This window comes from Streptomyces sp. NPDC001902, assembly GCF_042891295.1.
Lineage (GTDB): Bacteria > Actinomycetota > Actinomycetes > Streptomycetales > Streptomycetaceae > Actinacidiphila.
The window spans coordinates 168402-210016 of record NZ_JBIATA010000015.1 but is presented as its reverse complement, the minus strand read 5'-3'; the positions used below and the strand labels follow the sequence as shown (position 1 = coordinate 210016).

Sequence of the window (41615 nt, the reverse complement as noted above, 5' to 3'; positions counted from 1 at the left end):
TACGACAAACGCGCCTACACCTACCTCGGAACCGTCACCGTCGCAGCCCTGATGATCTGGCTCCGCACATGATCCAAGAAACAGAACCTAGGCCGCGTCCGCCTCGGGGCGCCGCGTGGGTTCGTCCTGCACCGTGTCCGGTTCCGGCTCCTCGGGCTCCCCCGGGGGGGTGCACACCGCGTTCGCCGCCGCGGCCGCCGCCAGCAGCGCCTGCATCGAGTAACCCGGCTCCGGCTCCGGGGCCGTGTGGGCCGACATGGATGCCTCCTGGGTCCGACGGGGGTCGGGTTAGGCAGCCCTAACCGACTCCTGGACTCCAGCAGAACACGGGGGACGTGCCGTACGCAACATCTTCCCGACACCTTGTCGGAACGGTTACGCGCTCAGACGCCGAGGCCCGCCAGGTCCTCACCGGCCCAGCGCCCGCCGACCCCGGTCACGACGACCTCGCGCACGTCGTGGTCCTCCTGCCCGTTCGCGGCGACCTCGCCCACCGCGCGGTGGATCACCAGCTGCAGCCGGTCGTCGGAGAGCTCCTCGACCTTGCCCTCGCCCCACTCGACCACGACCACCGACTCCGGCAGCGAGACGTCGAGGTCCAGGTCCTCCATCTCGTCGAGGCCGCCGGTCAGCCGGTACGCGTCCACGTGCACCAGGGCGGGGCCGCCGCCCAGCGAGGGGTGCACCCGCGCGATCACGAAGGTCGGCGACGTCACCGCGCCCCGGACGCCCAGGCCCTCGCCCAGGCCACGGGTCAGCGTGGTCTTGCCCGCTCCCAGGTCACCGCTGAGGACGACGAGGTCGCCGGCGCGCAGCAGCGGCGCGAGACGGCGCCCCAGCTCGCGCATCTGGTCGGGGGTCTTGACGGTGACCCGGATCGCTTCCATGCCGATGGCTTCCATGCCCATGTGCCCGAATGCTACGCGCCGCCGGAGACCACGCGGTCCGCCCTGCCCGGCCCGGCGGGCGGCGGCACCGCCAGTTCGCGCAGCGCCTGCGGGACCGCTGCGCGCGAGGCGTCGGCCGCCTCGGCGAGCAGCGCCGCCAGGTGCGTGTTGACCAGCTCGGGGTGCTCCAGCATCACCAGGTGCCCGGCCCCGGGCACCACCACCAGCTCGGTGTCCGGCAGGCGCTCGGCGATGGCCCGGCTGTGCTCACTGGGCGTCAGCAGGTCCTTGTCCCCGGCCAGTACGAGCCCGGGCAGGCCGTCCAGCACGTCCAGGGCCTCGCTCTTCTCGTGCTCGGTGAAGGCCGGGTAGAACTCGGCGACGACGTCGATCGGGGTCGACTCGATCATCCGCTCGGCGAAGCGCGCGACGCCCGGGTCCACCTCGGAGCCGAAGGAGTAGCGCTTGATGATCCCGGCGAAGAGGTCGGCCGTCGCCCGGCGCCCCCGTTCCACCAGGTCGACCTGGGTGCCCAGGATCCGCAGCACCCCCGGCGCCAGCGCCCGCAGCGCCCGCGCGCCGGCCGCCGGCAGGCCCAGCGTCACGCTGGCCAGCTTGCCGGAGGACGTGCCGACGAAGGCGAAGCCGGCCACGCGCTCGGCCACCACCTCGGGGAACTGGTCGGCGAACGCCATGACCGTCATGCCCCCCATGGAGTGCCCGACGAGCACCAACGGGCCCTCCGGCGCGGCGGCGTCGATCACCGCCTTCAGGTCGCGGCCGAGCTGGTCGATCGTGGCGGGCTCGCCGTCCGCCTGGTCCTTGCCCCGGCCGGAGCGGCCGTGGCTGCGCTGGTCCCAGTAGACGGCGCGTATCGCCCCGCGCAGCGCGGCGCGCTGGAAGTGCCAGGAGTCCTGGTTGAGGCAGTACCCGTGGCTGAAGACCACGGTCAGCGGCGGCGCCTGGCCGCTGCGGCGGAAGAACTGCCAGCGTCGCGTCGGCGCGGCCACGTCGATCGCCGCCGGGTCCGCCTCCTCGACCTCGTAGTAGATCTCGGTGCCGTCCTCCGCGGCGGCCCTGCCCGGCATCCCGCGCAGCGAGCCGTACGGCCCGGCCAGGTCGAGGGCGAGCCGGGCGCGTTTGCGCATGCCCCGCCCCACCGTGGCCCGCTCCAGCGCCACCCCCGCGGCGGCACCCGCCGCGACGACGCCCACGGCCGCGCCGACGATCCCGGCGCGCTGCCAGCGACCGGAAGCGGCGGCCGCTTCGGCCACCGCCTCCATCGCCGCCCCCGTTGCCCTACCGCTCTCGGTCATGGTCGTATCGCTGCTTCCCCTTGGCTACGCGTTTACGTACCCACGTAGACGCGCGGCACCCGGGTCCCGATCCGAGTGACGATCTCGTACGCGATGGTGCCCGCCGCCCGTGCCCAGTCCTCGGCGGTCGGCTCACCGCGGTCACCAGGGCCGAACAGTACTGCCTCGTCACCCGCGGCGGCGCCGTCGCCCCCGAGGTCGACCACGAACTGGTCCATCGCCACCCGCCCGGCGACCGTCCGCCACTTGCCCGCCACCAGCACCGGGCCGGTGCCCGAGGCGTGCCGCGGGACGCCGTCGGCGTACCCGACGGGCACCAGGGCGAGGGTCGTCTCGCCGGGCGTCGTGTAGTGGTGCCCGTAGGAGACCCCGTGGCCGCCGGGGACGCGCTTGGCCGAGGCCAGTCGCGCCGACAGCGTCATCACCGGGCGCAGCCCGAAGTCGGCCGGGCCGCCGACCTGCGGGACCGGCGAGATCCCGTACATCGCCACCCCGGTCCTGACCAGGTCGAAGTGCGCCTCGGGCAGGGTCAGCGTGGCCGGGGAGTTCGCCATGTGCCGGACCTCGGGGCGCAACCCGGCGCGCTCCGCGGTCTCCAGGGCGCTGTGGAAGACGGCGAGCTGCGCCGCGATGGAGGGGTGGCCGGGCTCGTCGGCGCACGCGAAGTGCGACCACAGCCCGGTGACCTTGACCAGGCCCTCGGTCTCGGCGGCGCGGGCGGCGGCGACGAGGTCGGGCCACTCCGCGGGCTGGGCGCCGTTGCGGCCCAGACCCGTGTCGGCCTTCAGCTGGACGCGCGCGGTCCGGCCCGCGGCCGCGGCGGCCTCCGCGACCTCGCGCAGCGCCCACAGCGCGCTGACCGTCACGTCGACGTCCGCCTCCACGGCGGCCCGCCAGGGCCCTCCCGGCGTCCACAGCCAGCACAGCACGGGGGCCGTGATCCCGGCTGCGCGCAGGGCCAGCGCCTCGTCGGGCGTCGCCGTGCCGAGCCAGCCCGCGCCCGCCTCCAGGGCGGCCCGGGCACACGGCACCATCCCGTGGCCGTAGGCGTCCGCCTTGACCACGGCCATCAGCCCGGAGCGGGGTGCGCGGGCGCGCAGCGCCGCGACGTTGGACCGCAGGGCGGCGAGGTCGATCGTGGCCTGGGCGCGCAGATTCGTCTCATCCATCGCGCCCAGTGTCTCAGGCCGGCCCCGTGCCGCCGTCACGTGGCGGGCTTCCTGCCCCACACGTACACCGCCTCCTGGATCTTCAGGACGTTCCACAGCAGGCGCGCGTTGCGGTTGGACAGGTTGATGCATCCGTGCGATCCGGGCGCCTTGTAGACGCTCCCGGGAGTGGCGTGCATCGCCTGGCCGCCGCTGAAGAACTGGCTGTAGGGCATCGGGGCGTCGTAGATGTCGGAGACGTGGTCCTTGTGGCGCCAGTAGACGGAGAAGCGGCCGGTACGGGTGAGGTAGCCGGTGCGGCCGCTGCGGATGGCGACGGGGCCGAAGACGACCTTGGTGCTGCTGCTCTGCACCCACAGCAGCTGGCGGTTGAGGTCGATGCAGACGATGCGCTTGCCCCGGGCCGGCGCCGGGCACCGGCGGGAGGCATTGGGGCCCTTCCTGGTGGCCTCGTCGAGACGGAGGTAGCCCCAGGTGGTGGGGCCCGCGAAGCCGGTGGCGGGCACGATGCCCCTGGACTTCTGGTAGCGGCGGATCTCCGAGCAGTCGGCCTCGGACTGCCTGCCGTTCACGCGCAGCCGCAGCCGCTTCTCGACCTCGCGCTGGTAGGGGCCGGTGAAGGACGTGCAGTACTCGGCGGGCTCCGGGTTCGACCCGTCCTCCTCGTCCTCCTCGTAGTACGGGTCCTGGTCCTCCTCCTCGGCGGCCCGCTCCTGCTGGAACGTACGCGCCCGCTCTACGTCCTTGGCGGGCACGAACTCCACCAGTTGCGGATCCACCCAGTCCTCGCCCTCGTCCTCGGAGAGCACGGCGCTGCGCGTGGGCCCGGTCGGCGCCATGCCGATCGTGCGGGGCAGCGCGCCCTGGTCGGGGGTGTCGACCTGCCGGGAGGCGGCAGGGCCGAAGGGGACCCCGGGGACGAGCCGGTCCACCGGCACCGGCCAGTCGTCGTCCGCGGCGGCCGTCGTGTGCGCACCGAGTGCGGCAAGGGCGACCACGGCCGCGGTGAGCAACCGGACCCTGCTTCTGGCATACGTTCCCATGAACACACAAATTGACGTGCGGCCGCCCGGCGGAACACCACGTCGGCGGACTCCACCCGTTTCGCCCAGTTGATTGACGGCGGATCAGGACCTGATGTCGCGCCAGGCGTCAGGAAGGGCGGCGGCCACGTCGTGCGCGGCGATCGGCGCGCCCACCCGGCCCGCGGCGACCCGCGCCGACAGACCGTGCAGGTAGGCACCGACGGAAGCCGCGTCGCGCGGGGCGAGCCCGGCGGCCAGCAGGGACCCGGTGATACCGGAGAGCACGTCACCGCTGCCGGCCGTGGCCAGCCAGGACGTCCCCGTGGGATTGACCCGGACCGGCACCCCCGGCTCCGGGGACGCGACGAGCGTCGTGGAGCCCTTCAGCAGCGCCGTCGCGCCGAACGCGTCGGCCAGCCTCCGTACATGGTCCAGCCGCGCCGCCTCCACCTCCTCGCGGGCCACACCGAGCAGCGCCGCCGCCTCCCCCGCGTGCGGGGTCAGCACGGTGCCCGCGACGCGGGAGCGCACCACGGCCCGGTCCAGCAGCCGCAGGCCGTCCGCGTCGACGAGCACGGGCACGTCCGAGGCGAGCACGTCGTCCACCGAGCGCCGCGCCTCCGGCCCGTCGCCCAGCCCGGGGCCCACCACCCAGGCCTGCACCCGGCCGGCCTTGTGCGGCGGCCCGGCCGACACCAGCGTCTCCGGGAAGCGGGCCAGCACGGCCCGCGCCCCCGGGCCCACGTACCGCACGGCCCCCGCGCCCGCCCGCAGCGCCCCCGCCACCGCGAGCACGGCGGCCCCGGGGTAGCGCTCCGAGCCCGCGACGACGCCGATCACGCCACGCCGGTACTTGTCGCTCTCGGCGTCCGGGCCCGGCAGGAGGGCGGCGACGTCGGCGTGCTGCAGCGCCTCCAGGTCGGGCGCGGTGCCGTCCAGACAGGGGCCGAGGCCGATGTCCACCAGGCGCAGGGCGCCGGCGTGCTCGGCGGCCGGGTCCACGAGCAGGCCCGGCTTGTACGTCCCGAACGTCACCGTCATGTCGGCCCGCACCGCCACGCCCCGGACCTCGCCGCTGTCGGCGTCCACGCCGCTGGGGAGGTCCACGGCGACCACGACCGCCCGGGACGCGTGCGCGGCCTCCGCCAGCGGCACCGCCTCGGGGCGCAGCCCGCCCTTGCCCCCGATGCCCACGATGCCGTCCAGCACGAGGTCGGCGCGGTGGATCAGGGCCACCGCGTCCACGTCGTCCGGGGCGACCGCACGGCCGCCCGCGGCGCGCAGGGCCGCCAGGCCACCGCGGTGCGCCTTCTGCGGCGCCACCAGGACGGCGGTCACCCCCGCCCCGCGCCGCGCCAGGCGCGCCCCCGCGTACAGCGCGTCGCCGCCGTTGTCCCCGCTCCCGGCCAGCACGACGACGCGGGCCGCGTAGACCCCGCCCCCGGTGCCGAGCGCGTTCGCGCACGCGGCCGCCAGCCCGGCCGCCGCCCGCTGCATCAGGGCCCCCTCCGGAACCCGCGCCATGAGCGCCCGCTCCGCCGCCCGTACGGTCTCCACGCTGTACGCCACCCGCATGGGGCCATGTTCCCACCGCGGGGCCGTGGTTGCGCGCCGTCCGTTGCTTGCGCATGCGGCGGGCGGTTTCCCCGCCGCCCGCCCTCCCCCAGCCTTCGGCCGGGGGGACCCCATCCGGCGCGGTCAGTGCGGGCCTGCGCAACATGTGCCTGGGTCGGTGCCGCGCCGGGGTACGCCCCCTCATGCCGGTGGGGCGACTGACGGGCGGACGGGGTTCAGAGAGCGGTCCGGGGTTGCCGCAGGTGCCTACTCACCCCCGACCGGCCATCATGCGCCCATACGACGGGAGGGGGTGTGGCGGGGTGCGCCCGGAAGCGACGAGCGGTGCGCGCGGTGCCCAACGATGCTGGGGTAAACCGCGAGCGCTGAGGACGTGCGCCGGCGCGGCACCGACCCCAACAGAGCACAGGCCCGCACTGACCGCGCCGGGCAATCGGGAGGGCGGTGGGGGACGCCCGCCGCAGGCGCAAACAACCCGCGCACAAACACCCGGCCGCAAGGGAAACCGCCAGCACAAACGCCCCGCACGCGGCGACACGGGGTACCCCCGGACCGGGTCAGCCCTCGGCGATGACCACCGCGGACGCGACCCCCGCGTCGTGGCTGAGCGAGATGTGGAACGTCCGCACCCCCAACTGCTCGGCCCGCGCCGCCACCGTCCCCCGGACGATGAGCCGCGGCTGCCCCGAATCCTCCGTGACGACCTCCGCGTCCGACCAGTGCAGCCCCCCGGGCGCCCCCAGCGCCTTCGCGACCGCCTCCTTCGCGGCGAACCGCGCCGCGAGGGAGGCGCCGCCCCGGCGAGCCCCACTGGGGAGGTGGAGCTCGCCGGGGAGGAAGAGCCGCTCGGCCAGACCGGGCGTGCGCTCCAGGGACTGCTCGAAGCGGTCGATCTCGGCGACGTCGATGCCCACCCCGATGATCACGGCGTGCTGCTCACTCGACCGTGACGGACTTCGCGAGGTTCCGCGGCTGGTCGACCTCGTTGCCGCGGGCCGTGGCCAGTTCGCACGCGAAGACCTGCAGCGGCACCGTCGCGACCAGCGGCTGCAGCAGCGTCGGGGTCTGCGGCACCCGCACCAGGTGGTCGGCGTAGGGGACGACGGACTCGTCGCCCTCCTCCGCGATGACGATGGTGCGCGCGCCGCGGGCCCGGATCTCCTGGATGTTGGACACGATCTTGTCGTGCAGCACCGAGCGCCCGCGCGGCGACGGCACGACCACGACGACGGGGAGGTCCTCCTCGATCAGCGCGATGGGGCCGTGCTTGAGCTCGCCGGCGGCGAAGCCCTCGGCGTGCATGTAGGCGAGTTCCTTGAGCTTGAGCGCGCCCTCCAGGGCGACGGGGTAGCCCACGTGGCGGCCGAGGAAGAGGACGGTGTTCTTGTCCTTGAGGGAGCGGGCCAGTTCGCGGACCGGCTCCATGGTCTCGAGGACCTGCTCGACCTGACGGGAGATCTGGGAGAGCTCGCGGATGACGGCGAGGATCTCGTCACCCCACTTCGTGCCGCGCACCTGGCCCAGGTAGAGGGCGACGAGGTAGCAGGCGACGACCTGGGTGAGGAACGCCTTCGTGGAGGCGACGGCGACCTCGGGGCCGGCGTGGGTGTAGAGCACCGCGTCGGACTCGCGCGGGATGGTGGAGCCGTTGGTGTTGCAGATGGCCAGCACCTTGGAGCCCTGTTCGCGGGCGTGCCGCAGGGCCATGAGGGTGTCCATGGTCTCGCCGGACTGGCTGATGGCGACCACCAGGCTGCGCGGGGCCAGGATCGGGTCGCGGTAGCGGAACTCGCTGGCGAGCTCCACCTCGCAGGGGATGCGGGTCCAGTGCTCGATCGCGTACTTGGCGATCATTCCGGCGTGGAAGGCGGTGCCGCAAGCGACGATGACGATCTTGTCGACCTCGCGCAGCACGGAGGCGGGGATCCGTACCTCGTCGAGGGTCAGCAGTCCGCTCGCGTCGATCCGGCCCAGCAGCGTGTCGGCGACGGCCTTGGGCTGCTCGGCGATCTCCTTGAGCATGAAGTAGTCGTAGCCGCCCTTCTCGGCGGCGGAGGCGTCCCAGTCGATGTGGTACGGCCGGACGTCGGCGGGCTTGCCCTCGAAGTCGGTGACGGTGACGCCCCCGCGGCGCAGCTCCACGACCTGGTCCTGGCCGAGCTCGATGGCCTCGCGGGTGTACGCGATGAAGGCCGCGACGTCGGAGGCGAGGAAGTTCTCGCCGTCGCCGACGCCCACGACGAGCGGGGAGTTGCGGCGGGCGCCCACCACGACGTCCGGCTCGTCGGCGTGGACGGCCACCAGGGTGAAGGCGCCGTCGAGGCGGCCGCAGACCTGGCGCATGGCCTCGGCGAGGTCCCCGGTGGAGGAGTAGGCCTCGGCGAGGAGGTGGGAGACGACCTCGGTGTCGGTCTCGGAGAGCAGGTCGTGGCCGCGCTCGGCGAGTTCGGCACGCAGGGCGGCGAAGTTCTCGATGATGCCGTTGTGGACGACGGCGACCCGGCCCGCGTTGTCCAGGTGCGGGTGCGCGTTGGCGTCCGTGGGGCCGCCGTGGGTGGCCCAGCGGGTGTGCCCGATCCCGGCGGGGCCGCTCGGCAGCGGACGCTCGTCCAGCAGCTTCTCCAGGTTGGCGAGCTTCCCGGCCCTCTTGGCCGCGGCGAGCCCGCCGTCCGCGAGGACGGCGACGCCCGCCGAGTCGTACCCCCGGTACTCCAGGCGCTTGAGACCCGCGATGACGACGTCGAGGGCGGACTGGCCGCCCACGTATCCAACGATTCCGCACATGGGAAGAACTCTAGGCGGCGGACGGCGGACGTCGAACCCGACCGCGGACGCCGGTGGGCCCCGGACCGGGACGGTCCGGGGCATCCCGGGGAGCGCGTTCAGCTGCGCGCGCGGTAGGCGCGCATCACCAGCGGGACGAAGACCACCGCGATCCCCGCGGCCCACAGCAGCGACCACATGACCGGTCCGGCGACCGCACCGGAGCCGGTCATCAATCCCCGTACGGCGTCGGCCAGGCGGGTGACCGGGTTCACGTCCGCCCACGCCCTGAGCCAGCCGGGCATGGTGTCCGCGCGCACGAAGGCGCTGGAGGTGAAGGTGAGCGGCATGACCAGCACGAAGCCGAAGGTCATCACCTTCTCCGGCTCGGAGACCAGCATCCCGATCAGCAGCGTCATCCAGGACATGGCGACCGCGAAGGCCAGCAGCAGGCCCGCCGCGCCCAGTACGCCGGGCACGCCGCCGTCCACGTCGAAGCCCATGAGCACGCCCAGGCCCAGCATCAGCAGCAGCGACCACAGTTGCTTGCCGAGGTCCGCCACGACCCGCCCCATGAGCGGCGCGGAACGGGCGATTGGCAGCGAGCGCAACCGGTCCAGGACGCCCTTGGTGAGGTCGATGTTGAGGCCCATCGCGGTGTTCATGGTCGCGAAGAGGGCGTTCTGCACGATGATCCCGGGCAGCGCGTACTGCAGGTAGGCGTCGGGCGATCCGGCCATCTGGCCGCCGAAGACGTAGGTGAAGAGCAGCACGAACATGACGGGCTGGACGCTGAGGTCCATCAGCTCCATCGGGTTGTGCTTGATCTGCACCAGGTTGCGCCAGGCGAGGGTGCAGGTCTGCTGCAGCCCGTCGCGGAGCCGGACCTTGGCGACCGGCATCAGGTCCACGGTCACGGCGCTCATACCAGGGCCTCCGTCTTGTCCTCGTCCGTCGTCGTCTCCTCCACCGCGCGGTGCCCGGTGAGGGACAGGAACACCTCGTCGAGGCTGGAGCGGCGCAGCGTGAGCTCGCTCACCCGCACCCCGGCCTCGTCCAGCCGCCGTACGACGGCGGGCATCAGCTCCGGGTCGTTCACCGCAGCGGTGACCAGGCCGGACTCGATCTTCGCGGCGGGCCCGGCGACCACCGAGACCATCGCGTGGACCTTCTCCAGCTCCGCCGCGGCCATCGGCCGCACCTGCAGAACCTGGCCGCCGACCTGCTCCTTGAGCCCGTCGGGGGTGCCCTCGGCGATCACCCGGCCGCGGTCGATGACCGCGATGTCGTCGGCGAGCTGGTCGGCCTCCTCCAGGTACTGCGTGGTCAGCAGCACCGTCGTACCGTCCCCGACCAGGCCGCGGACGATGTCCCACAGCTCGTTGCGGCTGTGCGGGTCCAGGCCGGTGGTGGGCTCGTCGAGGAAGAGCACCCGCGGCCGGCCGACCAGGCTCGCGGCGAGGTCGAGGCGGCGCCGCATGCCGCCGGAGTACGTCTTGGCGGCGCGGCCGCCGGCGTCGGCGAGCCGGAACTCCTCCAGCAGCCGCGTCACCCGGGCGCGGGCCTCACGGCGCGGCAGGCCCAGCAGCCGGGCGATCATCAGCAGGTTCTCGTGGCCGGTGAGCATCTCGTCCACGGCCGCGTACTGCCCGGTGAGCCCGACGAGCGCGCGTACGGCGCCGGCCTCCCGCACCACGTCGTGGCCGCCGACGAGCGCCCGGCCGGCGTCCGGCCGCAGCAGGGTGGCCAGGATGCGCACCGCCGTGGTCTTCCCTGCCCCGTTGGGGCCGAGCACGCCGAGCACCGTGCCGCTGCGCGCGGCCAGGTCCACGCCGGCCAGGGCCGTGGTCTCCTTGAAGCGTTTGACCAGGCCCTCCGCCTGGATCGCGTAGCTCATCCGCGATGTCCTCCCCGTCATGGTTCGCTCGGTGTTGCTCCGTTGCGCACCACTGTCCCGGACGCCACTGACAACGGGCTGACATACCGCTGACGACGGCGCCGGCGCCGGCCCGGCCGACCCCGGCGTGAGCGCAGTTCACCGCGGCGCAACAATGAATCCGTGCCGCCGACGATTTCCCCCCACCCGACGCGCCGCCGCGCCGAGCCCACGCCGTACGTCGACCTGACGCGGGCCGAGTGGAGCGCGCTGCGCGACCGCACGCCGCTGCCGCTCACCGCGGACGAGGTCGAGCGCCTGCGCGGTCTCGGCGACGTCATCGACCTGGACGAGGTGATCGACGTCTACCTGCCGCTGTCGCGGCTGCTCAACCTCTACGTCGGCGCCACCCACGGACTGCGCGGCGCCGTCAACACCTTCCTCGACGACACCGGGGAGGGCCACGGCTCGCAGACCGGCACGCCCTTCGTCATCGGGGTCGCCGGCAGCGTCGCGGTCGGCAAGTCGACCACCGCGCGCATCCTGAAGGCGCTGCTCGCCCGCTGGCCGGAGCACCCGCGGGTGGAACTGGTCACCACCGACGGCTTCCTGCTCCCCAAGGCCGAGCTCCAGCGCCGCGGGCTGATGTCCCGCAAGGGCTTCCCCGAGTCGTACGACCGGCGCGCCCTGACGCGCTTCGTGGCCGACGTGAAGGCCGGCAAGGACGAGGTGCGCGCGCCCGTCTACTCGCACCTGATCTACGACATCGTGCCCGACGAGGAGCTGGTCGTCCGGCGCCCGGACATCCTCATCGTCGAGGGCCTGAACGTCCTGCAGCCCGCCCTGCCGGGCAAGGACGGCCGCACCCGGGTCGCGCTCGCCGACTACTTCGACTTCAGCGTGTACGTGGACGCGCGCACCGAGGACATCGAGCAGTGGTACCTGGCGCGCTTCCGCCAGCTGCGCGAGACCGCCTTCCAGAACCCGCTGTCGTACTTCCACCGCTACACCGAGGTCTCCGAGGTGGAGGCCATGGAGTACGGCCGCCACACCTGGCGCGCCATCAACCAGCCCAACCTGCTGGAGAACGTGCTGCCCACCCGCGGCCGCGCGACCCTGATCCTGCGCAAGGGCCCCGACCACAAGGTGCAGAAACTCTCCCTGCGCAAGCTGTAGTCCACCGGCCGCCGGGTAGCCTGCCCCGCATGCTGCATCTCCGGATGATCGTCCCGCAGGGGAGCACCGACGAGGTCGTGTCCCTCGTCGAGGGGACCGTGGGCGCCACCCACCTCGCCGTGCTGCCCGGAGCGGCCCGCAACCCGCGCGGGGACATCGTCATGTGCGACGTGGCGCGCGAGGCGGGCGACGAACTGCTGCGGGCCCTGCGGCGCATGGGCGTCGCCGACACGGGCTCGATCGCGGTGGAGCACATCGACCTGTCGCTGTCGGCCCGCGCCGAGAAGGCCGAGGAGGACGCGCCCGGGGAGGGCGCGGACGCCGTGCTGTGGGAGTCGCTGACCGACGCGACCCACGAGGAGTCCACCCTCACCGTCACCTATCTGGCGTTCCTGGCCCTGGCGACGATGCTGGCGGCCTGCGGCGTGATGCTCGACAGCGCGATCCTGATCGTCGGCGCGATGGTGGTCGGCCCGGAGTTCGGCCCGCTGGCGGGGGTGTGCACCGGTGTGGTGCAGCGCCACGGGCGGCTGGCCCGGCGCTCGCTGGTGGCGCTGCTGGTGGGCTTCCCGGTGGCGATGGTGCTCACCGGCGGCTTCGCCTACCTGATGGACGTCCTGGGCGTCTTCGGCGTGGCCGACTTCACGGCGCCGCATCCGTCGACCGCCTTCATCTGGCAGCCGGACGCCAGTTCCTTCGTGGTGGCGTTCCTCGCCGGGATCGCCGGGATCCTCTCGCTGACCTCCGCCAAGTCCGGCGCCCTGGTCGGCGTGGCGATCTCGGTGACCACCGTCCCGGCGGCCGCCAACGCCGCCCTCGCCCTGACCTACGGCGACTACCGCGAGCTGTGGGGCTCCTCGGCGCAACTGGGCGTCAACCTGGCGGGGATCGTCATCGCGGGCGTCCTGACGCTGCTCGCCCAGAAGGGCTTCTGGGCGATGCAGCGCAGGCGGCGGCGTACGGTGTCGGACGCGTCCTCGGTCTAGCCGAGCGCGGACTTCACGACGTCGGCGAGCCGGCCGGCCACCGAGCGGGCGTGGTCGATGTCGGCGGCCTCGACCATGACGCGGACCACCGGCTCGGTGCCGGAGGGGCGCAGCAGCACGCGGCCGGTGCTGCCGAGCTCGGCCTCCGCCTCGGCCACGGCCGCGGACAACTCGGTGGAGGACCCGACACGGCTCCTGTCGACGTCCCTGACGTTGACCAGGACCTGCGGCAGCCGCTCCATGACGGTGGCCAGCTCGGCCAGCGAACGGCCGGTGGAGACGACCCGGGCGGCCAGCATGAGGCCGGTGAGGGTGCCGTCGCCGGTGGTGGCGTGGTCGAGGATGATCACGTGGCCGGACTGCTCGCCGCCGAGCGCGTAGCCGTGCTCCTTCATCGACTCCAGCACGTAGCGGTCGCCGACGGCGGTCTGGATCAGCTCGATGCCCTCGCGCTCCATGGCGAGCTTGAAGCCCAGGTTGGACATGACCGTGCCGACGACGGTGTTCTTCCGCAGCCGGTCCGCCTCGCGCATGGCGACGGCCAGGACGGCCAGGATCTGGTCGCCGTCGACCTCGTGTCCCTGGTGGTCCACGGCCAGGCAGCGGTCGGCGTCGCCGTCGTGGGCGATGCCGAGGTCCGCGCCGTGTTCGATGACGGCGGCCTTGATCAGGTCCAGGTGGGTGGAACCGCAGCCGTCGTTGATGTTGAGGCCGTCCGGCTGGGCACCGAGGGTGACCACCTCGGCGCCGGCCCGGGCGAAGGCCTCGGGCGAGACACGGGCCGCGGCGCCGTGGGCCTCGTCCAGGACGATCTTCAGGCCGTCCAGGCGGTTCGGCAGGACGCCGATCAGGTGGGCGACGTACTGGTCGAAGCCCTGGTCGTACTCACGCACGCGGCCCACGCCGGCGCCGGTGGGGCGGTCCCAGGGGGCGCCGGTGCGGTGCTCCTCGTAGACGGACTCGATGCGGTCCTCGAGCTCGTCCGCGAGCTTGTGGCCGCCCCGGGCGAAGAACTTGACGCCGTTGTCGGGCATCGGGTTGTGGCTCGCGGAGAGCATCACGCCCAGGTCCGCGCCGAGCGCGCCGGTGAGGTAGGCCACGGCCGGGGTCGGCAGCACGCCCACCCGCAGCACGTCGACGCCGGCGCTGGCGAGCCCGGCCACCACCGCGGCCTCCAGGAACTCTCCGGACGCACGCGGATCCCGTCCCACCACGGCCACCGGCTTGTGGCCCTCGAACGTGCCCGCCTCGGCGAGCACGTGCGCCGCCGCGACCGACAGTCCGAGCGCCAGCTCAGCCGTCAGATCCGCGTTCGCGACACCGCGCACACCGTCCGTACCGAAGAGTCGTCCCACGTCGTTACCTCCGAGATGTTGCCGTGCTCCGCCCCGTACTCGCCGGGCGTCCATCCGGTTATACGTCTATACCCCCCGGAATGCGTACGCCCCGGAGACGCACAAAGTGCCTCCGGGGCGTACGTGCAGTGCAGCGCGCGCGTGATGCTTAGCGCTTGCTGTACTGCGGCGCCTTGCGGGCCTTCTTCAGACCGGCCTTCTTGCGCTCGATCTCGCGAGCGTCACGGGTCAGGAAGCCGGCCTTCTTGAGCGGGCCGCGGTTGTTGTCGACGTCCGCCTCGTTCAGCGCACGGGCGACGCCCAGGCGCAGCGCACCGGCCTGGCCGGAGATGCCGCCGCCGTTGATGCGTGCGATGACGTCGTAACGGCCGTCGAGCTCAAGGATCTTGAACGGCTCGTTGACTTCCTGCTGGTGCACCTTGTTGGGGAAGTACTCCTCAAGGGTGCGACCGTTGATCGTCCACTTGCCGGAGCCCGGGATGATCCGGACGCGGGCGACGGACTCCTTGCGGCGGCCCGTTCCGGCGGCCGGCTGGGGCTCGCCGAAGCGGGAGGCGAGGGACTCGGAGGTGTACTCCTCCGGGATCTCGATGGTCTCCACGATCTCGCCGTCCTCGACGAGAGGGGTCTCAGGGGTGGTCTCGGCCACGATGCTCCTCAGATGCTTTCTGTGTATCGGTGGTGGCCGGGACTAGCCCTGCGCGACCTGGCTGATCTCGAACGGAACCGGCTGCTGGGCACCGTGCGGGTGCTCGGCACCCGCGTACACCTTCAGCTTGGAGAGCATCTGGCGGCCCAGGCTGTTCTTGGGCAGCATGCCCTTGACGGCCTTCTCGATGGCCTTCTCGGGGTTCTTGTCGAGCAGCTCGTCGTAGCGGACGGAACGCAGACCGCCCGGGAAGCCCGAGTGGCGGTAGGCCAGCTTCTGCTGCTTCTTGTTGCCGGAGAGGTGCACCTTGTCGGCGTTGATGATGATGACGAAGTCACCGGTGTCGACGTGGGGCGCATAAATCGGCTTGTGCTTGCCCCTCAGGAGGGACGCGGTCTGGGACGCCAGACGGCCCAGGACGACGTCCTGCGCGTCAATGACGTGCCACTGGCGCTGGACATCGCCGGGCTTGGGGCTGAACGTACGCACGGTCGTAGCCTTCGCTTCTTCAGTGAGTGGGTACTGACAAGGCCACCCGGACGATCACGACAGCCCTGTCACCCTGCGGCGACGCATACCGCGAGGTGAACGCTGGTCATCGGCCCGGTGGACCGGCGTAGCGGCCTCTCACGTGAGAACGAGCAAGCCAATACGCATAACGAACCTGCAGAATACCCGCGGCTGCCCGTTCGGGTCAAAACAGCCGGTGCGGGGGCGTGCCCGCACCGGCCGCCCCCGCCCGCACGCCCGCCTCGGGGGCGCCGGCCCCGGCCCCCGGCCCGAGGCTCCGGTCACCGCTCCCGCGCGACCCGTGTCTCGTCCCACACCGGCTCCGGCGCCTCCCGGACGACCCCGTCCGCACCGAAGACCAGGTACCGGTCGAAGCTGCGGGCGAACCAGCGGTCGTGCGTCACCGCGAGCACGGTCCCGTCGAACGCCTCCAGCCCCTCCTGCAGCGCCTCCGCCGACTCCAGGTCCAGGTTGTCGGTCGGCTCGTCCAGCAGCAGTGCCGTCGCCCCGGCCAGCTCCAGCAGCAGGATCTGGAAGCGCGCCTGCTGCCCGCCCGACAGCTGGTCGAAGCGCTGGTCGCCCTGCCGGTCGAGCTCGTAGCGCCGCAGGGCGGACATCGCCTTGCCGCGGTCGCGCGCGTGCTCGGTCCACAGGATGTCGACGAGGGTGCGCCCCGCGAGCTCCGGGTGCGCGTGCGTCTGCGCGAAGTGCCCCGGCACGACCCGCGCACCCAGCTTCCACTCCCCCGTGTGCCGCACGCCGGGGTCGCCGGCCAGCAGCCGCAGGAAGTGCGACTTGCCCGAGCCGTTCGAACCGAGGACGGCCACCCGCTCCCCGTAGAAGACCTCCAGGTCGAACGGCTTCATCAGCCCGGTCAGCTCTAGCCGCCCGCAGGTGACGGCGCGCATGCCGGTGCGCCCGCCGGACAGCCGCATGCGGATGTCCTGCTCGCGCGGCGGCTCCTGCGGCGGTCCCGCCTCCTCGAACTTCCGCAGCCGGGTCTGCGCGGCCCGGTAGCGGGAGGCCATGTCGGGGCTGATCGCCGCCTGCTGACGGAGGGTCAGCACGAGCTTCTTCAACCGGGCGTGCTCCTCCTCCCAGCGCCGTCGCAGCTCCTCGAAGCGGGCGAAGCGTTCGCGCCGCGCCTCGTGGTACGTCGCGAAGCCGCTGCCGTGCACCCACACGTCCGAGCCGGCCGGTCCCGGCTCCACGCTGACGATCTTCTCGGCGGAGCGGGCCAGCAGCTCCCGGTCGTGGGAGACGAACAGCACCGTCTTCCTGGTCTGCTGCAGCTGCTCCTCCAGCCAGCGCTTCCCGGGGACGTCGAGGTAGTTGTCCGGCTCGTCCAGCAGCAGCACCTCGTCGGTGCCGCGCAGCAGCGCCTCCAGCACCAGCCGCTTCTGCTCGCCGCCCGACAGCGTCCGCACCTCGCGCCACTGGGCCCGCTCGTACGGAACCCCCAGCGCGGCCGTGGTGCACATGTCCCAGACCGTCTCGGCCTCGTAGCCGCGGGCCTCGGCCCAGTCGCTGAGCGCCTGCGCGTAGGCCAGCTGGGCGGCCTCGTCGTCCTGCGCCATGATCTCCAGCTCGGCGGCGTCGACCGCGGCGGCGGCCTCGCGGATCCGCGGCGTCGCCACGGACACCAGCAGGTCCCGCACGGTGCGGTCGTCCCGCACCGAGCCGACGAACTGCGGCATGACCCCCAGCCCGCCGCTCACCGTGACCGTGCCGCCGTGCGGCTTCAACTCACCCGAGATCAGCCGCAGGAGGGTCGTCTTGCCGGCGCCGTTCGCCCCGACGAGGGCCACCGCGGCGCCCTCGCCCACCCGGAACGAGACGTCGCCCAGCAACACCCGGCCGTCCGGCAGGTAGTACTCCAGATGCGCAACGTCCACATGTCCCATGCCGTGGATTCTCGTAGCACGGTCGCCCGCCGCCAAACTGGTTTTCTCCTCTATAGAATCCGCGCCATGACTGACGGGCCGCTGCAGCCGTACCACCCGGACGAGGGATGGACCGCACCGCCGGGACGGCAGGGCGTCCCGGGCGTCCCCCGGGGGCGGCGCCACGTGGTCCTCGGACGGGCCGGCTCCGGCGGCTCCGGCCGCTGCCCCGCCGAGGCCGGCTCACCGGCCTGCTGACCCCGCCCATGCCCTCCCTGCGCACGCTGCTGACCCTGCCCCGCATGCTCCGCCACGGCGCCGCCGTCGGGGCCGGCCTGCCACCGGACGAGGCCGTCGTCCTGGACGTCCCCGGCGTCCCGCTGCGCGGCGCGCTCGCCGCGGCGGGCACCGGCGACCACGGGCCCGCCCGGGAGCTGCTGTCCGCGACCCGGCTGGGCTGCCAGTGGGAACTGCGCGACACCTACGTCTGCGAGCTGGCGCAGTTCGCGCTCCACAACCCCGGGTGGCTGGACGCCTGGCTCGCCGCCGCGCCCGAGGACCCGGACGCGGCGCTGGTCAAGGCCGACCTGTGCGTCCTCCAGGCCTGGGAGATACGCAGCGGCGCCCGTGCCTCCGAGGTCTCGCCGGAGCAGTTCAAGGCCTTCTTCGCGCTGCTCAAGGACGCGGTGCCGGTGATCGGCGCCGCCGCCGAGCTCAACCCAGCCGACCCCGTGCCGTGGCGCGTCGCGCTCACCCACGCGCGGGGCATGCAGTCCTCGCGGGAGATCTTCGACGCGTACTGGACCGAGGCCGTCGAGCGCGCCCCGCACCACTACGGCTGCCACGCCTCCGCCCTGCAGTACCTGTGCGCCAAGTGGTACGGCACCCACCGCGAGATGTTCGACTTCGCCGAGCAGGCCGCCGAGGAGGCGCTGCCCGGCTCGAAGATCAACTCATTGCCGCTGCTCGCGGCCGTCGAGTACGAGATCGTCGCGGGCGGACCCGCCGCTGACGACGCGTCCGGCGCGGACGCCGTCGAGCCCGCCCGCATCGCCGCCGCCGTGGACCGCGCCCTGGAGCTCTCCGGCTGGTACGACCCCGGCGACCCGGAGGCTGCGGGGTTCCGCAACCACCTGGCGCTGATGCTGATGCGCGCGGGCCGCTGGGAGGAGGCGCTGCGGGTCTTCCGCGACATCGGCGTGCACGCCACCAGCTTCCCCTGGGCCCACCTGGGCGCGGACCCCCGCCAGGAGTTCCTGGACTTCCGCACCGGGGTGCGGATGCAGGTCGCCACCCGCACACCGTTCTTCGGCACCCCGCCCGCGGTCCCCGTACCGGCCGGCGCCCCCGACTGGGCGCCGCGCGCCCTGGCGGTGGCCTCCGCACCGCTCACCGCCGTCGCGCAGGCGGCGCTGCTGTGCCGGACCGGGCTGCGGCTGGCCCCGGCGGGGGCGGGCTTCACCCATGTCGAGCTGACCGGGGAAGGCAGTCTGGCGGGCGCGGTCGACCTGTTCACGGCGGGCGAGAAGTGGCCCGCGGTCGTCCTGCAGCGCTCGGGCGACCGGTACGGGATCACGCTGTACGCCAGGGGCAGGAAGGTCGCCGCGCACGAGTGGGCACCGGGGGCGCCCGTACCCTCGCTGGACGCCGCCGGCGCCACGGCCGCCGCCTTCGCCGCGGCCTACGGCGTCCACGACGCACGGCCCCTCACGGCGCTGCTGCGCGGCATGGACGCCCCGGGGCGGCGGCTCGCGGACACGGTGGCGGCACTGGGCCTGCCGGTGCTGCCGGAGGGCTTCGGGGAGCGTCCGGCCGCGCTCGACGGGGTGCCCGGCGCCCGGGTGCTCGCCCCGCGCGGTTTCCTCTCCGGGGTCAGGGACACCCTCACCACGGAGACGGGCGCGATGCCGCTCCCCCCGCGGGGCACGCCGGTGCGCCTCCCCGCCCGCTGGTGGGCGATGCGCGCGCTCTACCTGCTGCTGCTCGTCCCGGCCGCCTGCTTCTCCTGGTGGGGCGCCTTCCACGACCGCCTCCGCCCCGTCCCGCTGGTGCTGACGTCCCTGGGCTCGGGCTACGTCCTCACCCAGGTGGTCACGGCACTGCGGCGCCGCAGATGAACGCACGGGCCGGCGGCGGCCCGGTGCGCCGCGGCGCCGCCCCTCAGGCGCGCGGCAGCGGCAGGGTACGCATGTTGCGGGCCTCGCGGCTGCGCGCGGCCAGCAGCTCGTCCGCCGGGTAGCCGACCTCCTCCAGGGTCAGCCCGTGCGGCCGCACCACGTTGACCGCCGAGTGCCGGACCCGTCCCGCCAGCACCTCCCCGGGGAAACCGGCCGGCCGGTGGCCGTCGCCGACCAGCAGCATCGACCCCACCAGGGCGCGCACCATGTTGTGGCAGAAGGCGTCCGCCCGTACGGTCGCCACCGCCAGCCCGGAGGCGTCCCGCTCCCAGTGCAGCTCCAGGAGGGTGCGGATGGTCGTCGCGCCCTCCCGCTTCTTGCAGTAGGCCGCGAAGTCGTGCTCGCCGAGGAGCTTGCGCGCCGCCTCGTTCATCAGGTCGACGTCCACCGGCCGGTCGTGCCACAGCACGTGCCCCCGCAGCAGGGGGTCGACCCCGCCCTGGTGGTCGCCGACCCGGTAGGCGTAGCGGCGCCAGATCGCGGAGAAGCGCGCGTTGAAGCCGGCCGGGGCCTGCGAGACCTTCCACACCCGTACGTCCCAGGGCAGCCGTCCCGCCAGCCGGCGCAGCAGCTTGCCGCCCTCCGCCGCCCAGACGTCCTCCGGCAGGTCGACGTGCGCGACCTGCCCGCGGGCGTGCACACCCGCGTCCGTACGCCCGGCGACGGTCAGCTCGACCGGCTCGGGCAGCCGCAGCACCGTCTGCAAGGCCGACTCCAGCTCCCCCTGCACGGTCCGCCGGTTTCGCTGCTTCGCCCAGCCGGAGAACTCGGCCCCGTCGTACGCCAGGTCCAGCCGCACCCGGACGTACCCGGGCTCCACCTCATCGCTCGCCACACTCACCCGCAGATCCTCTCAAACACGCGGACGGGCCCGCCCCCAGAGATCTGGGTGCGGGCCCGTCCGGTCAGGACGTCAGGCGTCCTTGGACTCCTCGGCCGGAGCCTCGGTGGCCTCGGCCTTGTCCTCGACCTCGGCCGGAGCCTCGGTCTTGGCCTCGGCCTCCTTGACCGCGCGCTTGGTCGCGGCCTCCGCCTCACCCGTGGCCTGCTGGGCCACGGTCAGCGCCTCCACCAGCTCGATGACGGCCATCGGCGCGTTGTCGCCGCGGCGGTTACCGATCTTGGTGATGCGGGTGTAACCACCCGGGCGGTTCTCGTACCGCGGGGCGATCTCGGTGAAGAGCGTGTGGACGATGCCCTTGTCCGTGATCGTCTGCAGTACCAGGCGACGGTTGTGGATGTCGCCCTTCTTCGCCTTGGTGATCAGGCGCTCCGCGACCGGACGCAGACGGCGCGCCTTGGCCTCGGTGGTGGTGATGCGACCGTGCTCGAACAGCGACTTCGCGAGGTTCGCGAGAAGCAGACGCTCGTGCGCGGCGCTGCCGCCCAGACGGGCACCCTTGGCGGGCTTCGGCATGGTGTTTCTCCTCAATCTCTGCACCGGCCGTGTCAGGTACCGGTGTCAGGCCCCCCAGGCGGACGCCTGGGGGCAGTCAGATCAGTACTGCTCGGTCTCCACGAAACCGGCGTCGACGTCGTCGTCCGCACCGAAGGTGTCGGCGGCGGAGGTCGGGTCGAATCCGGGCGGGCTGTCCTTCAGGGCCAGGCCCATGCCGGCCAGCTTCGCCTTGACCTCGTCGATCGACTTCGCACCGAAGTTGCGGATGTCGAGCAGGTCGGCCTCGGAGCGCGCCACGAGCTCACCCACGGAGTGGATGCCCTCACGCTTGAGGCAGTTGTAGGAACGGACGGTGAGCTCGAGCTCCTCGATCGGGAGCGCGAGGTCCGCCGCCAGGGCGGCGTCCGTGGGGGACGGGCCCATGTCGATGCCCTCGGCGTCGACGTTGAGCTCGCGGGCGAGCCCGAACAGCTCGACCAGGGTCTTGCCGGCCGAGGCCATCGCGTCGCGCGGACGCATGGCCTGCTTGGTCTCGACGTCGACGATCAGCTTGTCGAAGTCGGTGCGCTGCTCGACACGGGTCGCCTCGACCTTGTAGGTGACCTTGAGCACCGGGCTGTAGATGGAGTCGACCGGGATGCGGCCGATCTCCTGGCCCTGCTGCTTGTTCTGGACGGCCGAGACGTAGCCGCGACCGCGCTCGACGGTCAGCTCCATCTCCAGCTTGCCCTTGCCGTTCAGGCTGGCCAGGACGAGGTCGGGGTTGTGCACCTCGACACCGGCCGGGGGCGCGATGTCGGCGGCGGTGACCACACCCGGGCCCTGCTTGCGCAGGTACATCACGACGGGCTCGTCGTGCTCCGAGGAGACGACGAGCTGCTTGATGTTGAGGATGAGGTCGGTGACGTCCTCCTTGACACCCGGCACGGTGGTGAACTCGTGCAGGACGCCGTCGACCCGGATCGAGGTGACGGCGGCACCCGGGATCGAGGAGAGGAGCGTACGGCGGAGCGAGTTGCCGAGGGTGTAGCCGAAGCCCGGCTCCAGCGGCTCGATCACGAACCGGGAACGGAACTCGTCGACGACCTCTTCGGCCAACGAAGGGCGCTGAGCGATCAGCATGGGGTGATGCCTCCAGTCTTCGGCACCCACTATTTGATGCCGAGGCTTCAAGGGTACGGGCGGCGCGGCGCCAGGAGCACCGCACCGCCCGGGACCGTGAGCGCTGCTACTTCGAGTAGAGCTCGACGATCAACTGCTCCTGCACCTGGGTGTCGATGACCGGGCGCTCGGGCAGGTTGTGCACGAGGATCCGCAGACGCGAGGGGATCGCCTCCAGCCAGGCCGGGACGGTCCTCTCGCCGGCCTCCCCCTGGGCCACCGCGAAGGGCGTCAGGTTACGGGAGGACTCGCGGACCTCGACGATGTCGTTCGCGACGACACGGGCCGACGGGATGTCGGTCTTGACGCCGTTCACGAGGAAGTGGCCGTGACGGACCAGCTGCCGCGCATGATCACGCGACTTGGCGAAGCCCGCCCGGTAGACCACGTTGTCCAGCCGGGACTCGAGGATGCGGAGCAGGTTCTCACCGGTCTTGCCGGACCTGCGGTTCGCCTCCACGTAGTACCCGCGGAACTGCTTCTCAAGGACACCGTAGATGCGCGCGCACTTCTGCTTCTCGCGCATCTGCAACAGGTACTCGCTGTCCTTGGTGCGCCCGCGTCCGTGCTCACCCGGGGGGTAAGGACGGATCTCGATCGGGCACTTCGCGCTCTCGCACTTGCTCCCCTTGAGGAAGAGCTTCTGCTTCTCCCGACGGCAACGCTTGCAGTCGGCCCCGGTGTAACGCGCCATTCCTGTTTGTCTCCTACCTGCTCAGCGGATTGCTGATCAGACGCGCCGGCGCTTCGGCGGGCGGCATCCGTTGTGCGGGGTCGGAGTGACGTCCTGGATCGAGCCGACCTCGAGGCCGGTGGCCTGGAGGGAGCGGATCGCGGTCTCACGGCCGGAGCCGGGGCCCTTGACGAACACATCGACCTTGCGCATGCCGTGCTCCTGCGCGCGGCGCGCGGCCGACTCGGCGGCCATCTGCGCGGCGAACGGGGTCGACTTGCGCGAGCCCTTGAAGCCGACGTGGCCGGCAGAGGCCCAGGAGATCACGTTGCCGGACGGGTCCGTGATCGAAACGATGGTGTTGTTGAACGTGCTCTTGATGTGGGCGTGCCCATGAGCGACGTTCTTCTTCTCCTTGCGGCGCACCTTCTTGGCGCCGGCCTGACGGCCCTTCGGAGGCATATGTGGTTACTCCCGGTGGAGGTGGTCGGTCCTACAGCGAAGACCGCTGACGAGCGTCCGCTGAGGACTACTTCTTGCCCGGCTTCTTCTTGCCGGCGATGGCGCGACGCGGGCCCTTGCGGGTGCGGGCGTTGGTGTGGGTCCGCTGGCCGTGGACCGGCAGGCCGCGACGGTGGCGCAGGCCCTGGTAGCAGCCGATCTCGACCTTGCGACGGATGTCCGCCTGGATCTCGCGACGGAGGTCACCCTCGGTCTTGATGTTGGCGTCCACGTACTCGCGGATCTTGACCAGGTCCTCTTCGTCCAGGTCGCGGACCCGGGTGTCCGGGTTCACGCCGGTGGCGGCGAGGGTCTCCTTGGCCAGGGTGCGGCCGATGCCGAAGACGTAGGTGAGGGCGACCTCCACACGCTTCTCGCGCGGGATGTCGACACCTGAAACGCGTGCCATTCAATGGCTCCTGTTGGTGTCCGGGGGTCTTCCACAGCGCCGTTCCTGACCGCCGTACCAGGTACGGATCAGGTCTCCGGCCCCCGCCGGAGGTGCCGTCAGCCGGAGCGTTCCGGCCGGACGGGCGCTGCGTATGTACATGTGTTTCGCGTCGCGCGAAGAACTGCGAGGTGCAGGTCGGCGTGCGTCAGCCCTGGCGCTGCTTGTGGCGCAGGTTGTCGCAGATGACCATGACCCGGCCGTGACGGCGGATCACCTTGCACTTGTCGCAGATCTTCTTGACGCTCGGCTTGACCTTCATGGGATGTCAGGTTCTCCGGGTCTTGAGATCTACTTGTAGCGGTAGACGATCCGTCCGCGCGTGAGGTCGTAAGGGGACAACTCCACAACGACCCGGTCATCGGGAAGGATGCGGATGTAGTGCATGCGCATCTTGCCACTGATGTGCGCGAGGACCTTGTGACCGTTCTGCAGCTCCACCTTGAACATAGCGTTCGGCAGAGACTCGATCACGGTGCCCTCGATTTCGATGGCGCCTTGCTTCTTGGCCATGTCCTGCTTTCGGGATCGGCTACCTTGGTCGGCTTTTGGCATGCCTGAAGGCATACGCGGGCCGACGTGACAGTCTACGTCAGCCGATCTGGAAAGACGAATCCGGGGTGTATGCCCGCGAAAGATGATCGGTAAGCGCGGCGGACGGGGCGCTCAGGCGAGCGGGTCCGGCGCGGCCGTGATCCCGTACTCCGCCAGCTTGGCCTTGCCGCCGTCGCGGGCGGTCAGGACCAGCGGGCCCTCCTCGGTGAGCGCGACGGAGTGCTCCCAGTGCGAGGACCAGGTGCCGTCGTCGGTCTTGACCGTCCACTCGTCCTCGAGGACATGGGTGAGCGGGGTGCCGAGGCTGACCATCGGCTCGATGGCCAGGCACATGCCGGGCACCAGGCGGGGGCCCTTGCCGCGCTTGCGGGACACGTAGTTCAGCAGGTGGGGGTCCATGTGCATCTGCGAACCGATGCCGTGGCCGCCGTACTCCTCGATGATCCCGTACTTGCCGCCACCGGGCTTCGGCTGCCTGCGGATGTACGTCTCGATGGCACGGGAGATGTCGACCAGACGGTCGCCCTTGCGGAAGGCGGCGATGCCGGCCCACATGGACTCCTCGGTCACCCGGCTGAGCTCCACCAGTTCCGGAGCGTGGCCGCTGCCCACGAACGCCGTGTAGGCGGCGTCGCCGTGCCAGCCGTCGACGATCGCGCCGCAGTCGATCGAGATGACGTCGCCGTCCTTCAGGACGGTCGCGGTGTCCGGGATGCCGTGGACGACGACGTCGTTCACGGAGGTGCAGATGGTGGCGGGGAAACCGCCGTACCCCAGGAAGTTCGGCTTGGCCCCGTGGTCGGCGAGGACCTTGCGGGCCACGTCGTCCAGGTCCTTGGTGGTGGCCCCCGGGACGGCCGCCTCACGGGTGGCCTCGTGGATCGCGGCGACGACCAGGCCGGCCGCGCGCATCTTCGCGATCTGCTCGGGGCTCTTGATCTCCACCATCGGTCCTGGCCTTCCTTCGTCCCACCGGATACCTCAACGGTACGGCCGCGGGGTCCTGGGGGACACCGCGGCCGTACCGGTCACGCATGTGCTCAGGCGGCGCTGTCGCCCGAGTCCTTCTTGTCGTGCAGCGCGTCCATCGCCCGCTTGGTCACCTCGGCGACCTTGCCCAGGGCCGAGATGGTGCGCACCAGGCCCTGCTGCTTGTAGTAGTCGATGATCGGCTCGGTCTTGCTGTGGTACTCCTCCAGCCGGACCCGCACCTTCTCCTCGGTGTCGTCCGACCGCTGGTACAGCTCGCCGCCGCACTCGTCGCAGACGTTCTCATCGGCCGGAGGGTTGTACACCACGTGGAAGACGTGGCTGCCGTTCTTGCGGCACAGCCGGCGACCGGCGATCCGCTTGACGACCTCCTCCTCGGGAACCTCGAGGTCCAGCACCGCGTCCAGCGCTATCCCGGCCTCGGCGAGGATCTTGTCGAGCGCCTGCGCCTGGCCCACGTTCCGCGGGAAGCCGTCGAGCAGGAAGCCGTTCCCGGCGTCCGGCTGCAGCATGCGGTCCTTGGCCATGCCGATGGTGATCTCGTCGGGTACCAGCCGGCCGGCGTCCATGTACTCCTGGGCCTTGCGGCCCAGCTCCGTGCCCTGGCTGATGTTCGCCCGGAAGAGGTCGCCCGTGGAGATGTGCGGGATCGACAGGTTCCTGGCAAGGTACGCAGCCTGCGTACCCTTGCCGGCCCCGGGGGGCCCGACGAGGACGATGCGCATCAGCGGAGGAACCCTTCGTAGTTACGCTGCTGAAGCTGGCTCTCGATCTGCTTCACGGTCTCCAGGCCGACACCCACGATGATCAGGATGCTCGTCCCGCCGAACGGGAAGTTCTGGTTCGCGTTGAACAGCACCAGCGCCACGGTGGGCACCAAGGCGATCAGACCCAGGTACATCGCGCCCGGCCACGTGATGCGGTTGAGCACGTAGCTGAGGTACTCCGCGGTGGGACGACCAGCCCGGATGCCCGGGATGAACCCACCATACTTCTTCATGTTGTCCGCGACTTCTTCGGGGTTGAACGAGATGGCCACGTAGAAGAAGGCAAAGAAGACAATCAGCAGGAAGTACGCGGTGATGTAGATCGGGTGATCACCCTTGACCAGGTTGTCCCTGACCCAGTTTGCCCAGGTAGACGTGGATCCACTGAACTGGACGACCAGTGACGGGATGTACAGGAGCGATGACGCGAAGATGACGGGAATCACACCCGCCTGGTTCACCTTCAGCGGGATGTAGGTGGACGTTCCTCCGTACGAACGACGGCCGATCATGCGCTTCGCGTACTGCACGGGGATGCGGCGCTGCGCCTGCTCGACGAAGACGACGAGGGCGACCATCGCCAGACCCACCAGGATGACCGCGCCGAACTCGACCCAGCCGTCCGCGATCTTCCCGGACTTCTTGATCGCCCAGAGGGCGCCGGGGAAGCCGGCCGCGATCGACAGGAACATCAGGATCGACATGCCGTTGCCGATGCCGCGGTCGGTGATGAGCTCGCCCAGCCACATGATGAGGGCGGTACCCGCGGTCATCGTGATGACCATCGTGATCGTGGTGAAGATCGACTGGTCGGGGACGATGTTGAAGCGGTCGGGGCACTGCTGGAAGAGGCTGCCGGAACGGGCGGTGGCCACCAGGCCGGTGCCCTGCAGGATCGCCAGCGCCACGGTGAGGTAGCGCGTGTACTGCGTGATCTTGGTCTGGCCGGCCTGGCCCTCCTTCTTGAGGGCTTCCAGGCGCGGGATGACCACGGTGAGCAGCTGCAGGATGATGCTCGCGGTGATGTACGGCATGATGCCGAGCGCGAAGATCGTGAGCTGCAGAAGCGCGCCGCCGCTGAAGAGGTTCACCAGGCCGAAGAGGCCCTGGTTCCCGCCGACCGCCTTGATGCAGGAGTTGACCACCTGGTAGTCGACCCCAGGGATCGGAATGTGCGCTCCCAGCCGGAACAGCACCATGATGCCCAGCGTGAACAGCAGCTTCTTGCGCAGGTCGGGCGTCCTGAACGCCCGGGCGAACGCGGTGAGCACGGTGCCTCCTGCGCCCCCCGCTTCTTCGGCGGGAGGTGACGGTGTTGAAAGCTACGAATGGTCGAACTGCAAAACGATGGGGGTTGCCTGACCCGCGTCAGCGCACAGGCTCCGCAAGACCAGCCCGGCCCACCTTACCGGCGAGCGTCCGTCCCCGGAATGACCAACCGGGGATGCCCCGCACGAAAGTGCGGAACATCCCCGGCTGGATGTGGCATCACTCTCAGACGAGCTCGGTGACCGAGCCGCCCGCGGCGGTGATCTTCTCCTTGGCGGAGCCGGAGACCGCGTCGACGGTCACCTGCAGCGCCACGGAGACCTCGCCGGTGCCCAGCACCTTGACGAGCTGGTTCTTCCGCACGGCACCCTTGGCGACCAGGTCGGCCACCGTGACCTCGCCACCCTCGGGGTAGAGCGCGGTCAGCTTGTCCAGGTTCACGACCTGGAACTCGGTGCGGAACGGGTTCTTGAAGCCCTTGAGCTTCGGCAGACGCATGTGGAGGGGCATCTGCCCACCCTCGAAGCGTGCCGGAACCTGGTAGCGGGCCTTCGTGCCCTTGGTACCACGACCGGCCGTCTTGCCCTTGGACGCCTCACCGCGACCCACACGGGTCTTGGCGGTCTTGGCACCGGGGGCCGGACGGAGGTTGTGGACCTTCAGCGGGTTCGACGTGTTGTCGGTGCCCATGTCAGTCAACCTCCTCGACCGTGACGAGGTGGCGGACGGTCTGGACCATGCCGCGGATCTCCGGGCGGTCCTCCTTGACCACAACGTCGTTCAGCCGCTTCAGGCCGAGCGAACGCAGGGTGTCACGGTGGTTCTGCTTGCTGCCGATGTACGACTTGACCTGCGTGACCTTGAGGCGAGCCATTACGCACCCACCCCAGCACGCGCCCGGAGCAGAGCCGCGGGGGCCACGTCCTCGAGGGGCAGGCCACGACGGGCGGCGATCTCCTCGGGGCGCTGCAGCCCCTGGAGAGCGGCCACCGTGGCGTGCACGATGTTGATCGCGTTGTCGGAGCCGAGCGACTTCGACAGGACGTCGTGGATGCCGGCGCACTCCAGAACGGCGCGCACCGGACCACCGGCGATCACACCCGTACCGGGGGAAGCAGGCTTGAGCAGGACGACGCCCGCGGCCTTCTCGCCCTGGATGGGGTGGGGGATGGTGCCCTGGATACGGGGGACCTTGAAGAAGTGCTTCTTGGCCTCCTCAACACCCTTGGCGATGGCGGCCGGCACCTCCTTGGCCTTGCCGTAACCGACACCCACGGTGCCGTCACCGTCGCCCACCACGACCAGCGCGGTGAAGCTGAAGCGACGACCACCCTTCACAACCTTGGCGACGCGGTTGATCGCGACGACGCGCTCAACGTACGCGGTCTTCTCGGCGGCAGCTGCGCCGCCGTCACGGCCCTTCCGGTCCCGCCGCTCGCCGCCACCGGCACCGCCACCGCGGCGCTGGGGTCCAGCCATTGGATTACCTCTCTCTGTTTCCGCTAGCTACGGAACCGGCTCAGAAACCGAGCCCGGCTTCGCGGGCGGCGTCGGCAAGGGCGGCGATGCGCCCGGCGTACCGGTTGCCACCACGGTCGAACACGACGGTCTCGACACCGGCCGCCTTGGCGCGCTCGGCGACCAGCTGGCCGACCTTCTTGGCCTGCTCGGTCTTGTCACCCTCGACGCCTCGGATGGAGGTGTCCAGGTGCGACGCCGAGGCCACGGTGTGGCCCTTGAGGTCGTCGATGACCTGCGCCGTGATACCGCGGTTGGAGCGGGTCACGACCAGGCGCGGACGCGCCTCGGTGCCCGAGATCCGCTTGCGGACGCGGATGTGGCGGCGCTTCTTGGCGGCGCCCTTGTAAGCATCGCCCTTGGCGATCTTCACACCGTATGCCATGGCTTACTTACCAGCCTTTCCGACCTTGCGGCGGATGACTTCGCCCTCGTACTTGACACCCTTGGCCTTGTACGGGTCGGGCTTCCGCAGCTTGCGGATGTTCGCGGCGACCTCGCCGACCTTCTGCTTGTCGATGCCCTCGACCGAGAACTTGGTGGGGCTCTCGACCTTGAAGGAGATGCCCTCGGGGGCCTCGACGACGATCGGGTGGCTGTAGCCCAGGGCGAACTCCAGGTTGGAGCCCTTCGCCTGGACGCGGTAACCGACACCGCTGATCTCGAGCTTCTTCACGTAGCCCGCGGTCACGCCGGTGATCATGTTCGCCACCAGCGTGCGCGACAGGCCGTGCAGGGCCTTGTTCAGGCGCTCGTCGTTCGGACGCGACACCTGCAGGGTGCCGTCCTCGCCCTTGACGATCTCGATCGGCGCGGCAACGGTGTGGGTCAGGGAACCCTTGGGGCCCTTCACCGAGACCGTCCGGCCATCGATGGTGACGTCCACGCCGGCGGGAACCGGGATGGGCAGCCGTCCAATACGCGACATGGCTATACCTCCGTTTCCCGACTACCAGACGTAGGCGAGGACTTCCCCACCCACGCCCTTCTTGTTTGCCTGCTTGTCGGTGAGGAGCCCGTGGGAGGTGGAGATGATCGCCACGCCCAGGCCGCCGAGCACCTTCGGCAGGTTGGTGGACTTTGCGTAGACCCGCAGACCGGGCTTGCTGATGCGCTTGATGCCGGCGATCGAGCGCTCGCGGTTCGGACCGAACTTCAGCTCGAGAACGAGGTTCTTGCCGACCTCGGCGTCCTCGACCTTCCAGCCGGTGATGTAACCCTCCTGCTGGAGGATCTCCGCGATGTGCGACTTGATCTTGCTGAACGGCATGGTGACCTCGTCGTGGTACGCGGAGTTCGCGTTCCGCAGACGCGTCAGCATGTCTGCGATCGGGTCAGTCATGGTCATGTGATGGCCTTAGGCCTCTCTCGCCGGGGTTTCCTATATGCGCCATCCCTCTCCCCCATCAGACTGGGGACGGGTGCGGCGCGGGGACCTACGGCGTAGTAAGACGGTCATGGGCGGCGGGCGCCCAACCCTTCTACCTTACGGTATGCAGGGCTGGGCTCCCGCCACTCATCTGCTTACCGAGAGCCCCTGGTGGTTACCAGGAGCTCTTGGTCACGCCCGGCAGCTCACCGCGGTGCGCCATCTCACGAAGGCACACGCGGCACAGGCCGAACTTGCGGTACACGGAGTGCGGACGGCCACAACGCTGGCAGCGCGTGTAGGAACGCACGCCGAACTTGGGCTTGCGGGCGGCCTTCGCGATAAGAGCCTTCTTCGCCACGGCTCACGCCTCCTTGAACGGGAAGCCGAGGTGACGAAGGAGCGCGCGGCCCTCAGCGTCGTTGGTCGCCGTGGTCACCACGGTGATGTCCATACCCCGGGTGCGGTCGATCTTGTCCTGGTCGATCTCGTGGAACATGACCTGCTCCGTGAGACCGAAGGTGTAGTTGCCTCGGCCGTCGAACTGCTTCGGCGACAGACCGCGGAAGTCGCGGATGCGCGGGAGCGCGAGCGACAGCAGACGGTCCAGGAACTCCCACATGCGGTCACCGCGGAGGGTGACGTGGGCGCCGATGGGCTGACCCTCGCGCAGCTTGAACTGCGCGATGGACTTCCGGGCCTTGGTGACGGCCGGCTTCTGGCCGGTGATCGTGGTGAGGTCGCGGATCGCGCCCTCGATCAGCTTGGAGTCGCGGGCGGCGTCGCCCACACCCATGTTGACCACGATCTTGGTGAGACCGGGGATCTGCATGACGTTCTCGTACTGGAACTCGTCACGCATCTTGCCCGCGATCTCCTCGCGGTAGCGCGCCTTCAGACGAGGCGAAGTGGTGGCAGTCATCAGATGTCCTCACCCGTCCGCTTGGCAACGCGGATCTTGTTGCCCTCGTCGTCGAAGCGGTAGCCGACGCGGGTCACGACCTTCTTGCCGTCCTTCTCCACGACCAGCTGGACGTTGGAGACGTGGACGGGAGCCTCCGTCGTGATGATGCCGCCGGTCTTCGAACCACGCGCGGTCTGGCCGGCCTTGGTGTGCTTCTTGACCCGGTTGACACCCTCGACCAGGACACGGTCCTCAGCCGGGTAGGCCGCGATGACCTTGCCCTGCTTGCCCTTGTCCTTACCGGTGATGACCTGGACCAGGTCGCCCTTCTTGATCTTCATCGGTTACAGCACCTCCGGCGCGAGCGAGATGATCTTCATGAACTTCTTCTCGCGCAGCTCCCGGCCCACCGGGCCGAAGATACGGGTGCCGCGGGGGTCACCGTCGTTCTTGAGGATGACGGCCGCGTTCTCGTCGAAGCGGATGTACGAACCGTCGGGACGGCGGCGCTCCTTGACGGTGCGCACGACGACCGCCTTGACGACGTCGCCCTTCTTCACGTTGCCACCGGGGATCGCGTCCTTGACGGTGGCGACGATGACGTCACCGATTCCTGCGTAGCGGCGACCGGAGCCACCGAGGACACGGATGCAAAGGATCTCCTTCGCGCCCGTGTTGTCGGCGACACGCAGTCGCGACTCCTGCTGGATCACGTCTATCTCCTGATCGTCTGCCGGTTCCCTCCGGGGCTGGCCCGGAGAGCCTGGCGGAACCGTCCTGCGGGGAACCCCCCGCAGGAATTACGTGCCGGCCGGGGCCGGGGGGGGGGGGGGGGGGGGGGGGGGGGGGGGGGGGGGGGGCGGCGGCGGGGGGGGGGGGGGGGGGGCCCCCCGGCCCCCGGGGGGGGGGGGGGGGGGGGGGGGGGGGGGCCCGCCGCAGGCGCAGACAACCCGCACACGACAACGGGCCGCTGGCGGACGGCCACCGCCTGCCGGGCGGCCGGGTCCGTCGGGGCCCGCCCCGCAGCCCTTGGGGGCCCGGCGGGGCGGGGCCCCCCCCCCGGGACGGCCGGCCCGGCCGGCCGAGCAGTCTTACTTGGCCTTCTCGAGGATCTCGACGACGCGCCAGCGCTTGCTCGCGGACAGCGGCCGGGTCTCCATCAGGAGGACACGGTCGCCGACGCCCGCGGCGTTCTGCTCGTCGTGCGCCTTGAGCTTGTTGGTACGGCGGATGACCTTGCCGTACAGGGCGTGCTTCACACGGTCCTCGACGGCGACCACGACGGTCTTGTCCATCTTGTCGCTGACCACGAGACCCTCACGGGTCTTGCGGTCACCGCGCTGCTCGCTGCTCTCAGTCACATTCTTCTCGCTCATCAGGCGTTCTCCACCGTCTCGATGCCGAGCTCACGCTCACGCATGAGGGTGTAGATCCGGGCGATGTCCTTGCGGACAACCTTCAGCCGGGAGTTGTTCTCGAGCTGTCCGGTGGCCGCCTGGAAGCGGAGGTTGAACAGCTCCTCCTTGGCCTCACGCAGCTTGCCGACGAGCTCCTCGTCGCCCAGCTGACGCAGCTCGGTCGCCTTGGTACCGGCCGCCATCACAGCTCACCTGCCTCGCGCCGGACGATCCGGCACTTCATCGGAAGCTTGTGGGCGGCTCGGGTGAGCGCCTCACGCGCAACCTTCTCGTTCGGGAAGGACAGCTCGAACATCACCCGACCGGGCTTGACGTTCGCGATCCACCACTCCGGGGAACCCTTACCGGAACCCATGCGGGTTTCGGCCGGCTTCTTCGTGAGCGGACGGTCCGGGTAGATGTTGATCCAGACCTTGCCACCACGGCGGATGTGACGGGTGATGGCGATACGAGCGGACTCGATCTGCCGGTTCGTCACGTACGCGGGGGTGACGGCCTGGATGCCGTACTCACCGAACGCCAGCTCGGTGCCACCCTTGGCCATGCCATCACGCTTCGGGTGGTGCTGCTTACGGTGCTTGACCCGACGGGGGATCAGCATGGGGGTCAGGCCTCCGTTCCGGTGGTCTCCGCAGCCGGAGCCTCAGCGGTGGTCGCCTCGGCCTTGGGGGCCTGGGCGTCACCCTGGGGACGACGGCCACGGCCGCCGCGCTCGCCACCGCGGCGCTGCGGACGGTCGTTGCCACCGCCACGGGCCGGGCGGTTGCCGGCGCGGGCGGCAGCGTTCTCTGCGCGGACCTCGGCGATGTTCTTGACGTCGCCCTTGTAGATCCACACCTTCACACCGATGCGGCCGAAGGTCGTACGGGCCTCGAAGAAGCCGTAGTCGACGTTGGCGCGCAGCGTGTGCAGCGGAACGCGGCCCTCGCGGTAGAACTCCGAGCGGGACATCTCGGCGCCGCCGAGACGGCCACCGCACTGGATCTTGATGCCCTTGGCGCCGGCCTTCATCGTGCTCTGCATGCTCTTGCGCATGGCACGACGGAAGGAGACGCGGGAGGACAGCTGCTCGGCGACGGCCTGGGCCACCAGCTGAGCGTCCGTCTCCGGGTTCTTGACCTCGAGGATGTTCAGCTGGACCTGCTTGCCGGTCAGCTTCTCCAGGTCGCCGCGGATGCGGTCGGCCTCCGCGCCGCGACGGCCGATGACGATGCCCGGCCGGGCGGTGTGGATGTCGACGCGGACGCGGTCACGGGTGCGCTCGATCTCCACCTTGGAGATGCCGGCCCGCTCCATGCCCTGCGTCATCATCCGGCGGATGGCGACGTCTTCCTTGACGTAGTCCTTGTACAGCTTGTCGGCGTACCACCGGGACTTGAAGTCCGTGGTGATGCCGAGCCGGAACCCGTGCGGGTTAACCTTCTGGCCCATTACCGGGTTCCTTCCTTGCTGCTGACGACCACGGTGATGTGGCTGGTCCGCTTGCGGATCCGGTAGGCACGACCCTGGGCACGCGGACGGAACCGCTTCAGGGTCGGGCCCTCGTCGACGTACGCCTCGCTGATGTACAGCGACTCGGCGTCGGTGTGGTCGTAGTTGTGCGCGGCGTTGGCAATGGCGCTGTCGAGCACCTTGCCCACCGGCACGCTCGCGGCCTGCGGGGCGAAACGCAGGACCGCCTGAGCCTCCGTGGCGCTCATGCCACGGATGAGGTCCACCACGCGGCGGGCCTTCATGGGCGTGACGCGGATGTACCGCGCCTGGGCCCTGGCTTCCATGGTTGTCCCTTCGGTGTCTGTCATGGTCTTCGCTCTCCGCAGATCAGCGACGACGCGACTTGCGGTCGTCCTTCTCGTGGCCGCGGAAGGTGCGGGTCGGCGCGAACTCGCCGAGCTTGTGGCCGACCATCGACTCGGTGACAAACACCGGGACGTGCTTACGGCCGTCGTGCACCGCGATCGTGTGGCCCAGCATCGCCGGGATGATCATCGAGCGGCGGGACCAGGTCTTGATGACGTTGTGGGTACCGGCCTCGTTCTGAACGTCCACCTTCTTGATCAGGTGGTCGTCGACGAAGGGCCCCTTCTTGAGACTGCGCGGCATCTAAACCCGCTCCTAGCGCTTCTTGTTCGTCTTGCGGCGGCGGACGATGTACTTGCTGCTGGCCTTCTTCGGCGAGCGAGTACGACCCTCCTTCTGACCCCACGGGCTGACCGGGTGGCGACCACCGGAGGTCTTGCCCTCACCACCACCGTGCGGGTGGTCGACGGGGTTCATGGCCACACCGCGGACGGTCGGGCGGACGCCCTTCCAGCGCATACGGCCGGCCTTGCCCCAGTTGATGTTCGACTGCTCGGCGTTGCCGACCTCGCCGATGGTGGCGCGGCAGCGGGCGTCGACCAGGCGGACCTCACCGGACGGCATGCGGAGGGTGGCCATGGAGCCCTCCCTCGCCAGCAGCTGGACGGAGGCACCGGCGCTGCGCGCCAGCTTCGCGCCGCCGCCGGGCCGCAGCTCGATGGCGTGGATGGTCGTACCCACCGGGATGTGACGCAGCGGGAGGTTGTTGCCGGGCTTGATGTCGGCGCCGGCGCCGTTCTCGATGCGGTCACCCTGGTTCAGCTTGGCCGGGGCCAGGATGTAGCGCTTCTCGCCGTCCGCGTAGTGCAGCAGCGCGATGCGAGCGGTGCGGTTGGGGTCGTACTCGATGTGCGCGACCTTGGCCGGCACGCCGTCCTTGTCGTGACGACGGAAGTCGATCACGCGGTAGGCGCGCTTGTGTCCACCACCCTGGTGGCGAACGGTCACACGACCGGTGTTGTTACGGCCGCCCTTGCTGTGCAGGGGGCGGACCAGCGACTTCTCCGGCGTGGACCGCGTGATCTCGACGAAGTCGGCGACGCTGGAGCCACGACGGCCCGGGGTCGTCGGCTTGTACTTGCGGATACCCATTTCTCAGTCCTCGGAAGATTCCGGACTTCTGAACGTTCCGGTCCCCGTTAGGAGACCGGGCCGCCGAAGATGTCGATGCGGTCGCCCTCAGCGAGGGTCACGATGGCGCGCTTGGTGTCCTTGCGCTTGCCGAAACCGGTCTTGGTGCGCTTGCGCTTGCCCTGACGGTTGATCGTGTTGACCCCGGTGACCTTGACCTGGAAGACCGCCTCGACGGCCTGCTTGATCTGGGTCTTGTTGGCACGCGGGTCGACGACGAACGTGTACTTGTTCTCGTCCAGCAGCGCGTAGCTCTTCTCGGAGACCACCGGCTTGACCAGGATGTCACGGTGGTCCGTGAAGGTCCGGCTGGTGATCGCGGTCTGCTCGGCCATCAGGCGTCGCTCCCTTCGGTCTCGGCGGCGCCGTTACCGATGAAGCGGTCGAAGGCGGCCTTGGTGAAGACCACGTCGTCGGAGACGAGCACGTCGTACGTGTTCAGCTGGCCGGCCTCCAGGATGTGCACCTGGGGCAGGTTGCGGGCGGACAGCCACGCGGCCTCTTCGGCGCGGTCGGCGACGAGCAGCACGTTCTTGCGGTCGCTGATCTTGCCCAGCAGCGTCTTGGCGGCCTTCGTCGACGGGGACTCGCCCTCGATGACGCCGGTCACGACGTGGATGCGGTTGTGACGCGCCCGGTCGGTGAGGGCACCGCGCAGGGCGGCGGCCTTCATCTTCTTCGGGGTCCGCTGCGAGTAGTCACGCGGCACGGGACCGTGCACGACGCCACCACCGGCGAACTGCGGGGCGCGGGTCGAACCCTGACGGGCGCGGCCGGTGCCCTTCTGGCGGTACGGCTTCTTGCCGCCACCGCGGACCTCGCCACGCGTCTTGACCTTGTGCGTGCCCTGACGGGCGGCGGCCAGCTGCGCCACGACGACCTGGTGGATCAGCGGGATGCTGACCTTCGCGTCGAAGATCTCGCCCGGGAGCTCAACGGTCCCGGCCTTGTCGCCCGCGGGCGACAGAATGTCAATGGTGCTCATATCCTCAGGCCCCCTTGGCCGCGGTGCGGACCAGGACGAGGCCGCCGTTCGGGCCGGGAACCGCGCCCTTGATGAGCAGCAGGCCCTTCTCCGCGTCAACGGCGTGGACGGTCAGGTTCTGGGTGGTGACCCGCTCGTTGCCCATGCGGCCCGCCATGCGCAGACCCTTGAACACACGGCCCGGGGTGGCGCAGCCACCGATGGAGCCGGGAGAGCGGTGCTTGCGCTGGGTGCCGTGTCCGGCGCCGAGGCCCTTGAAGTTGTGACGCTTCATGACACCGGCGAAGCCCTTGCCCTTGCTCTTGCCGGTGACGTCCACCTTCACGCCCGCCTCGAAGACCTCCGCGGTGATCTCCTGGCCGAGGGTGTACTCGGCGGCGTCGGAGGTGCGGAGCTCCACCAGGTGGCGGCGGGGGGTCACGTCGGCCTTGGCGAAGTGGCCCTTGAGGGGCTTGTTCACCTTGCGCGGGTCGATCTCGCCGAAGGCGATCTGGACCGACTCGTAACCGTCGACGTCGTTCGTACGGACCTGGGTCACGACGTTCGGGCCGGCCTTGACCACGGTCACCGGGACGACACGGTTGTTCTCGTCCCAGACCTGGGTCATGCCGAGCTTCTCGCCCAGGATGCCCTTGATCTGCTTAGCCATCTGTTCCGCGCCTCTCAGAGCTTGATCTCGATGTCAACGCCGGCCGGAAGGTCCAGGCGCATCAGCGAGTCAACGGTCTTGGGCGTCGGGTCGAGGATGTCGATCAGGCGCTTGTGCGTGCGCATCTCGAAGTGCTCGCGCGAGTCCTTGTACTTGTGCGGCGACTTGATGACGCAGTACACGTTCTTCTCAGTGGGCAGCGGCACCGGGCCCGCGACCTGCGCACCAGTACGCGTCACCGTCTCGACGATCTTCTTCGCCGAGGAGTCGATGACCTCGTGGTCGTAGGCCTTGAGCCGGATGCGGATCTTCTGTCCCGCCATGGCTACTTCGTAGTCCTGTCTGCTAGTCAGCGCTCTGGAACTCGGTGGTTCGACCGTCTTCTCCGACCCACGCGGTCGGGCGTGTCGCTTCCCTTCCCTTAAATCACCGCATGGCGGAGACCCTCAGGGAGGGGATACGTGGGAGAAGACACCCACCGAGCACCTGGTGAGCACCCCGCTGACGCTTCCCGGAAGATTCCCGTACGTCCGCCACCCCGCCTGGGGCGGAGAGTGACGACGAGTACTGTGGGACTCGCTTCCGGTCCTCCCGACGGGAGGCGCGCAGCATCGGCACTCGACCGAGCAACCCGGCTAGTCTGCCATACCGGACGCCTCGGACGCCAATCGGGGCGCAGTACCTTACCCCCCGCCGCCGCTCCCCCAAACCCGGGTCACAGTCCGGATGTGTACACCAGCAGCCGCGGGGTGCCGGCCGGGGCGTCGACGGGCACGCCGGACGTGGCGTTGGCCAGCAGCCAGGAGGCGAGGAAGGACGTGGAGACGTCCCCGTACGTGTCCTTGTAGAGCGCCGCCACCCCCGTGACGTGCGGGGCGGCCATCGAGGTGCCGCTCATGCGGACCAGGCCGCCGCCCATGGCCGCGGAGGTGATCCCCGTCCCCGGGGCACTGATGTCCACGCAGCCGCCCCAGTTGCTGAAGGACGCCTTGCGGTCCGACTCGTCGATCGCGGCGACGGTGAACGCGCCGGGCGCCGCGGCCGGGGAAGCCTGGCAGGCGTCCTCGTCGGAGTTGCCGGCGGCGACGGCCGGGAAGACCCCCGCGGCCGCCAGGCCCTCCACCGCACGGTCGGCCGTCTCGCTGCGGGCGCCGCCGGTCGACAGGTTGGCGACCGCGGGTTTCACCGCGTGGGCGGCCACCCAGTTCATCCCGGCGACCACGGTGGCCACCGAGCCACGGCCGTCGCAGCCCAGCACCCGTACCGAGACCAGCTTCGTCGCCCGGGCGACCCCGGTGGTGGCACCGCCGACCGTCCCGGCGACGTGCGTGCCGTGGCCGTTGCAGTCGGTGCCGTCCCGGCCGTCCCCCACCGCGTCGAAGCCGGGCACCGCCCGTCCCCCGAACTCGGCGTGCCCGAAGTCGATGCCGGTGTCGATGACGTACGAGGTGACCTTGGCTCCCGTCGCCCGCACGCCGAAGGCGCCGCCGTCGTGGGCCCGGTTGCCGATCCGGGCCAGGCCCCAGGACGTCTCGGCGGCGGCCGCGGCCACCTGCGTCGCCGGCTTCGGTGCCGCGACCTCGGCGTCCTGCTCCACGGCCTCCACCCCGGGCACCGCGCGCAGCCGGGAGACCTGGCCGTCGGTCAGCCGGGCGGCGAAGCCCACCAGCGCGCTGGTGAACGTGAACATCGGCTGCGCCTCGACGCTGCGCAGCACCGAGCCCGGGTCCGTACCCGGCCGCAGCATCACCAGGTACTGCCCGGTGATGCCCCCCTGCGCCGCCATCCGCAGCGGGGCCCCGGGCGGCTCCGGCGTCGCGGCGGCCCCACCGAGGGCGGGCAGCACGGCCGTCAGGACGGCGGCGACGACCACTGCCCGGCGCTGGGACAGGCGCATGGCGGGCTCCTCGGGGGACTCGTACGGGTGTGCACCGAACGTCACAAGTCGTAACACCGAGTGGTCACCCGCTGCTCGCGCAGCGTGCCAATCGGGCGAGCGGGTGAGGGGACGCCCCGATGACGTACACGCGTCGCCCGAGTGGCGCACGTCGCGGCGGTGCCCCGCAACCTCCCGGGCGGAACGGCCCTCTAGCGTGGCGTGAAGATCGTCCCCACCCGTCGGCACTTCCTCGCCGCGTTCGCCACCGGCTCCGCGGCCCTCGCCCTGGGCGGCTGCTCCCGGTCCGCGGGCCCGGCCACCGGTCCGGCGCCCGCCCCCCTGGCGTTCCGCGTCCCGGCGGGCGGGGCGCGGCTGTTCCAGGTGCTGGCGCACCCCGACGACGAGCTGTACTTCATGAACCCCGACACCGTGCAGGCCCTCGAGGCGGGCGTGCCCGTGGTATCGGTGTACGTCACCGCGGGCGAGGCGCACGGGGTCAACCGCCCACCGGGACGGCCGCGTCCGGCCCCCGACAAGGCCGCCTACTCCGCCGCCCGTCACCAGGGCCTGCGGCAGGCGTACGCGGCGATGCTGGGCGCCGACATCTTCACGCCCTGGCGGCGCGGCACCACGCGGCTGGCCCACGGCATGACCGCCGAGGTCGACACGCTGCGCGTGGGCGACCGGGAGGCGGTGCTGGTCTTCCTCAACCTCGCCATGCACGGCACGACCGACAGGGTCGGGCTGCCGCAGCTGTGGCAGCTGCCCGGCATGACCCTGCCGACCTTCACCTCGGCGGGCTCACCGAACGCCGCCAGGGACACGTACACCCACGAGGTCCTGGTGGACGTGCTCGCCGGACTGCTGCGGCACCACCGGCCGACCCTCGTCCACACCCTCGACCCCGACCCGGACATGGAGGCCAACGCGGCCACCAGGCGACGGGACGTCGAGCAACTCGGCTACAGCGACCACTGGGACCACACCGCGACAGCGCTGTTCGCCTGGAAGGCGATCGCCCGCTACGCCGAGGGCGTCGCCCGCAGCGAAGGCATCGCGCCCGCCTTCCTGACGACGGCCTACCGCGGCTACTACAACCACCACTGGCCCTACAACCTCCCGCCCGCGCTGCTGCGCCGGAAGGCCGGCTACCTCGCCCCGTACGGAGGCGCCCCGGACTGGCCGTGCGGCGACCCCTCCGGCTGCGGCGACTACCAGGTCGGCATGGGCAGACCGCTCGCCAACCGCAAGGGCTGGGTGCGCAGCACCCACTACCGCCACCCCGGCGCCCGCCTCGTACCGGGGACCGACGCGCAGGGACGGCTGGTCGCCCACGGCGTGCTCGGCACTCGCGCGGTGCGCTGGCGGGAGACCGCCCCCGGCAGCGGGCGCTGGGGCACGCCGCGGGACCTGGGCGGCGGACCGCTCGCCCCCGCGCTGAGCGTCGTCACCGACCCGGCCGGCGGCGGACCCCTGCTGTTCGCGCTGCGGTTCGCCGCCCTGGAGAGCGACCGGGCGGCCAACACCCGTGACGTCGTGGTGCTGGCGGAGGGCCGTGACTGGGAGGGACTGGGCTCGCCCGAGGACGACCCGGACCGGGGGCGCAGGATCGGCGTGCCCGTCGCGGTGGCCGCGCCGGACCGACGGGTGCACCTGTTCGTGCGCAACGCGGCCAAGGGCCTGAGCACCCGCGTACGGGAGCCCGACGGCACGTGGACCGGCTGGCAGGACCTGGGCGGCGGCGAGGTGCAGGACGGGCTGAGCGCGGTCGTGGACCGCGACGGGAGGGTGCACGTGTTCGCCGCCGGGCGGACCGCCGTGCACCACTGGTCCCAGGACGCACCGGGCCGGCCGCTGCTCGGCCGCGCGCTGACCGCGCTGCCGGGGCCCGCCGATCCCCCGGCGGCCGCGGCGGAGCCCGACGGCTCGCTGTCCCTGGTCTACCGCCTGCCCGCGAGCGACGGACTCCTCGTCCACCGGCTCGGCGTGGTCAGGGCGGCTCTCGGGCCCGACCGGCCGCGGCTCTTCGACGGTTACGGTCCCCTCGCCCAGGCCCACGGGCTGCTCGCCGGACGCGCCGCCGACGGTGCCGTCCACGTCGCCGGCCTCGCGCACCCGGCCGGCGCGCTGCGCCGGGGCGCCCCCGGGTACGGCTTCCCGGCCCTGCACACACGCCCCGGGGCCCGGCCGGCCGTCGTGGGCTTCGGGACCGACGCCACGCCCTGGATCTGGCGGCCGGAGCTGCGCACCCCGGTCTAGCCCGCCGGCCCCCGGCGGCTTCCGGGCCCGGGCCCCGGAGCCCGCGAACGCCGAAGGCCCCGGCCCACCGCGTGAACGGTGGGCCGGGGCCCTCGTACAGCTCGCCTACGGCAAGCGGCAGATCGCCGGGATCCTTACTTCAGGATCTTGGTGACCTGGCCGGCGCCGACGGTCCGGCCACCCTCGCGGATGGCGAACTTCAGGCCCTCCTCCATGGCGATCGGCTGGATCAGCGCGACCGTCATGGCGGTGTTGTCGCCCGGCATGACCATCTCGGTGCCCTCGGGGAGGGTCACGACGCCGGTCACGTCCGTGGTACGGAAGTAGAACTGCGGGCGGTAGTTGTTGAAGAACGGGGTGTGACGGCCACCCTCGTCCTTCGACAGGATGTAGGCCTGGGCCTCGAAGTCGGTGTGCGGCGTGACCGTACCCGGCTTGATGATGACCTGGCCGCGCTCGACGTCCTCGCGCTTGATGCCGCGGAGCAGCAGACCGACGTTCTCACCGGCCTGGCCCTCGTCGAGCAGCTTGCG

General features: G+C 71.0%; 53 protein-coding genes (1 of these 53 only partly in view). 5 read left to right on the top strand and 48 right to left on the bottom strand.

Annotated features, from left to right (window positions below):
• Positions 1 to 87: 87 nt before the first annotated feature.
• From ACFYYN_RS24695 to ACFYYN_RS24650, 10 genes are all read right to left on the bottom strand, one after another.
• Positions 88 to 258 carry a hypothetical protein gene (locus tag ACFYYN_RS24695; RefSeq protein ID WP_500547519.1) on the bottom strand — a complete coding sequence of 57 codons (171 nt, stop codon included), beginning with the start codon at positions 256 to 258 and terminating at the stop codon, positions 88 to 90.
• Between the two features lie 125 nt (positions 259 to 383).
• Complete coding sequence (gene tsaE / locus ACFYYN_RS24690) at positions 384 to 908, bottom strand: tRNA (adenosine(37)-N6)-threonylcarbamoyltransferase complex ATPase subunit type 1 TsaE (protein WP_499513452.1); 525 nt, start codon at positions 906 to 908, stop codon at positions 384 to 386.
• 11 nt (positions 909 to 919) lie between these two features.
• On the bottom strand, positions 920 to 2203 hold the full coding sequence (locus ACFYYN_RS24685; RefSeq protein ID WP_500547518.1) for an alpha/beta fold hydrolase: 1284 nt from the start codon (positions 2201 to 2203) through the stop codon (positions 920 to 922).
• A 32-nt stretch (positions 2204 to 2235) separates the two neighbouring features.
• Positions 2236 to 3372: an alanine racemase gene (gene alr, locus ACFYYN_RS24680; protein WP_500547517.1), complete on the bottom strand. Its 1137-nt coding sequence runs from the start codon at positions 3370 to 3372 to the stop codon at positions 2236 to 2238.
• Positions 3373 to 3407: 35 nt separating this feature from the next.
• Positions 3408 to 4385: a L,D-transpeptidase gene (locus tag ACFYYN_RS24675; RefSeq protein ID WP_500547516.1), complete on the bottom strand. Its 978-nt coding sequence runs from the start codon at positions 4383 to 4385 to the stop codon at positions 3408 to 3410.
• 114 nt (positions 4386 to 4499) lie between these two features.
• Positions 4500 to 5972 carry an NAD(P)H-hydrate dehydratase gene (locus ACFYYN_RS24670; protein ID WP_500547515.1) on the bottom strand — a complete coding sequence of 491 codons (1473 nt, stop codon included), beginning with the start codon at positions 5970 to 5972 and terminating at the stop codon, positions 4500 to 4502.
• A gap of 557 nt (positions 5973 to 6529) precedes the next feature.
• Positions 6530 to 6898, bottom strand: a complete 369-nt coding sequence (locus tag ACFYYN_RS24665; RefSeq protein WP_500547514.1) for a holo-ACP synthase — start codon at positions 6896 to 6898, stop codon at positions 6530 to 6532.
• A gap of 10 nt (positions 6899 to 6908) precedes the next feature.
• Positions 6909 to 8756 (bottom strand): glutamine--fructose-6-phosphate transaminase (isomerizing), encoded by a 1848-nt coding sequence (gene glmS / locus ACFYYN_RS24660; protein WP_500328128.1) that lies wholly within the window; start codon positions 8754 to 8756, stop codon positions 6909 to 6911.
• A gap of 98 nt (positions 8757 to 8854) precedes the next feature.
• A complete protein-coding gene (locus ACFYYN_RS24655; protein ID WP_500547513.1) occupies positions 8855 to 9661 on the bottom strand; it encodes an ABC transporter permease in 807 nt (268 codons plus the stop codon).
• Complete coding sequence (locus ACFYYN_RS24650) at positions 9658 to 10632, bottom strand: ATP-binding cassette domain-containing protein (RefSeq protein WP_500547512.1); 975 nt, start codon at positions 10630 to 10632, stop codon at positions 9658 to 9660. Before ACFYYN_RS24650 ends, ACFYYN_RS24655 begins: the two co-directional genes overlap by 4 nt.
• A 162-nt stretch (positions 10633 to 10794) precedes the next feature.
• On the opposite strand from ACFYYN_RS24650, the gene coaA reads away from it, so the two are divergent.
• The gene (gene coaA / locus ACFYYN_RS24645) at positions 10795 to 11787 is read left to right on the top strand and encodes a type I pantothenate kinase (RefSeq protein WP_500328131.1); all 993 of its coding nucleotides are present in this window, start codon (positions 10795 to 10797) and stop codon (positions 11785 to 11787) included.
• A gap of 29 nt (positions 11788 to 11816) precedes the next feature.
• Entirely contained in the window at positions 11817 to 12773 is a 957-nt protein-coding gene (locus ACFYYN_RS24640) for a DUF389 domain-containing protein (protein ID WP_500547511.1), read from the top strand.
• On the opposite strand, the gene glmM is transcribed toward ACFYYN_RS24640, so the two are convergent.
• From glmM to ACFYYN_RS24620, 4 genes are all read right to left on the bottom strand, one after another.
• Positions 12770 to 14128: a phosphoglucosamine mutase gene (glmM, locus tag ACFYYN_RS24635; RefSeq protein WP_500547510.1), complete on the bottom strand. Its 1359-nt coding sequence runs from the start codon at positions 14126 to 14128 to the stop codon at positions 12770 to 12772. The two genes, ACFYYN_RS24640 and glmM, sit on opposite strands and share 4 nt — an antisense overlap.
• Before the next feature lie 148 nt (positions 14129 to 14276).
• Positions 14277 to 14777: a 30S ribosomal protein S9 gene (gene rpsI, locus ACFYYN_RS24630; RefSeq protein ID WP_319140461.1), complete on the bottom strand. Its 501-nt coding sequence runs from the start codon at positions 14775 to 14777 to the stop codon at positions 14277 to 14279.
• 42 nt (positions 14778 to 14819) lie between these two features.
• On the bottom strand, positions 14820 to 15266 hold the full coding sequence (gene rplM / locus ACFYYN_RS24625) for a 50S ribosomal protein L13 (protein ID WP_089229083.1): 447 nt from the start codon (positions 15264 to 15266) through the stop codon (positions 14820 to 14822).
• Between the two features lie 302 nt (positions 15267 to 15568).
• The gene (locus ACFYYN_RS24620) at positions 15569 to 17191 is read right to left on the bottom strand and encodes an ATP-binding cassette domain-containing protein (protein WP_500328135.1); all 1623 of its coding nucleotides are present in this window, start codon (positions 17189 to 17191) and stop codon (positions 15569 to 15571) included.
• A 66-nt stretch (positions 17192 to 17257) separates the two neighbouring features.
• Here ACFYYN_RS24620 and ACFYYN_RS24615 point away from each other — a divergent pair, with 66 nt between their 5' ends.
• Both ACFYYN_RS24615 and ACFYYN_RS24610 read left to right on the top strand, forming a co-directional pair.
• Positions 17258 to 17428 (top strand): hypothetical protein, encoded by a 171-nt coding sequence (locus tag ACFYYN_RS24615; RefSeq protein WP_500547509.1) that lies wholly within the window; start codon positions 17258 to 17260, stop codon positions 17426 to 17428.
• 8 nt (positions 17429 to 17436) lie between these two features.
• Positions 17437 to 19287 carry a hypothetical protein gene (locus tag ACFYYN_RS24610; protein WP_500547508.1) on the top strand — a complete coding sequence of 617 codons (1851 nt, stop codon included), beginning with the start codon at positions 17437 to 17439 and terminating at the stop codon, positions 19285 to 19287.
• A 43-nt stretch (positions 19288 to 19330) separates the two neighbouring features.
• On the opposite strand, the gene truA is transcribed toward ACFYYN_RS24610, so the two are convergent.
• The 33 genes from truA to ACFYYN_RS24445 all read right to left on the bottom strand — a co-directional run bounded on the left by truA (position 19331) and on the right by ACFYYN_RS24445 (position 38841).
• Entirely contained in the window at positions 19331 to 20188 is an 858-nt protein-coding gene (gene truA / locus ACFYYN_RS24605) for a tRNA pseudouridine(38-40) synthase TruA (RefSeq protein WP_500547507.1), read from the bottom strand.
• A 72-nt stretch (positions 20189 to 20260) separates the two neighbouring features.
• A complete protein-coding gene (rplQ, locus tag ACFYYN_RS24600) occupies positions 20261 to 20764 on the bottom strand; it encodes a bL17 family ribosomal protein (protein ID WP_499513436.1) in 504 nt (167 codons plus the stop codon).
• An 81-nt stretch (positions 20765 to 20845) separates the two neighbouring features.
• Positions 20846 to 21868 (bottom strand): DNA-directed RNA polymerase subunit alpha, encoded by a 1023-nt coding sequence (locus tag ACFYYN_RS24595; protein ID WP_499513435.1) that lies wholly within the window; start codon positions 21866 to 21868, stop codon positions 20846 to 20848.
• Between the two features lie 106 nt (positions 21869 to 21974).
• A complete protein-coding gene (rpsD, locus tag ACFYYN_RS24590) occupies positions 21975 to 22601 on the bottom strand; it encodes a 30S ribosomal protein S4 (protein WP_499513434.1) in 627 nt (208 codons plus the stop codon).
• Between the two features lie 36 nt (positions 22602 to 22637).
• Complete coding sequence (rpsK, locus tag ACFYYN_RS24585; protein ID WP_018558890.1) at positions 22638 to 23042, bottom strand: 30S ribosomal protein S11; 405 nt, start codon at positions 23040 to 23042, stop codon at positions 22638 to 22640.
• A gap of 67 nt (positions 23043 to 23109) precedes the next feature.
• Positions 23110 to 23490, bottom strand: coding sequence for a 30S ribosomal protein S13 (gene rpsM, locus ACFYYN_RS24580; protein WP_499513433.1), 381 nt, complete (start codon positions 23488 to 23490; stop codon positions 23110 to 23112).
• Between the two features lie 187 nt (positions 23491 to 23677).
• The gene (gene rpmJ / locus ACFYYN_RS24575; RefSeq protein ID WP_003956441.1) at positions 23678 to 23791 is read right to left on the bottom strand and encodes a 50S ribosomal protein L36; all 114 of its coding nucleotides are present in this window, start codon (positions 23789 to 23791) and stop codon (positions 23678 to 23680) included.
• Between the two features lie 29 nt (positions 23792 to 23820).
• Positions 23821 to 24042, bottom strand: a complete 222-nt coding sequence (gene infA, locus ACFYYN_RS24570) for a translation initiation factor IF-1 (protein ID WP_003956442.1) — start codon at positions 24040 to 24042, stop codon at positions 23821 to 23823.
• A 153-nt stretch (positions 24043 to 24195) separates the two neighbouring features.
• Positions 24196 to 25032, bottom strand: a complete 837-nt coding sequence (gene map / locus ACFYYN_RS24565) for a type I methionyl aminopeptidase (RefSeq protein ID WP_499513432.1) — start codon at positions 25030 to 25032, stop codon at positions 24196 to 24198.
• Positions 25033 to 25124: 92 nt separating this feature from the next.
• Positions 25125 to 25799, bottom strand: coding sequence for an adenylate kinase (locus tag ACFYYN_RS24560; protein ID WP_500328143.1), 675 nt, complete (start codon positions 25797 to 25799; stop codon positions 25125 to 25127).
• Positions 25799 to 27112 carry a preprotein translocase subunit SecY gene (gene secY / locus ACFYYN_RS24555; protein WP_500328144.1) on the bottom strand — a complete coding sequence of 438 codons (1314 nt, stop codon included), beginning with the start codon at positions 27110 to 27112 and terminating at the stop codon, positions 25799 to 25801. Before secY ends, ACFYYN_RS24560 begins: the two co-directional genes overlap by 1 nt.
• Before the next feature lie 223 nt (positions 27113 to 27335).
• Positions 27336 to 27800, bottom strand: a complete 465-nt coding sequence (gene rplO, locus ACFYYN_RS24550) for a 50S ribosomal protein L15 (protein ID WP_384295517.1) — start codon at positions 27798 to 27800, stop codon at positions 27336 to 27338.
• A 1-nt stretch (position 27801) separates the two neighbouring features.
• Entirely contained in the window at positions 27802 to 27984 is a 183-nt protein-coding gene (rpmD, locus tag ACFYYN_RS24545; RefSeq protein ID WP_087927574.1) for a 50S ribosomal protein L30, read from the bottom strand.
• Positions 27984 to 28589, bottom strand: a complete 606-nt coding sequence (rpsE, locus tag ACFYYN_RS24540) for a 30S ribosomal protein S5 (protein WP_319658494.1) — start codon at positions 28587 to 28589, stop codon at positions 27984 to 27986. The genes rpmD and rpsE overlap by 1 nt, the downstream gene beginning before the upstream one ends.
• Positions 28590 to 28629: 40 nt before the next feature.
• A complete protein-coding gene (gene rplR / locus ACFYYN_RS24535; RefSeq protein WP_499513428.1) occupies positions 28630 to 29013 on the bottom strand; it encodes a 50S ribosomal protein L18 in 384 nt (127 codons plus the stop codon).
• A 3-nt stretch (positions 29014 to 29016) separates the two neighbouring features.
• Positions 29017 to 29556 carry a 50S ribosomal protein L6 gene (gene rplF, locus ACFYYN_RS24530; protein WP_500328147.1) on the bottom strand — a complete coding sequence of 180 codons (540 nt, stop codon included), beginning with the start codon at positions 29554 to 29556 and terminating at the stop codon, positions 29017 to 29019.
• 21 nt (positions 29557 to 29577) lie between these two features.
• Positions 29578 to 29976 (bottom strand): 30S ribosomal protein S8, encoded by a 399-nt coding sequence (gene rpsH / locus ACFYYN_RS24525; RefSeq protein WP_326572868.1) that lies wholly within the window; start codon positions 29974 to 29976, stop codon positions 29578 to 29580.
• 196 nt (positions 29977 to 30172) lie between these two features.
• Complete coding sequence (locus ACFYYN_RS24520; protein WP_059127180.1) at positions 30173 to 30358, bottom strand: type Z 30S ribosomal protein S14; 186 nt, start codon at positions 30356 to 30358, stop codon at positions 30173 to 30175.
• 3 nt (positions 30359 to 30361) lie between these two features.
• Positions 30362 to 30919 (bottom strand): 50S ribosomal protein L5, encoded by a 558-nt coding sequence (rplE, locus tag ACFYYN_RS24515; RefSeq protein ID WP_018558880.1) that lies wholly within the window; start codon positions 30917 to 30919, stop codon positions 30362 to 30364.
• Positions 30919 to 31242 (bottom strand): 50S ribosomal protein L24, encoded by a 324-nt coding sequence (gene rplX / locus ACFYYN_RS24510; protein WP_431944472.1) that lies wholly within the window; start codon positions 31240 to 31242, stop codon positions 30919 to 30921. Before rplX ends, rplE begins: the two co-directional genes overlap by 1 nt.
• A 3-nt stretch (positions 31243 to 31245) precedes the next feature.
• Positions 31246 to 31614, bottom strand: coding sequence for a 50S ribosomal protein L14 (gene rplN, locus ACFYYN_RS24505; protein WP_055718836.1), 369 nt, complete (start codon positions 31612 to 31614; stop codon positions 31246 to 31248).
• A gap of 378 nt (positions 31615 to 31992) precedes the next feature.
• Entirely contained in the window at positions 31993 to 32277 is a 285-nt protein-coding gene (rpsQ, locus tag ACFYYN_RS24500) for a 30S ribosomal protein S17 (RefSeq protein WP_018558878.1), read from the bottom strand.
• Positions 32277 to 32501 carry a 50S ribosomal protein L29 gene (gene rpmC, locus ACFYYN_RS24495; RefSeq protein WP_319139014.1) on the bottom strand — a complete coding sequence of 75 codons (225 nt, stop codon included), beginning with the start codon at positions 32499 to 32501 and terminating at the stop codon, positions 32277 to 32279. The genes rpsQ and rpmC overlap by 1 nt, the downstream gene beginning before the upstream one ends.
• Positions 32501 to 32920: a 50S ribosomal protein L16 gene (rplP, locus tag ACFYYN_RS24490; protein ID WP_499513426.1), complete on the bottom strand. Its 420-nt coding sequence runs from the start codon at positions 32918 to 32920 to the stop codon at positions 32501 to 32503. Before rplP ends, rpmC begins: the two co-directional genes overlap by 1 nt.
• A gap of 5 nt (positions 32921 to 32925) precedes the next feature.
• Positions 32926 to 33750, bottom strand: a complete 825-nt coding sequence (rpsC, locus tag ACFYYN_RS24485; RefSeq protein WP_361800646.1) for a 30S ribosomal protein S3 — start codon at positions 33748 to 33750, stop codon at positions 32926 to 32928.
• Positions 33750 to 34097, bottom strand: coding sequence for a 50S ribosomal protein L22 (gene rplV / locus ACFYYN_RS24480; protein ID WP_361800744.1), 348 nt, complete (start codon positions 34095 to 34097; stop codon positions 33750 to 33752). The genes rpsC and rplV overlap by 1 nt, the downstream gene beginning before the upstream one ends.
• Before the next feature lie 43 nt (positions 34098 to 34140).
• Positions 34141 to 34422: a 30S ribosomal protein S19 gene (gene rpsS, locus ACFYYN_RS24475; protein ID WP_018558873.1), complete on the bottom strand. Its 282-nt coding sequence runs from the start codon at positions 34420 to 34422 to the stop codon at positions 34141 to 34143.
• Positions 34423 to 34434: 12 nt separating this feature from the next.
• Entirely contained in the window at positions 34435 to 35271 is an 837-nt protein-coding gene (rplB, locus tag ACFYYN_RS24470) for a large ribosomal subunit protein uL2 (protein WP_499513425.1), read from the bottom strand.
• A 47-nt stretch (positions 35272 to 35318) separates the two neighbouring features.
• On the bottom strand, positions 35319 to 35645 hold the full coding sequence (rplW, locus tag ACFYYN_RS24465; protein ID WP_499513424.1) for an uL23 family ribosomal protein: 327 nt from the start codon (positions 35643 to 35645) through the stop codon (positions 35319 to 35321).
• Positions 35645 to 36295 carry a 50S ribosomal protein L4 gene (rplD, locus tag ACFYYN_RS24460; protein WP_499513423.1) on the bottom strand — a complete coding sequence of 217 codons (651 nt, stop codon included), beginning with the start codon at positions 36293 to 36295 and terminating at the stop codon, positions 35645 to 35647. Before rplD ends, rplW begins: the two co-directional genes overlap by 1 nt.
• A gap of 4 nt (positions 36296 to 36299) precedes the next feature.
• The gene (rplC, locus tag ACFYYN_RS24455) at positions 36300 to 36944 is read right to left on the bottom strand and encodes a 50S ribosomal protein L3 (protein ID WP_431944486.1); all 645 of its coding nucleotides are present in this window, start codon (positions 36942 to 36944) and stop codon (positions 36300 to 36302) included.
• A 14-nt stretch (positions 36945 to 36958) separates the two neighbouring features.
• Positions 36959 to 37267, bottom strand: coding sequence for a 30S ribosomal protein S10 (rpsJ, locus tag ACFYYN_RS24450; RefSeq protein ID WP_014144312.1), 309 nt, complete (start codon positions 37265 to 37267; stop codon positions 36959 to 36961).
• Between the two features lie 392 nt (positions 37268 to 37659).
• Positions 37660 to 38841, bottom strand: coding sequence for a S8 family peptidase (locus ACFYYN_RS24445; RefSeq protein ID WP_500547506.1), 1182 nt, complete (start codon positions 38839 to 38841; stop codon positions 37660 to 37662).
• A gap of 201 nt (positions 38842 to 39042) precedes the next feature.
• On the opposite strand from ACFYYN_RS24445, the gene ACFYYN_RS24440 reads away from it, so the two are divergent.
• Positions 39043 to 41082, top strand: coding sequence for a PIG-L family deacetylase (locus ACFYYN_RS24440; protein WP_500547505.1), 2040 nt, complete (start codon positions 39043 to 39045; stop codon positions 41080 to 41082).
• Positions 41083 to 41216: 134 nt separating this feature from the next.
• Here the strand turns inward: ACFYYN_RS24440 and tuf are convergent, their stop codons facing one another.
• Positions 41217 to 41615, bottom strand: partial view of an elongation factor Tu gene (gene tuf, locus ACFYYN_RS24435; RefSeq protein WP_018558866.1) — the 3' end only. The gene runs 795 nt beyond the window's last position; 399 of the gene's 1194 nt are visible here — the last part of the coding sequence; its start codon lies off the right edge, out of view; the stop codon is at positions 41217 to 41219.

Excerpts from the sequence above, each read along its gene's own strand:
- ACFYYN_RS24695 (WP_500547519.1), bottom strand. The coding sequence starts at position 258 with ATGTCGGCCCACACGGCCCCGGAGCCGGAGCCGGGTTACTCGATGCAG.
- tsaE (WP_499513452.1), bottom strand. The coding sequence starts at position 908 with ATGGGCATGGAAGCCATCGGCATGGAAGCGATCCGGGTCACCGTCAAG.
- ACFYYN_RS24685 (WP_500547518.1), bottom strand. The coding sequence starts at position 2,203 with ATGACCGAGAGCGGTAGGGCAACGGGGGCGGCGATGGAGGCGGTGGCC.
- alr (WP_500547517.1), bottom strand. The coding sequence starts at position 3,372 with ATGGATGAGACGAATCTGCGCGCCCAGGCCACGATCGACCTCGCCGCC.
- ACFYYN_RS24670 (WP_500547515.1), bottom strand. The coding sequence starts at position 5,972 with ATGCGGGTGGCGTACAGCGTGGAGACCGTACGGGCGGCGGAGCGGGCG.
- glmS (WP_500328128.1), bottom strand. The coding sequence starts at position 8,756 with ATGTGCGGAATCGTTGGATACGTGGGCGGCCAGTCCGCCCTCGACGTC.
- ACFYYN_RS24655 (WP_500547513.1), bottom strand. The coding sequence starts at position 9,661 with ATGAGCGCCGTGACCGTGGACCTGATGCCGGTCGCCAAGGTCCGGCTC.
- ACFYYN_RS24650 (WP_500547512.1), bottom strand. The coding sequence starts at position 10,632 with ATGAGCTACGCGATCCAGGCGGAGGGCCTGGTCAAACGCTTCAAGGAG.
- ACFYYN_RS24640 (WP_500547511.1), top strand. The coding sequence starts at position 11,817 with ATGCTGCATCTCCGGATGATCGTCCCGCAGGGGAGCACCGACGAGGTC.
- ACFYYN_RS24620 (WP_500328135.1), bottom strand. The coding sequence starts at position 17,191 with ATGGGACATGTGGACGTTGCGCATCTGGAGTACTACCTGCCGGACGGC.
- ACFYYN_RS24615 (WP_500547509.1), top strand. The coding sequence starts at position 17,258 with ATGACTGACGGGCCGCTGCAGCCGTACCACCCGGACGAGGGATGGACC.
- ACFYYN_RS24610 (WP_500547508.1), top strand. The coding sequence starts at position 17,437 with ATGCCCTCCCTGCGCACGCTGCTGACCCTGCCCCGCATGCTCCGCCAC.
- rplQ (WP_499513436.1), bottom strand. The coding sequence starts at position 20,764 with ATGCCGAAGCCCGCCAAGGGTGCCCGTCTGGGCGGCAGCGCCGCGCAC.
- ACFYYN_RS24595 (WP_499513435.1), bottom strand. The coding sequence starts at position 21,868 with ATGCTGATCGCTCAGCGCCCTTCGTTGGCCGAAGAGGTCGTCGACGAG.
- rpsD (WP_499513434.1), bottom strand. The coding sequence starts at position 22,601 with ATGGCGCGTTACACCGGGGCCGACTGCAAGCGTTGCCGTCGGGAGAAG.
- rpsK (WP_018558890.1), bottom strand. The coding sequence starts at position 23,042 with ATGCCTCCGAAGGGCCGTCAGGCCGGCGCCAAGAAGGTGCGCCGCAAG.
- rpsM (WP_499513433.1), bottom strand. The coding sequence starts at position 23,490 with ATGGCACGCGTTTCAGGTGTCGACATCCCGCGCGAGAAGCGTGTGGAG.
- rpmJ (WP_003956441.1), bottom strand. The coding sequence starts at position 23,791 with ATGAAGGTCAAGCCGAGCGTCAAGAAGATCTGCGACAAGTGCAAGGTG.
- infA (WP_003956442.1), bottom strand. The coding sequence starts at position 24,042 with ATGGCCAAGAAGCAAGGCGCCATCGAAATCGAGGGCACCGTGATCGAG.
- map (WP_499513432.1), bottom strand. The coding sequence starts at position 25,032 with ATGGTGGAGATCAAGAGCCCCGAGCAGATCGCGAAGATGCGCGCGGCC.
- ACFYYN_RS24560 (WP_500328143.1), bottom strand. The coding sequence starts at position 25,799 with ATGCGCATCGTCCTCGTCGGGCCCCCCGGGGCCGGCAAGGGTACGCAG.
- rplO (WP_384295517.1), bottom strand. The coding sequence starts at position 27,800 with ATGGGCACCGACAACACGTCGAACCCGCTGAAGGTCCACAACCTCCGT.
- rpmD (WP_087927574.1), bottom strand. The coding sequence starts at position 27,984 with ATGGCTCGCCTCAAGGTCACGCAGGTCAAGTCGTACATCGGCAGCAAG.
- rpsE (WP_319658494.1), bottom strand. The coding sequence starts at position 28,589 with ATGGCTGGACCCCAGCGCCGCGGTGGCGGTGCCGGTGGCGGCGAGCGG.
- rplR (WP_499513428.1), bottom strand. The coding sequence starts at position 29,013 with ATGGCATACGGTGTGAAGATCGCCAAGGGCGATGCTTACAAGGGCGCC.
- rplF (WP_500328147.1), bottom strand. The coding sequence starts at position 29,556 with ATGTCGCGTATTGGACGGCTGCCCATCCCGGTTCCCGCCGGCGTGGAC.
- rpsH (WP_326572868.1), bottom strand. The coding sequence starts at position 29,976 with ATGACCATGACTGACCCGATCGCAGACATGCTGACGCGTCTGCGGAAC.
- rplE (WP_018558880.1), bottom strand. The coding sequence starts at position 30,919 with ATGACTGCCACCACTTCGCCTCGTCTGAAGGCGCGCTACCGCGAGGAG.
- rplX (WP_431944472.1), bottom strand. The coding sequence starts at position 31,242 with ATGAAGATCAAGAAGGGCGACCTGGTCCAGGTCATCACCGGTAAGGAC.
- rpsQ (WP_018558878.1), bottom strand. The coding sequence starts at position 32,277 with ATGAGCGAGAAGAATGTGACTGAGAGCAGCGAGCAGCGCGGTGACCGC.
- rpmC (WP_319139014.1), bottom strand. The coding sequence starts at position 32,501 with ATGGCGGCCGGTACCAAGGCGACCGAGCTGCGTCAGCTGGGCGACGAG.
- rplP (WP_499513426.1), bottom strand. The coding sequence starts at position 32,920 with ATGCTGATCCCCCGTCGGGTCAAGCACCGTAAGCAGCACCACCCGAAG.
- rpsC (WP_361800646.1), bottom strand. The coding sequence starts at position 33,750 with ATGGGCCAGAAGGTTAACCCGCACGGGTTCCGGCTCGGCATCACCACG.
- rplV (WP_361800744.1), bottom strand. The coding sequence starts at position 34,097 with ATGGAAGCCAGGGCCCAGGCGCGGTACATCCGCGTCACGCCCATGAAG.
- rpsS (WP_018558873.1), bottom strand. The coding sequence starts at position 34,422 with ATGCCGCGCAGTCTCAAGAAGGGGCCCTTCGTCGACGACCACCTGATC.
- rplB (WP_499513425.1), bottom strand. The coding sequence starts at position 35,271 with ATGGGTATCCGCAAGTACAAGCCGACGACCCCGGGCCGTCGTGGCTCC.
- rplW (WP_499513424.1), bottom strand. The coding sequence starts at position 35,645 with ATGGCCGAGCAGACCGCGATCACCAGCCGGACCTTCACGGACCACCGT.
- rplD (WP_499513423.1), bottom strand. The coding sequence starts at position 36,295 with ATGAGCACCATTGACATTCTGTCGCCCGCGGGCGACAAGGCCGGGACC.
- rplC (WP_431944486.1), bottom strand. The coding sequence starts at position 36,944 with ATGGCTAAGCAGATCAAGGGCATCCTGGGCGAGAAGCTCGGCATGACC.
- rpsJ (WP_014144312.1), bottom strand. The coding sequence starts at position 37,267 with ATGGCGGGACAGAAGATCCGCATCCGGCTCAAGGCCTACGACCACGAG.
- ACFYYN_RS24445 (WP_500547506.1), bottom strand. The coding sequence starts at position 38,841 with ATGCGCCTGTCCCAGCGCCGGGCAGTGGTCGTCGCCGCCGTCCTGACG.